Annotated in this window: 43 protein-coding genes, 1 pseudogene and 1 riboswitch (2 of these 45 cut by a window edge); of the genes and pseudogenes, 28 read left to right on the top strand and 16 right to left on the bottom strand. The window is 65.5% G+C overall.

The genetic code is table 11. The features are described 5' to 3' along the window. The 4 genes from BSF38_RS24935 to BSF38_RS24920 all read right to left on the bottom strand — a co-directional run. Positions 1 to 183: the 5' portion of a hypothetical protein gene (locus BSF38_RS24935; RefSeq protein ID WP_076349774.1), read on the bottom strand. It extends 1,293 nt beyond the left edge of the window; only the first 183 of its 1,476 coding nucleotides appear in the window; its start codon is at positions 181 to 183; its stop codon lies off the left edge, out of view. Continuing rightward, positions 180 to 2,606 (bottom strand): hypothetical protein, encoded by a 2,427-nt coding sequence (locus BSF38_RS24930; protein WP_076349773.1) that lies wholly within the window; start codon positions 2,604 to 2,606, stop codon positions 180 to 182. The genes BSF38_RS24935 and BSF38_RS24930 overlap by 4 nt, the downstream gene beginning before the upstream one ends. A 334-nt stretch (positions 2,607 to 2,940) precedes the next feature. Beyond that, positions 2,941 to 3,867 (bottom strand): ABC transporter ATP-binding protein, encoded by a 927-nt coding sequence (locus BSF38_RS24925; protein WP_076349772.1) that lies wholly within the window; start codon positions 3,865 to 3,867, stop codon positions 2,941 to 2,943. Positions 3,868 to 4,468: 601 nt separating this feature from the next. After that, positions 4,469 to 4,888 (bottom strand): hypothetical protein, encoded by a 420-nt coding sequence (locus BSF38_RS24920; RefSeq protein ID WP_145952311.1) that lies wholly within the window; start codon positions 4,886 to 4,888, stop codon positions 4,469 to 4,471. Positions 4,889 to 5,150: 262 nt separating this feature from the next. On the opposite strand from BSF38_RS24920, the gene BSF38_RS24915 reads away from it, so the two are divergent. The 13 genes from BSF38_RS24915 to BSF38_RS30955 all read left to right on the top strand — a co-directional run bounded on the left by BSF38_RS24915 (position 5,151) and on the right by BSF38_RS30955 (position 22,535). Next, positions 5,151 to 5,729 (top strand): anthranilate synthase component II, encoded by a 579-nt coding sequence (locus BSF38_RS24915; protein ID WP_076351450.1) that lies wholly within the window; start codon positions 5,151 to 5,153, stop codon positions 5,727 to 5,729. A 52-nt stretch (positions 5,730 to 5,781) separates the two neighbouring features. After that, on the top strand, positions 5,782 to 7,005 hold the full coding sequence (locus tag BSF38_RS24910) for a molybdopterin molybdotransferase MoeA (protein WP_076349770.1): 1,224 nt from the start codon (positions 5,782 to 5,784) through the stop codon (positions 7,003 to 7,005). A 75-nt stretch (positions 7,006 to 7,080) separates the two neighbouring features. Continuing rightward, positions 7,081 to 8,823: an apolipoprotein N-acyltransferase gene (gene lnt / locus BSF38_RS24905; RefSeq protein WP_168189455.1), complete on the top strand. Its 1,743-nt coding sequence runs from the start codon at positions 7,081 to 7,083 to the stop codon at positions 8,821 to 8,823. Between the two features lie 389 nt (positions 8,824 to 9,212). Next, entirely contained in the window at positions 9,213 to 10,580 is a 1,368-nt protein-coding gene (locus tag BSF38_RS24900; protein ID WP_076349768.1) for a hypothetical protein, read from the top strand. Positions 10,581 to 11,333: 753 nt separating this feature from the next. Then, on the top strand, positions 11,334 to 12,191 hold the full coding sequence (locus BSF38_RS24895) for a hypothetical protein (RefSeq protein ID WP_076349767.1): 858 nt from the start codon (positions 11,334 to 11,336) through the stop codon (positions 12,189 to 12,191). Further along, the gene (locus BSF38_RS24890; RefSeq protein WP_076349766.1) at positions 12,160 to 12,459 is read left to right on the top strand and encodes a hypothetical protein; all 300 of its coding nucleotides are present in this window, start codon (positions 12,160 to 12,162) and stop codon (positions 12,457 to 12,459) included. Before BSF38_RS24895 ends, BSF38_RS24890 begins: the two co-directional genes overlap by 32 nt. Before the next feature lie 233 nt (positions 12,460 to 12,692). Next, positions 12,693 to 13,385, top strand: coding sequence for a Rad52/Rad22 family DNA repair protein (locus BSF38_RS24885; protein ID WP_076349765.1), 693 nt, complete (start codon positions 12,693 to 12,695; stop codon positions 13,383 to 13,385). A gap of 268 nt (positions 13,386 to 13,653) precedes the next feature. After that, positions 13,654 to 15,165, top strand: a complete 1,512-nt coding sequence (gene glgA, locus BSF38_RS24880) for a glycogen synthase GlgA (protein ID WP_076349764.1) — start codon at positions 13,654 to 13,656, stop codon at positions 15,163 to 15,165. Between the two features lie 107 nt (positions 15,166 to 15,272). Further along, on the top strand, positions 15,273 to 17,462 hold the full coding sequence (locus BSF38_RS24875) for a glycoside hydrolase family 57 protein (protein WP_076349763.1): 2,190 nt from the start codon (positions 15,273 to 15,275) through the stop codon (positions 17,460 to 17,462). Positions 17,463 to 17,519: 57 nt separating this feature from the next. Next, entirely contained in the window at positions 17,520 to 18,599 is a 1,080-nt protein-coding gene (galT, locus tag BSF38_RS24870; RefSeq protein ID WP_083713420.1) for a galactose-1-phosphate uridylyltransferase, read from the top strand. A 218-nt stretch (positions 18,600 to 18,817) separates the two neighbouring features. Beyond that, on the top strand, positions 18,818 to 21,010 hold the full coding sequence (locus BSF38_RS24865) for an alpha-amylase/4-alpha-glucanotransferase domain-containing protein (RefSeq protein WP_076349762.1): 2,193 nt from the start codon (positions 18,818 to 18,820) through the stop codon (positions 21,008 to 21,010). A gap of 26 nt (positions 21,011 to 21,036) precedes the next feature. Then, positions 21,037 to 21,972: a DUF58 domain-containing protein gene (locus BSF38_RS24860; protein WP_076349761.1), complete on the top strand. Its 936-nt coding sequence runs from the start codon at positions 21,037 to 21,039 to the stop codon at positions 21,970 to 21,972. Continuing rightward, a complete protein-coding gene (locus BSF38_RS30955; protein WP_145952310.1) occupies positions 21,969 to 22,535 on the top strand; it encodes a hypothetical protein in 567 nt (188 codons plus the stop codon). Before BSF38_RS24860 ends, BSF38_RS30955 begins: the two co-directional genes overlap by 4 nt. On the opposite strand, the gene BSF38_RS24850 is transcribed toward BSF38_RS30955, so the two are convergent. The 3 genes from BSF38_RS24850 to queF all read right to left on the bottom strand — a co-directional run bounded on the left by BSF38_RS24850 (position 22,459) and on the right by queF (position 24,945). Next, complete coding sequence (locus BSF38_RS24850) at positions 22,459 to 23,592, bottom strand: hypothetical protein (RefSeq protein WP_076349759.1); 1,134 nt, start codon at positions 23,590 to 23,592, stop codon at positions 22,459 to 22,461. The genes BSF38_RS30955 and BSF38_RS24850 overlap by 77 nt on opposite strands. Positions 23,593 to 23,761: 169 nt before the next feature. Beyond that, entirely contained in the window at positions 23,762 to 24,598 is an 837-nt protein-coding gene (locus tag BSF38_RS24845; RefSeq protein WP_237170605.1) for an SAM hydrolase/SAM-dependent halogenase family protein, read from the bottom strand. Next, the gene (gene queF / locus BSF38_RS24840; RefSeq protein ID WP_076349757.1) at positions 24,595 to 24,945 is read right to left on the bottom strand and encodes a preQ(1) synthase; all 351 of its coding nucleotides are present in this window, start codon (positions 24,943 to 24,945) and stop codon (positions 24,595 to 24,597) included. Before queF ends, BSF38_RS24845 begins: the two co-directional genes overlap by 4 nt. 567 nt (positions 24,946 to 25,512) lie before the next feature. Here queF and BSF38_RS24835 point away from each other — a divergent pair. The 4 genes from BSF38_RS24835 to BSF38_RS24820 all read left to right on the top strand — a co-directional run bounded on the left by BSF38_RS24835 (position 25,513) and on the right by BSF38_RS24820 (position 30,711). Then, entirely contained in the window at positions 25,513 to 25,872 is a 360-nt protein-coding gene (locus tag BSF38_RS24835; protein ID WP_076349756.1) for an STAS domain-containing protein, read from the top strand. A gap of 145 nt (positions 25,873 to 26,017) precedes the next feature. After that, on the top strand, positions 26,018 to 28,633 hold the full coding sequence (gene mutS / locus BSF38_RS24830; protein ID WP_076349755.1) for a DNA mismatch repair protein MutS: 2,616 nt from the start codon (positions 26,018 to 26,020) through the stop codon (positions 28,631 to 28,633). 35 nt (positions 28,634 to 28,668) lie between these two features. Further along, positions 28,669 to 30,183 (top strand): hypothetical protein, encoded by a 1,515-nt coding sequence (locus BSF38_RS24825; protein WP_237170604.1) that lies wholly within the window; start codon positions 28,669 to 28,671, stop codon positions 30,181 to 30,183. Positions 30,184 to 30,348: 165 nt separating this feature from the next. After that, positions 30,349 to 30,711, top strand: coding sequence for a hypothetical protein (locus BSF38_RS24820; protein WP_076349754.1), 363 nt, complete (start codon positions 30,349 to 30,351; stop codon positions 30,709 to 30,711). 79 nt (positions 30,712 to 30,790) lie between these two features. Here the strand turns inward: BSF38_RS24820 and BSF38_RS24815 are convergent, their stop codons facing one another. Together BSF38_RS24815 and BSF38_RS24810 are read right to left on the bottom strand one after the other, a co-directional pair. Beyond that, on the bottom strand, positions 30,791 to 31,474 hold the full coding sequence (locus BSF38_RS24815; protein WP_237170603.1) for an RNA polymerase sigma factor: 684 nt from the start codon (positions 31,472 to 31,474) through the stop codon (positions 30,791 to 30,793). Positions 31,475 to 31,866: 392 nt separating this feature from the next. After that, positions 31,867 to 32,397 carry a hypothetical protein gene (locus tag BSF38_RS24810; protein ID WP_076349753.1) on the bottom strand — a complete coding sequence of 177 codons (531 nt, stop codon included), beginning with the start codon at positions 32,395 to 32,397 and terminating at the stop codon, positions 31,867 to 31,869. Between the two features lie 527 nt (positions 32,398 to 32,924). Between BSF38_RS24810 and BSF38_RS24805 the strand changes: the two genes are divergently transcribed. Continuing rightward, positions 32,925 to 34,409, top strand: a complete 1,485-nt coding sequence (locus BSF38_RS24805; protein ID WP_076349752.1) for a glycosyltransferase family 87 protein — start codon at positions 32,925 to 32,927, stop codon at positions 34,407 to 34,409. Between the two features lie 42 nt (positions 34,410 to 34,451). Here the strand turns inward: BSF38_RS24805 and ppk1 are convergent, their stop codons facing one another. Then, positions 34,452 to 36,656 carry a polyphosphate kinase 1 gene (gene ppk1, locus BSF38_RS24800; RefSeq protein ID WP_083714019.1) on the bottom strand — a complete coding sequence of 735 codons (2,205 nt, stop codon included), beginning with the start codon at positions 36,654 to 36,656 and terminating at the stop codon, positions 34,452 to 34,454. Between the two features lie 129 nt (positions 36,657 to 36,785). Then, on the bottom strand, positions 36,786 to 37,685 hold the full coding sequence (locus BSF38_RS24795) for a deoxyribonuclease IV (RefSeq protein WP_257787836.1): 900 nt from the start codon (positions 37,683 to 37,685) through the stop codon (positions 36,786 to 36,788). A 139-nt stretch (positions 37,686 to 37,824) separates the two neighbouring features. On the opposite strand from BSF38_RS24795, the gene BSF38_RS24790 reads away from it, so the two are divergent. Then, entirely contained in the window at positions 37,825 to 38,295 is a 471-nt protein-coding gene (locus tag BSF38_RS24790; protein ID WP_076349749.1) for a hypothetical protein, read from the top strand. Between the two features lie 10 nt (positions 38,296 to 38,305). Here BSF38_RS24790 and BSF38_RS24785 read toward each other — a convergent pair whose 3' ends face one another. Then, a complete protein-coding gene (locus BSF38_RS24785; protein WP_076349748.1) occupies positions 38,306 to 39,016 on the bottom strand; it encodes an RraA family protein in 711 nt (236 codons plus the stop codon). Between the two features lie 363 nt (positions 39,017 to 39,379). Between BSF38_RS24785 and BSF38_RS24780 the strand changes: the two genes are divergently transcribed. The 3 genes from BSF38_RS24780 to BSF38_RS24770 all read left to right on the top strand — a co-directional run bounded on the left by BSF38_RS24780 (position 39,380) and on the right by BSF38_RS24770 (position 42,482). Beyond that, positions 39,380 to 40,780, top strand: a complete 1,401-nt coding sequence (locus BSF38_RS24780; RefSeq protein ID WP_083713418.1) for a 30S ribosomal protein S1 — start codon at positions 39,380 to 39,382, stop codon at positions 40,778 to 40,780. A gap of 141 nt (positions 40,781 to 40,921) precedes the next feature. Next, the gene (locus BSF38_RS24775) at positions 40,922 to 41,275 is read left to right on the top strand and encodes an HPF/RaiA family ribosome-associated protein (RefSeq protein WP_076349747.1); all 354 of its coding nucleotides are present in this window, start codon (positions 40,922 to 40,924) and stop codon (positions 41,273 to 41,275) included. A gap of 250 nt (positions 41,276 to 41,525) precedes the next feature. Beyond that, complete coding sequence (locus BSF38_RS24770; protein ID WP_210405642.1) at positions 41,526 to 42,482, top strand: zinc-dependent alcohol dehydrogenase family protein; 957 nt, start codon at positions 41,526 to 41,528, stop codon at positions 42,480 to 42,482. Positions 42,483 to 42,862: 380 nt separating this feature from the next. Here the strand turns inward: BSF38_RS24770 and BSF38_RS24765 are convergent, their stop codons facing one another. From BSF38_RS24765 to BSF38_RS24755, 3 genes are all read right to left on the bottom strand, one after another. Continuing rightward, the gene (locus tag BSF38_RS24765; RefSeq protein ID WP_076349745.1) at positions 42,863 to 43,819 is read right to left on the bottom strand and encodes a peptidoglycan-binding domain-containing protein; all 957 of its coding nucleotides are present in this window, start codon (positions 43,817 to 43,819) and stop codon (positions 42,863 to 42,865) included. 869 nt (positions 43,820 to 44,688) lie between these two features. Continuing rightward, positions 44,689 to 45,717, bottom strand: coding sequence for an N-acetyl-gamma-glutamyl-phosphate reductase (argC, locus tag BSF38_RS24760; protein ID WP_237170602.1), 1,029 nt, complete (start codon positions 45,715 to 45,717; stop codon positions 44,689 to 44,691). A gap of 43 nt (positions 45,718 to 45,760) precedes the next feature. Then, complete coding sequence (locus tag BSF38_RS24755; RefSeq protein WP_076349744.1) at positions 45,761 to 48,343, bottom strand: glycosyltransferase family protein; 2,583 nt, start codon at positions 48,341 to 48,343, stop codon at positions 45,761 to 45,763. A gap of 259 nt (positions 48,344 to 48,602) precedes the next feature. On the opposite strand from BSF38_RS24755, the pseudogene csrA reads away from it, so the two are divergent. The 6 genes and pseudogenes from csrA to BSF38_RS24725 all read left to right on the top strand — a co-directional run. Beyond that, positions 48,603 to 48,802: pseudogene (gene csrA / locus BSF38_RS24750) on the top strand (carbon storage regulator CsrA); the annotation flags it as partial. 48 nt (positions 48,803 to 48,850) lie between these two features. Beyond that, positions 48,851 to 50,014 carry a glycerate kinase gene (locus tag BSF38_RS24745; protein ID WP_076349742.1) on the top strand — a complete coding sequence of 388 codons (1,164 nt, stop codon included), beginning with the start codon at positions 48,851 to 48,853 and terminating at the stop codon, positions 50,012 to 50,014. After that, positions 50,011 to 50,973 carry a thiamine-phosphate kinase gene (locus BSF38_RS24740; RefSeq protein ID WP_076349741.1) on the top strand — a complete coding sequence of 321 codons (963 nt, stop codon included), beginning with the start codon at positions 50,011 to 50,013 and terminating at the stop codon, positions 50,971 to 50,973. The genes BSF38_RS24745 and BSF38_RS24740 overlap by 4 nt, the downstream gene beginning before the upstream one ends. Next, positions 50,970 to 51,506 carry a tRNA (adenosine(37)-N6)-threonylcarbamoyltransferase complex ATPase subunit type 1 TsaE gene (gene tsaE, locus BSF38_RS24735; protein WP_076349740.1) on the top strand — a complete coding sequence of 179 codons (537 nt, stop codon included), beginning with the start codon at positions 50,970 to 50,972 and terminating at the stop codon, positions 51,504 to 51,506. Before BSF38_RS24740 ends, tsaE begins: the two co-directional genes overlap by 4 nt. Before the next feature lie 119 nt (positions 51,507 to 51,625). Further along, positions 51,626 to 52,918, top strand: coding sequence for a P-loop NTPase and SpoVK domain-containing protein (locus BSF38_RS24730; RefSeq protein ID WP_237170601.1), 1,293 nt, complete (start codon positions 51,626 to 51,628; stop codon positions 52,916 to 52,918). A gap of 297 nt (positions 52,919 to 53,215) precedes the next feature. Beyond that, positions 53,216 to 54,568 (top strand): BaiN/RdsA family NAD(P)/FAD-dependent oxidoreductase, encoded by a 1,353-nt coding sequence (locus tag BSF38_RS24725; RefSeq protein ID WP_210405641.1) that lies wholly within the window; start codon positions 53,216 to 53,218, stop codon positions 54,566 to 54,568. Here the strand turns inward: BSF38_RS24725 and BSF38_RS24720 are convergent. Continuing rightward, on the bottom strand, positions 54,502 to 54,759 hold the full coding sequence (locus tag BSF38_RS24720) for a hypothetical protein (protein WP_076349737.1): 258 nt from the start codon (positions 54,757 to 54,759) through the stop codon (positions 54,502 to 54,504). The genes BSF38_RS24725 and BSF38_RS24720 overlap by 67 nt on opposite strands. Positions 54,760 to 57,666: 2,907 nt before the next feature. Continuing rightward, positions 57,667 to 57,671, top strand: a riboswitch (cobalamin riboswitch); it runs 195 nt beyond the window's last position.

Here is a 57,671-nt window from a genome sequence, read left to right as displayed (position 1 = left end):
GCCGCCGAGCAGGAACAACTTCATCATGAAGCTGCCGGTGTCGATCTGGCCGATCGCCGCCTCGCCGAGGTCGCGGTCCTTCTTCTCCTGGTCGAGCCACTTCGTATAAGGATACATCGACCCGAAGATGAGGACGATGACCAGTCCGTAGATGATCTTCTTGGTCTGGTTGGAGGGTCTCATGCGGCCACCTCGCGATTCTTGAGGATGAAGTATCCGGCGATCGAGAACGGCAAGGCGTACGCCAGCGCGAGCAGGGTGTTCGCGATGATCAGGCTCCAGCTCACCGCGAAGCCGTCGGCCACGCTGTTACTGACGTCGAGGGCCTGGAAGTTGGGGACGACGTAGACCAGCATCGACATCACCGGCATGACCAGCGAGTCGAGCGTCTTGGCGACCACCACGCCGGCCGTGGGCGCGAGTTCCGACATCTGGTTGTCGTGCGTGACGAGCCGAATCAGCGACTCGAACGGGCCGCCGCCGAGGATCGCCTGCCTGGTGAAATCGACGAGGAAGCCGAACGCGAGCTGGCCGGCGATGAAGAAGGCGATCGTCGTCAGCAAGGCCACGGGCCAGCTCAGGAAGGTGCCGGCGAACACGCCGATGGCCGTCAGAATCATGGCCTGAAGCCAGATCCCGAGCAGCCCCTTCATGTAATTCAACCCGAAGCTCCCCGAGCTCGACAGCAAGTAGAGGTCGCTCTCGGCCATCCCCAGGTACTGGGTCGGGCTCATGCAGTGGACTTCGATCTTCAACGTGCCGAACGAGCCGGCCAGGATCGACGACTCCGGGATGATCACACGGTTGGTGTAATATTCCTTGATCGGGAAGATGTCGCTGTACTCAGCCCCCGTGTTGGGGTTCGACACCTGGATTTCGGCGTAGACCGGCTCGCCGACCCGGCCCTTCGTCGTCCGGTAGACGTTGAAGCTCATCTCGAGGGTGACCGGCGGCGCGTGCAACGCGGTGGCCTCGTCGGCCTTGCCCGCCGCATCAAGGTCGTCGGCCTTTTTCTTCAGCCCCTCGTATTCGCGCTGGGCCCGTTCGAGCTCCTCGCGGTTGCGGGCGATGACGCCGTCGAGCCGGCTGACCTCCGCGGGGGGGATGTTGGGCTGGCTCTTCGCCTGCTCGGCCGCGGCGATCTGCTGGTTGATTTCGAAAGTCCGGTTCAGCTCTCCCTCGACCGTGCCGCGGGGGAGGAAGTCGTCGACGGGGATGCGACGGTCGAGCATCACCGGCCGGTTGACCGGCGAGAACGGGTCGGGGACGATGCCGTACCGCCAGATGGCCGTCGCCGGGGTCGCGCCTTCGATGTGGCTGCGGGGCTCCTTCATCGACTGTTCCTGGCCGACGTCGATGCCCATCGCGTGCGGCGTCCCCTTCGAGTCGAGGAACGACAGCGAGCCCATCACCGGCACCCGCGCCTGGAGTCGCGAGCGGAGCTGAAGGGCTTGTTCGTTGAGCTGGGCCTGGTCGCGGGTGCGGTTCTCTTTCTCGGCCTTGACGGCCGCCGCCTCGGTCGCGTCGATGGTCAAACCCACGGTCCGCCAGAGGTAAATCAAGCTGACGCCGCCGAAGACGACGACGAGCACGGTGACCAGCGCCATGTAGCCGATCATCCGTCCCCAGATGATCTCAAGCCGGCGGACCGGTTTGGTCACGACGGTGTAGATCGTCTGCTGCTGGATGTCGGTCGGCAGGCTGATCGGCGTGAGGATCGTCACCATCGAGGTGAGCAAGAGCGAGCAGAGCAGCGTCAGCGTTCCCACGTACAGCCGACTCATTTCGGCCGGGCGGGGCGCCTGCAAGAACCAGTGCGTGAAGGCCAGGACCAGGCCGAAGACGATGATGACGACCCACGGGGCCCACATCTTCCGGTTGGCCTCGTAGAGGCAGACGCGAGCGATCGAGTAGAGCCGTCGGGCGCGGACCGCCAGCAATTCGCCGAGGAACAGCAGCCCGACGCGAAGCAACACGACGTAACCCATGTACGTCATGCTCAACCTGGCGCCGAAGACGACGCCGTCTTGCCAGGTGGACTTCGCGCCCGCCATCATCTGCGGCAGGAAGCTGTTCTGCTCCATGACGATTCCGACGCCGATGCCCAGGGCGAAGGCCGCCAGAACGCCGGCGGTGACGAGATAGTCGCTCGGCCGACCGAGACGTCGGATGGTCCCCCAGATTCCGATCAGCGCCCAAACGAAGACGCAGGCCACGGCCAGGAAGCCAAGCAGCGAGGTCAAGGGGATCGGGCCGACGGTGTGCGCCGTGATCCGCTTCTCGGTCTCCAGGACCTTGACCAGCACCGTGGCGGGGATCAAGACCAGCGCGGCGACGCCGAAGTAGTCGAACCACTTGCCGACGCCGACGACGCGCTCACGGACGGCGGTCGACAGCCAGTAGCCGAGCCAGCCGAGCAGCGAGAGGAGGCTGATCGCCTTCAGCCAGGTGAGCATCGCGCCCAGCAGGCCGGGGATCGAGAACATCGGCTCGCCGGCGAGGAAGAACCAGAAGAGCGTGTTGCGCAGCTCTTTGGAGATTTCGGGCGGCGGGGCGGCCGCGGCCGCCTGCGCCCAGATGATGGGCCATGAGAGAAACGCGGACATCGGTGAAGTAGCTCCTCGGTGCGGGGCGGTCGCCGGCCCGGAGTTTCAGGCCGCGTCTCCGGGGATGGGCGGGGCGGTCGCCGGAGATCGTCGCACGGCGCCGAACCGTTGAATGACGAAAACGAAATAGATGATTGCCTTGTCACATCGAGGGCGATCGTGGAAGGGATTGGGCCGAGGCCCTCATCGACCTTTCGCGACGGCTTCGGACGGCCGGTCGCGAGATCGACCGATTCCACTTCCACGGAGCTGGGCCGCGGCGACGCCCCACGGCACCGGAGTGAGGATCCGATGCATCGTCGAGGCGTTGAGCGTTGCAACGGCCCGGGAGACGTCAGGACTTTTGCGCCGAGCCCGTCAGCTCTTCGAAGGGACGCACGTCGGCGGCGACTTTGCGGCGGCCCGGGTGCAGTTCGCTCTCGCGGACGATCCGCAGGAAGAGTTCTTCGAGGGTCGTCGTCGGATGATCGATGGTGACGTTCTCGACGCCGTGGCGGGCGATGACCTCGCGGATCTCTTCCAGGGCGCTCGGCGGCAGGTTCTTGGCCTTGATCTGGGTGACGTCCTGGACCGTGAGCAGATCGGTGACCTTGCCCAGCTCCTTGAGCTCGCCGCGATGGAGGATGGCGATCCGGTCGCAGATGTCCTGCATGTCGGCCAGGAGGTGGCCCGAGAGGACGATCGTCTTGCCCTGTTCGCGGAGGTCGCGGATCAGCTCCTTGATCTCGGCGGTGCCGATCGGGTCGAGGCCGGAGGTCGGTTCGTCGAGCAGGATCAACTCGGGGTTGTTGATCAGCGCCTGGGCCAGGCCGATGCGGCGCTGCATGCCCTTGGAGTACTCGCGCAACTGGCGGTGCTTGGCCGACGTGAGGCCGACCATGTCGATCAGGTGGTCGACCCGCTTGCGCCGCTCGGCCGACGACATCTTGAACAGCCGGCCGTAGAAGTGCAGGGTTTCCTCGGCGTTGAGGAACTTGTACAGATACGATTCCTCGGGAAGGTAGCCGATCCGCTCGTTCTTGGCGACGTTCGAGGTGGGCTCGTTGAAGATCAGGGCGTCTCCCTGAGTCGGGAAGACGAGCCCGAGCAGCAGCTTGATCGTCGTGGTCTTGCCCGAGCCGTTGGGCCCCAGCAGGCCGAAGATCTCGCCGCGATGCACCTGAAGGTCAAGAGCCTTGAGCGCCTGAACCTTCGGGCGTCCCCAAAAATCGCGATAGACCTTGGTCAGATTTCGCGTCTCGATGATGACTTCGGAACTCATGGTAGGGTGGCGCCTCAACTCAGGTTGGAACTCGAAAACGGGTGCGAGCGGATCAGTGCTCAAGAAACAGCGCCAGCCGAGGCCAAGGTCGGGAGCGATCAGCCGAATACTTCAGATATAGCGAATGAGGCGGAAAAGGACTGCGGCTGTCGACTCGGACTGGTTGCTCGACTGGAATTGCGGAGGACGCTTGCGGATCGATCTTGGATACGACGCTCCGAGCCGCGCCGCGACGGGTTCGCGGTAGCTCCGGACGGCGATCTCAAGAATTTGACGAGCCGGTACGTTGGGGGTGCTACGGCTCTTTCGGCGAAAAGGTTCGCAACCTTTTCCCGACGGCGACCTTTCACAAGGTCCAGATCCGCGCTTTCCAGGATGAACGATCGTAAAATACTGCGTCGGCTTTGGCAAGGACCGGAATAGCACGTCGGCCCCAAGACGCTCCAGATAAGCGGGTTGGGGCCGACTTGAGAGTACCCGGACGTCAAGAGGGCTCCAGCGAGGGCCCCCGGGGAACGTCGTCGTCAAGGAGTCAAGCCCGATCCGCCCGAAGCCGGCAGCGGCGTCGCTTCGACCCGGCCTCGGAGGAGTGGCGCGGCGGTCACCGGCTGCGAATTGTTGAGCGTGCTGTAAGGCTGCATGGGCGTGATCGCGGTGTCCAGAGGGGGGCCCCCATCGGATGATCGCCTCCCGCCCCGGTGTACGGCAGATAACGCTGCCCCTTGTTTTCATAGGCGTTGTAGTACGTCGACAGGAACATCTGCTGAGGCGGAACGGCGTAGTAGCGAGGGAAGAAATAATCCGAGGTCCGGTCGGCGCCCAGCGGCAGATACGGGGCCGGGTCGTACCATCCGGCGCCGTTGGGGTCGCCGTTGGGAAAGCCCCAGCCGTCGCCGGGGCCCGGCGGCAGGATGAATCCGCCCGAGCCATTATGATGGTGATGGTGTCCTTGATGAGGGCACCGTGCGGGGTTCGGGCATTCGCCGGCGCTGCCCGCGGCCAGTACCAATCCCAACGTCATGATCGCGGCGGTCATCTCGATCCTCCTTGTCGAAACCCCCGAGCAGGCCCCTCGAATGACGGACGAGCGTCCTCCTCGACGAGCGCGCGGATCGGCTGGATTCAGCCGAGATTCCTCGCCAATCTAGCATGGGCCAGGACCGACGGCCGCGAATCCGAGCGGTTTCTCTTCCAGTCGCATGGCGCGAACGTTACGATCCATTCATCCTGTGGTCCGCGACGCGGTCGTCGCCGGAACAACCCGCGCGGCAGAAGGTTCTGTCATGATCCTGCTGATCGATAATTACGATTCGTTCACGTACAACCTGGTCCAGCGGCTCGGCGAGATCGATCCCGGCGTCGACTTGGAAGTCGTCCGCAACGATCGGATCACTCTCGACGAGATCGCCGCGCGAAACCCCTCCCACCTGATCATCTCGCCGGGCCCCTGCACCCCCAGGGAAGCGGGAATCTCCAACCAGGTGGTCGAGCGGTTCGCACCGCACATCCCCATGCTCGGCGTCTGCCTGGGACATCAATGCGTGGGGCACGTCTTCGGTGCCCAGATCGTCCGCGCCGATCGGATCATGCACGGCAAGACCTCGCTGATCCACCACGACGGCAAGGGGATTTACCGGGGGCTCGCCAATCCGTTTCAGGCGACCCGCTATCACAGCCTTGTCATCCAGCCGGGAACGCTCCCCGAGGAGCTTGAGGTCGTAGCGCGGACTGAGGAAGGCGAGATCATGGGCGTCCGCCACAAGACGTACCCGCTCGAAGGGGTCCAGTACCATCCCGAGAGCTTCTTGACGATCGAGGGGATCAAGCTGCTGCGCAACTTCCTCGAAAGCGCGGCCTCCTGACGGCCGCCGGCCCCCAGCGCCCGTCACGGTCAATCCAGGTCGGAGCCTCGCCATGCTGTCGATGAATGAAGCGCTCGTTCGGGTTCTCGAACAAGCGCGAGCCTTGCGAGCGGTCGACTGCGATCTCGAATCGGCCCTCGGCCTGACGCTCGCTCAGGACGTGGTGGCCGACGCCGACCAGCCGCCGTTCGACAAGGCGCTCGTCGACGGCTACGCCGTGCGGAGCGTCGACCTGGTTCGGCCGCCATTTCGGCTCGAACTGGGCGAGACGATCCTCGCCGGCCAGATTCCGCAACGTCCGCTGGGCGACCGGGAAGCCGCGACGATCACCACCGGCGCTCCCCTCCCCCCCGGCGCTGACGCCGTGATCATGCACGAGCGGACGCGACGGATCGGCCACACGATCGAGATCGAGGAGCACGAGATCAAGCCGGGCCTCAACCGCCTGCCCCAGGGCAAGGTTTACCGGGCCGACGATCGACTGATCCCTTCCGGCACCCGGCTCACACCCGCGACGCTCGGCGTTCTCGCGGCCGTGGGGGCGGCAAGCGTCCGCGTCATCCCTCGGCCGAGGGTCGCGATCATCCCGACCGGCGACGAGCTGGTCGATTTCCGCCAGCCGCCTGGACCGGGACGGATTCGCAACTCCAACGCGGTCATGCTCCGAGGGTTCGTCGACGGCCTGACCTCGGAGACCTGGACCTCGCCGATCCTGGGCGACGAGCCCGAAGCGCTCAAAGAGGGGCTTCGCCCGGCGCTCGACTTCGACGTCGTGCTGGTCATGGGCGGGGTCTCCGCCGGGCAGAAGGATCTCGTGCCGCACACGCTCGAAGCGTTGAACGTCCGGCCGATCTTCCACAAGATCCGCATCAAGCCCGGCAAGCCGCTCTGGTTCGGCGTGGGATCTCCGCGAGCAGATCGGCCGGGGCCGCTGGTCTTCGGGCTGCCCGGCAACCCGCTGAGCGTCTTGGTCAACTTCCTCGTGTTCGTGAGGCCCGTGCTGCACGTCCTCGCCGGCGCGGCGGCGGACGACGATCGGATCGAGGTTCGTCTGGCGACCCGCGTGAGCCATCGCAATACGCTGACGACCTATCTGCCGGCGCGGATTCTTCGAGAGAGCCTGGTGCCGGGCGAGCCCCTCCGGGTCGAGGCGTTGGACTGGAGCGGGTCGGCCGACCTGCTCTCGGCGGCTGTCGCCGACGGGTTCCTGATCCTTCCCGAGGTGAAGGAGACGTACGAGGCAGGTGAAATTGTCGGTTTCCTGCCCTTGCGTTAACCTACGCCGAGGACTTTTCCAGAGCACGGCCGAACGCCTCGGTTCGGCGAGCCGAGGATGGGCGAGAAAGATTTCATGATGAATGCGCCGAAGGCCGACGTCGAGACGACCGGGCCGGGACCTCGGATCAGCCTGACCGACCGGGTCTCGCGACACCCGGTGATCGCCGGGATCACGTCGGGCCTGTTCCTCTGGTCGGCTTTTCCGCCGATCGAGTGGAGCTGGCTGGCGTGGATCGCCCTCGCGCCGTTGTTCCAGTTGGTGGTCGAGCGCGGGCCCCGGCTGAGGCTGTACCTCGGCGCCTGGGTCGGCGGATTGGTCTTCTGGACCCTGAGCCTCCAATGGGTCCGCCTGACCGACGCGACCGCCTGGGTCGCCTGGCTCGCGATGGCCTTCGCATTCTCGTTCTGGTGGCCGGGCTTTCTGGCGCTGGCCAGGCTGGCGGTGCTCAGGCTCAGGCTGCCGCTGATGCTGGCCGCGCCAATCCTCTGGGTCGGGCTGGAGCACGTCCGCGCTCATCTCTTGAGCGGGTTCCCGTGGTATTACCTCGGGCACTCCCAGTATCGTTCGCTCCATCTGATCCAGATCGCCGACGTCGCCGGCGCGCTGGGCGTCAGCTTTCTGATCGCGCTGGTCAACGCCTGGATCGTCGATTTGCTGTCGCTTCCCTTGTTGTACAAGTCCGCCGCGGGGGCCAGGCTGCGGCCCAAGCAGGTGGCGCGCCTCTGGGTCCTTGGCGCGTGCCTCGGCGGGACGATTCTCTACGGCGCGTACCGGCTTTCGACCGCCGATTTCCGTGACGGCCCGCGGCTCGCCCTGATCCAGTCGAACATCGAGCAGAAGTACAAGAACGACTCGGAAAAGAACGACGCCTACCCGTTCCAGATCCGGGAGAAGCTCCGGGCCTTGGCGACGCGCGCGACGGCCCGAGAGCCCAAGCCCGACCTGATCGTCTGGCCCGAGACCTCGTACCCCTACGGCTTCATCGCCATCGACCCCGCGACCTCCGTTGACACACTCAAACAGCAGGTCCGGATGATCTCCGAGAACATCACCCCCGAGTTCTGGCGAGAGAAACAAAAGGACATCGCAGAGGACGTGTACGGGATGACCGACGCGGTGGCTGCCCCGATGCTCGTGGGCAGCATCGTCTACAACCACAAGCCGGACTCATTCAACAAGTACAATTCGGCGATCCTCGTCGAGCCCCAGTCGCGGACCGTGCAGATGTACAACAAGATCCATCTCGTCCCGTTCGGCGAGTACATCCCGTTCCTCGAACGCATGCCCTGGCTGATGTTTTTCACGCCGTATCGCAACGGCTACGTCCCGACCCTGAATTTCGGCGATGCGTATAACCTGCTCAACCTGGGCGCGTACCGGATCGCCGTCGGGATCTGCTTCGAAGACACCGTCCCCCACCTCACCCGCCGCTTCTTCTCCGACGCGCCCGGCGACCGCCAGCCTGATCTGCTGGTGGATCTTTCCAACGACGGCTGGTTCCACGGGTCGGCCGAACTCGACATGCACCTGGCGGTCAGCGTTTTCCGGACGATCGAGAATCGCGTCCCCCTGGCGAGGGCCGTGAACACGGGGATCTCGGCGCTGATCGACGGCAACGGTCGGATCTTGCAGACGCTGCCGAGGCTCACCGAGGGAGTGCTCCAGGTCACCGTCCCGCTCGACGGCCGAGTCGGTATGTACTCGTCGTTGGGCGACTGGCTGGGCCTCTCGTGCCTGGCCGTCTGCATCGGCCTGGCACCGGTCGGGGCGATCTACAAACGAAGGACCAAGCCCAACGCGGCTCCCGCAGCCTGACTCGTTGAACCGCCGCGAATCCCCATGAAAATGGGGGATCGCGGTCGTTCCGCGGTCGGCCATGAAAATTCCGGTCTGTGGTTTGCCGTAGGGGCGCCCCTTGTGGGTGCCCGATCGCCGAGCGTGAGCGGTCGGCGTGAAACGAACCGGGCACCCACAAGGGGCGCCCCTACCGGACCCGGTCGTGACGCCATGCGAAAAACCTCCCATCTCATGACGTCGGGTGTCGCCTCGGCGTCATGATGGCTTCCATTCGGAGGGTGCTCGCCACGCCCGCGCGACCGGAATCTTCGGAATAAGCCGGAATCTTTTCTGAAAGGCGACATCTGGCGACATCCTTATCCTCAGAGGCCCGTTCGACGACGCCCCCTCCGAGGAGATTCCCGCCCATGTCGACTACCGCCCAGCTTCAGGCCAACCGAGCGAACGCCAAAAAAAGCTGCGGACCGAAAACCGACGAGGGCAAGGCCCGATCGCGGCTCAACGCCCTCAAGCACGGAATGCGCGCCGCGACCGTCAATCCCGTCCTGCCGCACGAGGACCCGGCCGAGCTGGAAGCCAAGATCCGGGAGTGGATCGACGATTACCAGCCGACTAACGCCGTCGAGCGCGAGCTGGTCGTCCGGGCCGCGCGGATCTCCTGGACCCTCGACCGAGCCGAGCGGCACGAGTCCGCGCTCCTGGCTCGAAATGTGCGCAGGGCCATGCTGCGGTCGAAGGCGAAGCGAACCGAGAAGGTCTGTGATTACGGCCGCAAGCTGTTCTACATGGCGGGGAAACGGTTGTTGCCGATCTCCGGGCCGGCCTGGTCGGACGATCCGTCGGCCTTCGTCGCCCGGCTCGAAGAATCGCCCGAGGGGGTTCAGTGGCTGCTCGACCGCTGGGTCGAGATGCGTTGCCTGATCATCTCCAACGAGAACTGGACCTTCCTCGACCAGTTCAAATTCGTCCGACTGCTCGGCAAGCAGCCCTTGGCCGCGATCGACGATCCCGAGCTGAACGAGATCTTCCTGGCCTGGGAGACGATCGAGGAGCAATGGGGCACCCGGTTCTGGCTCCAGATGCAGGAGATGACGCCGTATGAAGACCCGGCGTTCAGCGCCTGGCGAGTCTGGCGCGAGATCGTCCCCCGTCCTGAAACCCCCGAGGCGGCCGTCGCTTTCCTCTTGAGCATCGCCGAGCGTGAAGTCGAGCGGCTTCAAGACCTTCTCATGGACATCGAGGAGATCGAGGGCGACGACGCGGTCGAGCTGGCCGAGCAAGCCTCGTTCTCGGCCAGCGACGCCTTCGAGCGGCTCCGTCGGTTTCAGACCGCCCGGACCCGCGAGCTGCTCCGGACCATCGACCTGCTGGCGAAGCTCCGCGCCGCGTCGAAAAAAGCGACGAAGGAAGCCAATCCTCCGGCCCCCCGCAAGCCGGCCGCCCGCCCGTCGTCGTACCGGTCCGACCCGATCGAGAACCTTGTCGCCGAGGGGATGACCGACTTTCTGGCGAAGCTGCTCGAAGCGGGGGAAAGGCCGTCGAGAACCCCCCAAAAACGCGCGAACGAAGCCACCGTCCGCGAGGCGGAAACCTGTGTGCTGCAACAGGTTCAGCGCCCGATCGTCGATTCCGCCGAAAGCGAGCGAAGCCAATCCGTCGCCGAGCCCGAGCCGGCTGGCGCGCCGACGTCAAACGTCTCAGGTCGGATTCAACGCGGCGAGGGCGTCGCTCTCCCGCCAGGGCGGGAACAACACGTCGCCATCAACCCGAGATGAGCATCGCTTCATCAAGGTTGTTCGAGCGCGCGCACTACTGGAGGACGAGACAGACTCTCACTCTAGAGCGGTTCACCTTTGCGTTGCGCACAGCCGGGTTATCCGGAAGACCGCATTACTGTAGGGGCGTCCCTTGTGGGCGCCCGAATTGCGGGGGGGCACCGCAGTCGCCGACGCCGATCGGGCACCCACAAGGGACGCCCCTACGTGCGCAACCCAGACGCAAACCGCTCTAGAGGATTCAACACGGAGGACGTTGGGGACACGGGTGATAGCGATTCCATCGATTATGCGTGTCGGACGGGGCGTCCTTGAAGGTGAGAGGCAAGCCGACTCCACTTCCCGTCCCATTTCCTCCGCGTTCGCCGTGGTGAATCTCTTCAATCGAACGCTTCGACTCCCTACTTGGAGTGGGATGTTGTTCGTGGAGGCACCTTACCTCGCATCTCCAGTCTGCGCCGCTTGCCTTTCGGTGAGTCGTGGGGTAGATTTTGTTCAAGTCTGCGCCGGCGAACGAGAAGCTTGCTTTCTCGGGTGGGTTTCCCACATTGCGATGTGGGGGGCTTGTCGATCCGGGCGACGCGGCGTTAAATTTGAATGAGGCAATGTACACTCAGCGGCCCGGCGTTGCTGAGAGTCCCGCCATATCTCCGGGATTTACACGGTCCAGCCCAAGCCCGTTATTGACGCACGGCGGCGATCGTCGCGCGGGTGGTTGGCCGGCCGTCTTACTTTGAATGGTAGGATGGGACCATGACTACCGTCGGAAAGATTCTCGTCCTCTTCATCATGGCCTTTTCGCTCATTTTGAGCGCCATTTCGACCGTGGTCTTCACGACCTCGAAGAACTGGAAGACCGCGACCGAAGCCGAGCGCAAAAAGGTCAACGACGTCACCGTCAAGCTCAAGGAGCAGACGGCAAAGACCGAAGCCGCCCAGAAAGATCTGGAGGCGGCCAATGCGAGCTATGAGGCCAAGACCAAGCAGCATCTCGACCGGATCAAGGCGATTGAGGACGCCAACGCCCTGGCCGTAAATCAGGCGACGACCGCCAAATCCCAGGTTGCCGACGCGCAGCAAACCGCGAAGGCCGCCCTGGAAGAGGCCGAGGCGCGACGGAAAGAGACGCTCCAGCTCCGCGATCAGAAATCCCTCGTCGAGAAACAGGGCAACGAGTTCAAGCTGCACACGGCCGAGTTGAACGACAAGATCCGCGAGCTGGAACGCGCGATGGAAACGGCCACCAAGAACAACACCGACCTCCGCGAGCGGGTCGCCAAGTTCTCGACGTACCTCCGCTCCCAGGGGCTGTCCGACGACATCAGCCAGATCAAGGGGATCGAGAGCCCTCCCCCGGTCGTCGGCGAAGTCAAGCGCGTGGAAGCGACCAACCGGAAGTTCGAGGCGACGATCGGCTCGAACGACGGCCTGGTCCCCGGCCACGAGTTATACCTGTTCCGGACCTCGCCCCGTCCGGAGTACATCGGCAAGGCCGAGGTCTTGTCGGTCGATCCCAACCAGTCGGTCCTTCAGGTCAAGGGCACCACTTACCAAGGCAAGAAGATACAGGAGGGCGACATTGTCTCGTCTACGATCAAGCCGCGCCTCTAAGGCGAGCACCTCGTCCGCCAGCCGCTCGTCGACCCCGGCTCGACAGCGAGGCGTGCTCGTCCAGGCTCCCAAGAGCGACATTTACGTCGCGCTCCTGGGAATCTCGCTGGCCGCCATCCTGATCGGCTGCCTGCTGTTGATCCTGCTGCTGGGGCGATACGAGTTCAAAGTCAAGGTCGCCGCCGCCGACCAACGGCCGACCGCCGTCAGCCTGGCCTCGCATCTCGTGGATGTCACGCCGACGCCGCTCTCGCCGTCGACCGCCTGAAATCCCCGACCCGACTCCATCCTCAAGAACGTCCGCCCGCGCGCTGGTTCTCGACCTCGCGCCGGCGGGCGTCTTTTTTTCGAGTCACCCATGGCCTGTACAGGTGATCCGTATATAATGATTGTAGGGAAGATGACGCTGGAGCTGAAAAGGATCAATTCGCTACTTGCCCGGTAGGACTCGGGTACTCGTCAGGCGCGTGCTTCCCGCCTTGCAGGAAAGAGACGGCCGCCATGTCTCAGCACATCGAGATCTTCGCCGCCCTCGCCGCTCCGTTCTCGACCGACGAGGTCCGTACGCGGTCCCAGAACGGCCGCGACTTTCAGTACATCACGGCCCGCATGGTGATGAATCGGCTCGACGAGGTGCTCGGGCCGGTGAATTGGTGGGACGACTACACGCCGATCGAGAACGCGATCGTCTGCCGGCTGACCGTGCGGCTGCCCGACGGAACCACGCTGACCAAGTGCGACGCCGGCGGCTTCACCACCACGCTTGACACCAGCGACTTTGAAAAAAGCGGCTTCTCCGACGCCTTCAAGCGCGCGGCGGTGAAGTTCGGCGTCGGCCGGTATCTCTACGGCGACGGCGTCCCTCCCTCGATCCGCGAAGCCCTCGCCCGTCGGCCAAGCGACGCCGTGCAGCCGCAACCGGCGCTCACGCCCTCCAGGCCGGCGATGGAGGTGGTCAACGGCACGCCGCCGAAGACCGGCAAGGCCCTGTTCGCCTGGGTGAAGGAACGAGACGAGAAGCTCGGCTGCGAGCTGCTGAAGTCGCTCAGTGACTGGGGCAAGAGCCAGGATTTCCCCGCCCGCATGGTGCAATGGACCGGTGAGCAGGTCGATCGCGGCCATTCCGAAGCGGTCCGCCGGCTGGGCTCGCTGGACTTTGTTCCCCAAGCTTCGGCGTTCGCCCAGCACCGGTAGTCTCGACGAAGTCCCTCAATCCGATCGCGGCGTCCGGTCGATGTGTTCTTGTAGGGATTGGGAGGCCGCTCTAGAGTGTATGGAAGATTGCGCGTCGGCGTTGTCCCATACCCAGGGCGGTTTCCGTAAGTTCCGGCTGGATCTTTCGTCGCACGCTCGCCGCGGTGGTCGGGCTCATTGATCGTTTCGGGAAGCCTCCCGGACCATGATCGGGAGCGGCCGGCGCAGGTCGACGTGAACGTCCGAGAATTCTTGGGGGCGGCTCGTCGTGAATATCGTGTTCCTCGCTTCAGAGGGAGTGCCCTTCGCCAAGACCGGAGGGCTGGCCGACGTGGCGGGCGCCCTGCCCCGAGCGGTCGCCGCGCTCGGGCACCAGACGTCCCTCTTCCTCCCGTGCTATCGGCGAGTCTGGGACGCCAAGCCGGACCTTGTCGGGACCGGCCTGACCCTTCAGATCCCGGTCGGGTCGCAGGTGGTCGAGGGGCATGTCTACGAGAGCCGGCTGCCGGGGTCGAACGTTCCAGTCTACCTGATCGATCAGCCTAGCTACTTCGATCGCGAGGGGCTGTACCAGCATCTCGGCAAGGACTTCGGCGACAACTGCGAGCGGTTCGTCTTCTTCCAGCGCGCGGTGCTTGAAGCCGTGCTCGCGTTGGGACTTCGGCCCGACGTCTTCCACTGCAACGACTGGCAGACCGGCCTGATCCCCGTCTACCTCAAGACGCTCTACCGGCGCTATCCGGAGCTGGCGTCGGCCGGCACGCTGCTGACGATCCACAACCTCGCCTACCAGGGGCTGTTCTGGCATTGGGACATGCCGATCACGGGTCTCGACTGGAGCCTTTTCCATCATCGGGCGCTGGAATTCCATGGCCATCTCAGCTTCATGAAGGCCGGCCTGGTCTTCGCCGACAAGCTCTCGACGGTCAGCCCGACCTACGCCCGCGAGATCCAGACGCCGAGGCAGGGTGCCGGGCTCGACGGCCTGCTCCGCGAGCGCCGCGGCGATCTTCGAGGGATCGTCAACGGCATCGACGTCCAGGCGTGGACCCCGCGTCACGAACCGATGCTCGCCGCGCCGTACGACCTTGAAACGGTGGAGCACGGCAAGGCTGTTAATAAGGCTTGGTTGCAGAACCGCGCGGGGTTGCCGGTCCGTCCCGACGTCCCCCTCTTCGCCCAGATCGGCCGGCTCGACCCCCAGAAGGGGTGGGATCTGCTGGCCGAGACCGCCGATCGCTTTCTAGAACATGACGTGCAGTTGATCGTCCTGGGAACGGGACATCCGAAGTACCATCAACTCCTTGAAGGCCTGGCCAACCGGTATCCGGACAAGGTGTGGGCCTATCTCGGTTTTTCCGACGAGCTGGCGCACCAGATCGAGGCCGGGGCCGACGTCTTCCTGATGCCGAGCCTCTTCGAGCCCTGCGGGCTGAACCAGCTTTACAGCCTTGCGCATGGGACGGTCCCCGTGGTGCACGCCACGGGCGGGCTGGTCGACACGGTCGTCGATCTGAATCCGGAGACCTTCGCGGATGGACGAGCCACGGGATTCGTCTTCAATGAGCCCACCGCCTCGTCGCTCTGGGCGACCCTCAACCGTGTCCTGAGCACCTGGACCGATCCGCCGACTTGGCGGCAACTCGTCCGGCGGGGCATGGAGTCGGACTGGTCGTGGTCGCACAGCGCGCGGGAGTACGTCGAGATCTACGACGAGATCCAGCAACGGCTGCATCCCGACGCTTCGCAGAGCTCCGTCAAAGCCGCCGCCGTCGCCTGACGGGCCGAGTTCGTCTTAAGTTGGCCGCCTGATCTTCCGAACTTGATTCGAGTGGCGGATTGCGACCGGGATGGGCGTCGCGAGGTTCTTTCGGGAAGGGCTATGGAATGGCTCGCGTCTCGTTAGCCTTGATGTGGCATCAGCATCAACCGTATTACCCGGACGATGTCGCCGGCGAAAACCCGATGCCCTGGGTGCGACTCCACGCCACCAAGGACTACCTCGGGATGGCTTTGCATCTCGAAGAAGTCCCCGAGTTTCAGTGCACGATCAACCTCGTCCCCAGCCTCCTGAGCCAGCTTGAAGGCTACGTCGACGGGGCGACCGACACGCATCTGATCGCGTCCCGCAAACCGGTCGACGGCCTGGAACGCGAAGACGTCGTCTACCTGCTCGACAATTTCTTCATGGCGTTCGCCGACTCGATGATCCGCCCGCACCCGCGGTATCACGAGTTGTACATGCTCCGCGCGGCGTGGTCCAGTTCCGCCGAGGCGGCGATCACGCGGTTTCGCCCGCGCGATCTTCGCGACCTCCAGGTCTGGTCGAACCTGGCGTGGATCCACCCGCTCTTGTTCGAGAAAGACTCCGAGCTGAGCGAGTTCAAGGCCAAGGGGCGGCATTACTCCGAGGATGACAAGCAGTGGTTTCTGGACAAGCAGCGCGACCTGCTGGCCCAGGTGATTCCCCTGCACCGCAAGCTCGCCGAACGAGGTCAGATCGAGCTGACCACGACGCCTTACTATCACCCGATCCTGCCCTTGCTGCTCGACAAGAAGCTCGCCCGCGAGGCGATGCCCGACGTCGCCCTGCCCGCCTATCGCGAAGGCTATCCCGAAGACGCCGAAGTCCACGTCCGGCGCGCGGTCGAGAGCCATACGAGGCGCTTCGGATCGCCGCCGGCCGGCATGTGGCCGAGCGAGGGGTCGGTCTGCCAGAGCCTGATCCCGCTGCTGGCCCGGCACGGCATCAAGTGGATCGCCACGGATGAAGAGATCCTCGGATGTTCGACCGGGGGGATGGTCGGCCGCGACAGCCGGGGGTACGTCCGACATCCCGAGCTGCTCTACCGCGCCTGGAACGTCCGCGAGGGCGAGCATGAGCTAGGCGCAGTCTTCCGCGACCACTCGATGTCCGATCAGGTGGGCTTCCACTACCAGCGCAGTCCCGGTCCGGTCGCCGCCGCCGACTTCCTCGGCAAGCTCCACGCCATCGGCGACGCCTGCCGGCACAACCCGGCCACGATCGTCCCGGTGGTCCTCGACGGCGAGAACTGCTGGGAGTATTTCCCCGACGGCGGCGTGTCGTTCCTTCGCTCGCTCTACCAGGGCGCGGCGCGCGACTCTCGGGTGCAACCCGTCAAGGTGAGCGACTTTCTCAAGGAACATCCGCCCGCCGACACGCTCCAGCGGCTGTTCGCCGGAAGCTGGATCAGCCACAACTTCGCCATCTGGATCGGCCACCCGGAAGACAACCGAGGCTGGGACGCGCTCCACGACACCCGGCGGTTTCTCGTGGCCGAGCAGCAGTCGGAGCGCCACGATCCCGCGCTGCTCGCCCGGGCGTGGGAAGAGATTTACATCGCCGAGGGGTCCGACTGGTTCTGGTGGTACGGCGACGACCATTCGAGCGCCCAGGACGCCCTGTTCGACCACCTATTCCGCAAGCATCTCCGCAACGTCTACGCGCTCCTGTCGTGCGACCCTCCGGGCTCGTTGTTCACGCCGATCTCGCAGTCCGGCAGCCATCGCCCGGTCAACGATCAGCCGACGAGCTTCCTGAACGTCAAGGTCGACGGCCGCGCCACGTACTTCGAGTGGATCGACGGCGCGAAGTACGTTTGCGGCAACGATCGCGGCACGATGACGCTCGTGACGCGCGGCTTGCTCAACTGCGTCTGGTTCGGCTTCGACGCCGACCGCTTCCTGGTCCGCATCGACACCGAAGGGGGACCGGCCGCCGAGCGGCTGGTCGAGGCCGACCGGCTGCGGATCGGCTTCGTCGACCCCGCCGAGCGCGAGATCGTGGTGATGCAGCCTTCGCTGCCCCGTCCGGTCGCGTACCTCAATCACTCGGGACGCCAGATCGCCAACGGCACGACGGTTTCCGTCGCCACCGATACGATTCTCGAGCTTGCCGTGCCGTTCGACCGGCTCGGTCGTCAGCCCGACGACGCGATCCGGTTTTACGTCGAGCTTCTCAAGGGGGAGGCCAGCGTCGACCGCGCGCCTCGCGAGGGGGTTTTCGAACTGACGGTCCCCTGCCCCGACTTCGAACGGATCATGTGGCAGGTCTGACGATGGAACGGTCAGACCTCTGAACCCGACCGACGCTTACCAGGAAGGCGGACGCTCATGCCCGAGTTACGGAAAGATCCGGTCGTCGGCCGCTGGGTCATCATCGCGCATGAGCGGGCCAAGCGCCCGCACGACTTCAAGTCCGAAGCCCCTCCGCGCCAGGAGAGCCAGGTTTGCCCGTTCTGCGAGGGGAACGAGCACATGACCCCTCCCGAAATCCTCGCTTACCGCGACTACGGGGCGCGGCCGAACGGGCCGGGATGGCGCATCCGGGTCGTCCCCAACCGCTTCCCCGCGCTCAAGATCGAGGGCGACCTGAACAAGCGGGGGGACGGCATCTACGACATGATGGCGGGCGTCGGGGCCCACGAGGTCATCATCGAGAGCCCTCGCCACCACGTCAGCGTCTCGTCCCTCGCCGAGGAGAATCTTCGCGAAGTCCTCTGGGTGTACCGCGACCGCCTCGTCGATCTCAAGAAAGACAAGCGGCTGGTCCACGGCATGCTGTTCAAGAACGTCGGCGAGGGGGGCGGGGCGAGCCTTGAGCACACCCACAGCCAGTTGATCGTCACGCCGATCGTGCCGATCTCGGTCTGGGAAGAAATGACCGGCGCCCTGGAGTTTTTCAACTACCGCGGCCGTTGCATCTACTGCGACATGGTTCAGCAAGAGCTTTCCGCCGAGAAGCGAATCGTCCTGGACTCCCCCCATTTCACGGCCTTTTGTCCGTACGCCAGTCGGTTCCCGTTCGAGACCTGGATCGTCCCCAAGACGCATGCGAGTCACTTCGAGAACATCCCCAAGCCCGGGGTGGATGATCTGGGCCAGGTCTTGCACCAGGTGCTCGGCAAACTGGAGCTGGCGCTCGATTCTCCGTCGTACAACTACATCATCCACACGGCTCCCTTTGACCATTCGGAACTTCCGCACTATCATTGGCATATCGAAGTGATTCCCCGGCTGACGAAGGTTGCGGGGTTCGAGTGGGGGTCGGGATTTTACATCAATCCGGTCCCTCCCGAGGACGCGGCGGCCTTCCTCCGCGAGGTTGAGGTGGTTCCTTCGTATGCGCACACCGCGTTGCGAGAGCGAGCGCCGGGAAGTCGTCTCCAGCCGCATGCGTCGAAGGTCCCCTGATCGCCAGTGGATCGACGCCGATCCGTGGCCCTTGCAGAACGCGTGATGCCCCTTCCAGCCGGTCTTCTCGCCTGGCTTTCTCGCGTCGATCCGAGGGGCCGACCGTCGCCCGGCGGCCCAGTCGAAACCGTCTTCTCAATCGTTGCAATTCGCCGATCCCCGCAGGCGCGGCGCGTGTCGGCTCGCCCGGATTCCGTCGTCATCCACGAGGCTCGTCCATGTCGAATCTGCGCCTGATCCTCGCGCTTCACAATCATCAGCCCGTGGGGAATTTCGACGGCGTCTTCGAGGCCGCGTACCGCGACAGCTACCTGCCGTTCATCGAGGTTCTCGAGCGGTATCCCGAGATCCCGTTCGCGCTGCACACGTCGGGGCCGTTGCTCGAATGGCTGGTCGACCAGCATCCCGACTACATCGAGCGGGTTCGCGCGTTGGTCGAGTGCGGGCGGGTCGAGATCCTGGGCGGCGGCTTCTTCGAGCCGATCATGACGATGATCCCCCACGTCGATCGCGTGGGGCAGATCCGCGAATTCTCCGCCTATTTGGAGGAGCTGTTCACCGCCAAGGTTCGCGGCATGTGGATGCCCGAGCGGGTGTGGGAGCAGCACCTGGTCTCGGCGATCGCCGAGGCGGGAATCGAGTACACGATCCTCGACGACTTCCATTTCGAGCGCGCGGGCGTCTCGGGCGACGACCTCTTCGGCTATTACTTGACCGAGGACGAGGGCCGCTTGCTGAAGGTGTTTCCGGGATCGGAAACCCTTCGCTACACGATCCCGTTCCAGGAGCCGCACGCCACTTACGAGTTCCTCCGCGGCCTGGCCGCGCGCCGGCCGGGGGCGACGGTCGTCTGCGCCGACGACGGCGAGAAGTTCGGCTCGTGGCCCGAGACGTATGACCACGTTTATAAGCGAGGCTGGCTCACGCGGTTCTGCGACATGATCGTCGGCAACCGCGACTGGCTCGAAACGACCACCCTGGGCCGGACGGTCGACGCGACGCTGCCGCTGGGCAAGGTCTACATCCCCGACGGTTCGTATCGCGAGATGACTGAGTGGGTCCTCCCGCCCGGCGATCATCACGAGTACGAGAAGGCCGGCAAGCTGGTGCGGTCTCACGACCAGTCGCATCAGATCAAGCCGTTCTTCCGGGCGGGCGGTTTCTGGCGGAACTTCAAGGCGCGCTATCCCGAGAGCGACGAGATGTACGCGCGCATGCTCGGCCTCTCGAAGCGGTTGACGGCCCTCGCCGCCCGGCCCGACGCCGATCCCGACTACCTCGACGTCGCCCGCCGCGAGCTGTACCGGGGCCAGTGCAACTGTCCGTACTGGCACGGGTCGTTCGGTGGTTTGTACCTTCCCCACCTCCGGAACGCGATTTACCGCGCTCTGATCTCGTGCCACAACGCGCTCGACGAAGCCGAGGGGAAGTCCGGCCCGCGCGTCGCGCTTGAGGTCGGCGATTTCAACCTCGACGCCCGCCAGGAAGTACGGCTCGAAAACGATCGGCTGATCGCCTTCGCGCGCCCGGCGCAGGGGGGACAGGTCTACGAGCTGGACGTGCGCGAGGTCGCGGTGAACGTCCTCAGCACTCTCGACCGGCGTCCCGAGGCGTATCATCAGACGATCCTGGACACGATCCGGACGCGCGGGGCGGCCGATCCCACGGGCGTCGCGGCGAGCATCCACGACCGCGTCGTTCTCAAGCAAGACAACCTCGACGACCTGATCGTCTACGACCGCCATCCGCGCAAGGCGTTCGTCGATCATTTTTATCCGCTCGACGTGACGCTCAACGACCTGATCGCCGCGCGCGACGTCGAGCGCGGCGATTTCGTGGCCGGCGCCTACCTGGCGAAAGCCCACCGCGAGACCGACCGCGTCGCCCTCGTGATGGAGCGTCCGGGCTGGGCCGACGGCCATTCGATCCGCATCCGCAAGACGATCGAGCTGGCGGCGAGTTCTCCCGCGCTGGAGGTCCGCTACGTGTTGGAAGGGCTGCCGGCCGGCGCGTGTCTTCATTTCGCCGTCGAGATCAACCTCGCGGGGATGGCCGGGCACGCCGACGACCGTTATTATTCGAATCTCGCGGGCGACAAGTTGGGGATGCTCGACTCCCGGATCGATCAACAGCACCTCGCCGGGCTGAGCCTCGCCGACGAATGGCTCGACCTGGCCGTCGGCCTGAGCTGGACCAAGCCCGGCGGCGTCTGGTGCTTCCCGATCGAGACCGTGAGCCAGAGCGAGGGGGGGTTCGAGGGCGTTTACCAGTCGTCGGCCGTCGTGCCCCACTGGCACGTCACGGGCGACGAATCGGGCCGCTGGGAAGTCGCGATCCGTCTGTCGGTCGATTCGTGGAAACCGGTCGAAGCCGCCGCCGCCCGGTTCCGCGCCAGCCTGGCCGAGGTTTAAGCGTCGACGAGTCCGGAGCCCGCTTCATGTTCTGGCCGTTTCGCCGCCGAGGAACGCCTGAGCCGCCGCCGCGACCGTCGGTCGACGCGGCGTCGATCGTTCGTCGCGCGCGGCGGCTGCGATTCCGGATCAGGCCCGAGACGGTCCTCCAGCTCGCCGGCGCCTATCATGGCGCCCGACCGGGCGTCGGCCTGACCTTCGCCGAGCTTCGCGCCTACGAGCCGGGCGACGACGTCCGCCACATCGACTGGAACGTGACCGCCAGGCTGGGCAAGCCGTTCGTGCGGCGGTTCGTCGAGGAGCGCTCGTTCGTGCTCTGGCTGATCGTCGACGCCTCTGCCAGCATGAGGTTCGGCCGCGAGAGCCAGACCAAGGCCGACCGCGCCGCGCAGGCCGCCGCGCTGCTGGCGACGGCCGCGATCCACAACGGCGATCGCGTGGGCCTGCTGATCGTCAGCGACCGGATCGAACTCGATCTCCCCCCGGCCGGCGGCGTCCGCCATCTCTCGCAGGTCGTCCGCGCGCTCGTGGCGACGCCGACCACGTCGCGAAAGACCCAGTTGCACGCGGCGCTCACGCGTATCCGGCGGTCGTCGCGTCGCGCGATGGTCGTCGTCCTCAGCGACTTCGAATCCGAGGAGCCGATCGGCCTCTGGCGGCGCGCCAGCCGCCGACACGACGTCATCGCGGTCCGCATCGTCCACCCGCTCGAAGAACGGCTCCCCGACGTCGGGCTCTTGATGCTTGAAGCCGCCGAACAGAGCGGCCGGATGGTGGTCGATTCCCACTCGTTGCGGCGTCGGCGATCGTATGCGCGCCAGGCCGACGAGCGGGAGCAGGCGTTCGTCCGCTGGTGCATCGGCGCCGCGATCGACGGCTTTCGGATGTCGACCGAGACCGAGCCGCTTCAGACGCTCATGGAACTGTTCGCGCGCCGCGCCGCGCGTCGGAGCAAGCCGTGAGCCAGGCACCCGAACAAGCCCTCGTCCCTCCCCGTCCGAACCCCGGCCCCGAGCCCTGGAGCGGCGACGGCGGCCTGGCGAACCCATTGCTCATCGTGGCGGTCGCCGCCGCCGGCCTGTCGGCGGTCTGGCTCTGGCGTCGTCGTCGCCGGGTGAAGCAACCGAGCCGACCGCCGACGCCGTCGCTGCCGCTCGACGAATCGCCCGAGGCCCGCTTGCTCGCCCTTTGCGAACAGGTTCGAGGTACGTTGTCCTCGCGATTCGGCCCCGGCCTGCGCGCGCGGACGACCGAGGAGATCGCCGTTGATCTGCAGATCCTCGACCTGCTCGGCGTCGAGCGCTTCGACCGCCTGACGGAACTCCTTCGCACCGGTGATCGACTCAAGTTCGCCCGGCAAGGCACTGCGGGCGCGGTCGTCGATCAGCTCGGCGAGCTTGTCGCCTGGGCGTCGGCGCTCGACACGCTCCCGCACCCGCCGCGGCCGGTCAATGATCAGAATCGCCGATCTCCTGGCGAGCGAAACGGACGCCGATCTCCTCGGACCGACCCACCCCGGTCTTGAGCTTGATCCGCCAGACCAGCGGGCTCGCCAGGCGAGGCTCCTCGACCGGCTCGCTGACCAGGATGACGTCTTCGGCGCCGCCCGGCTCAACGGCGGGGAACGACTGGTTCTCGATCGACCATTCGCTCTCCATCGCCAGCTTGAACATCGCGATCCGCTCTCCGGACGCCGTCTCGATGAACGACGCTTCCGTAGGATCGACGGCGTCGCGGACGCTGGCCAGTTCGAGAGGCGTGAGACGGCGGTCGCTCGACTTGTTCCTGAGTCGAAGCGTCAGAACCAGGCAAGCCGGGTTCTCTCGGCGCTCGGCGTCCGGGTCGACGATCCTGTAAACCCGAACGTTCTGGAACAGAACCACGATCGGGGTGACTTCGAGATCACCGATGACGAGCGGCTTGCCCAGGCCCGTCACCCGGTCGGCGGGCAGCGACGAGACCGGCGCTCGCTTTGGAGCCGAGACCTTCGCCCAATCAATCGCCGGCAGGGACGACGATACGGAGCCGCCATGATCCGCAGTGGGCCGGGAAAGGCCTCGACCCGTCCAGAGAACCCAGGCAAGGGCCAGCGTAACCGCGCTCGCGTAGCTGACGAGCAGCAGTGTGGGCAGCGAGTACGGCGGCTTCGAGTCGTAGCCAGCGTGTCCTTCGATCTCATCGCCCGAAACCTCGGCCGTCGCGCGTTTCTTGGCCACGGAGTCGGACGACGGCGCGAGTTGGATGCCGATGTCGAGGCCCAGGGGGTCCGAAGTGCTCGCCGACGCCGGCATGCTGAACGTTGCGAGCGGCTCATGAGCGCCGCCTGGAATCGACTCGGGCGGCGACGTCGCGGAAGGGTAGGCCGAGCCCAACATCGGGTCGGGCTCAGGCTTCTCGATCGACGTCGTGAGAATCAGGCTGATGTCGTCGGCGGTGGTGGTTTCGGGAACGACGAGCGGCTGGCCGGCGTTCGGAGGCGACGAGGGGGGGAAAGGCCCGGGCGACGATTCGGAGTCGGAAGACGCCAACGCGTCAGGGAACGGCGTATGAGGCGGCTCGGTGAGCGGGTTGCCGGTGATCATTCCAGAATTCCCGTGAAGCCCAAGCGCTGCTCCTCGCAAAACTCGATGGATGCGAGAACGATGGCTATAGCGATACTCAGTCTATCGGACCGTGTGTCGCCGTGGCGAGCCTGTGTTTTTTACAAAGCGCTATTTTCCGCGTCATGTCCCATAAGACGCCCGATCCGACTCAATTTGCGGTACGCAACCAGACGGTCGTGCCCGGCCCCGCGGAAAGCACCCGGCCGGCGTCGCCGTTGACGACGGCGACCTCGACCCAGCCGCCACTGCCCAGGAGGGCGACGAGTGATCCCGTGGGGCGGTCGCCGTAGGTGCGCACGATTCCCTCGACGCGCTGGCCGGCGATCTCCGCAACCCAATCCTTGGCGGCCCGTCCGGTCAGGTGCTCTTCCTTGATGTTGGTGATCAGGTTGCCGAACGTGTCCTTGAAGATCACCTCGCCGATGCAGCCGTTCTCGGTGGGAGTCGGCTCGAAGTTGCGGAGCGTGATGAACCTGGAGACCGCCGCGCCCAGCTCGGCGGGATCTCCGCCCTTGATCAGATGAGCGGCGGCGGGGGCCAGGATGTCGCGGCCGTGGAAGGTCGGCGAGATCTCGCGGCGGGCGAGGTTGGGGTTGGTGATCTCCCAGACGCCCTGAGACGGGTGCCCGCGCGAGACGCCCGTGATCACGCCGTTGTCGGGCAGGACGAACCACTGATCGGCCGCCTTGACCGCGATCAGTTTACGGTCGGTTCCCACGCCCGGATCGACGACCACGAGATGGACCGTGCCGGCCGGAAAGGCGTCGACGATCCCCGCGAGCACGAACGACCCTTCGAGCACGTTCTGCGGCGCGATCGAGTGGCAGACGTCGACCAGGGCGGCGCCGGGCGCCAGGCCCAGGAGAATCCCCTTCATCGCCGCGACGTAAGGGCCGATCTGCCCGAAGTCCGTCGTCAAGGTGATGATCCCCGGCTTCATCCCGACCTCCGATCCGGACTCCCAGCTTCCTGAGGACGCGCTCACGATCCACTTGCCTCATAAGTCGCGGTGATTCGCGAGGTCATCCCGCCGCGGGGGTTGAAAAGCCCGACGATCTTCATTCGCAGGGGCTGGCACGAGCCCGTGAGGTCGTCGAGGATCGTGTTGATGGTGTGCTCGTAGAAGATGCCTCGGTCGCGAAACGCGAACAGGTAGAGCTTCAGGCTCTTCAGCTCCAGGCACGTCGCGGCCGGGACGTAGGTGATCACGATCGTCCCGAAGTCGGGCTGGCCGGTCTTGGGGCAGACCGCCGTGAACTCCGGACAGGTGATCTCGATCTCGTACTCGCGATTCGGGAACTGGTTGGGGAACGTCTCCACCGCGGCTGCCATGTCGTTTCCTCGGCCCTGGGATCGTCCGATGAGTCGGACCTCGGATCGCGCTGGAAGACCTGCCCCGGCGCGTTCCGGTTCTGTGTGAATTTTAATACGAGGCTCCCAATGAGTATTCTAGGCTTCGGAAGACCTCGCGCGGTAGTCGTTTCGATCGCCGGTGTTGTCGCCGGATCGAACTAGCCGGTCGGCGGATCGTCGGTTTCGGTCGTCGCGGCGGGTGGACTTCCGCATTGGGTGACGACCGCGCGCGGGGGATTACGAATTTCGCGCGGCGGATCGCGGCTCGACCATGGTATGATTGAGGATTCATGAAGCCAGACCGTCGTTGCGAGGCGGATATCGGAGAAGCTCGACCGTGGTCCGACGGAGCCGCGCGGTCTTTTCTCGGTGAGCCCTTGATTCCTTGACGCTTTTTGCTAAATGTGTTGGTAACGCAGGTTTCTGGCCTCGATGGGTTCTTCAACGCATGACGTGCTGGCCCGGAGAGGCTCGCGTGCGGGACCGGCCTGTTCGCTTCAGTAACCTTGATTTGGTGCGGTTCCCGTCCCCGACAGGAGTTTCCCGATGTCGCAAGGCCCCCGCCGTCTCCTCCGCCTGGAAACCGTCGACGGAGTTACCGTCGTCAGCTTCGTCGATACGAAGATCGTCACCGAAGAGCAGATCCAAGAAGTGGGCGAGCAGCTTTACAGTCTGGTCGAAGATGAAGGCCACAAGAGCCTTCTGCTGAACTTCGGGAACGTCCAGTACCTCTCCAGCGCCGCGCTGGGCAAGCTGATCAACCTCAAGAAGAAGGTCGCCGCCGTCAAGGGGAAGCTCAAGCTCTGCTGCATCCACCCCGACCTCCTCGAAGTCTTCCGCATCACCCGCCTCGACCAGGTCTTCGAGATCTACCCCGAGGAACAGACGGCTCTCGACAAGTTCTGAGCCGCCGTTTTCCGGTTCCGGTCGGCGCGACGACTCTCCGCACCGGCCGCCGGACGCCGGCCCGAGACCGCTCAGATTGATTTTCGGCACGGCGGTCTTGCGCCCCTTGAAGGACGCGGGCCGTCTTTTTTTTGGCGGACCGCCGATGGCCGACGCTTCACTGACCCCGATGATGCAGCAGTATCGCGAGTTGAAGGCCCGCGACCCCGACGCGATCCTGCTCTTTCGGATGGGCGATTTCTACGAGATGTTCGGCGAGGACGCCGTCCGCGCCTCGGCCGTGCTCGGCATCGCGGTGACCACCCGCGACCGCGACAAGGGGGATCAGGCCGTTCCGATGGCCGGGTTCCCTCACCCCGCGCTGGAGACGTACCTGGCCAAGATCGTCCAGGCCGGCCTGCGCGCCGCGGTCTGCGAGCAGATCGAAGATCCCAAGTTGGTCAAGGGGCTGGTCAAGCGCGACGTCGTCCGTGTAGTCACACCGGGCACGCTCACCGAGGAAGCTCTGCTCGATCCTCGCACGGCCAACTATCTGGCGGCCGTCGTCGAGGTCGGGACGAAGGTGGGGTTGGCCTGGGTCGAGCTGTCGATGGGTCGGTTTTCGCTCACGAGCCTGCTCCGGACTGAGCTGGCCGACGAGATCGCGCGGCTGTCGCCCGCCGAGACCCTGGTCTCGGAGCTGAGCGTCGACGCCCCCTGGCTGCGTTCCCTGCGCGCCCAGCCAGGCTTCGCCGTGACGATCCGGCCGTCGTGGGACTTCCAGGCCGAGCAGGCCCGGAAGACGCTGTTCGATCAGTTCGGCGTCACGACGCTCGAAGGCTTCGGCGTTGACGACCGCAATCTGGAGATCCAGGCGGCCGGGGCGCTGGTCGCTTATCTTCGCGAGACGCAGAAGTCGTCGCTCGGGCATATCACGCGACTGACGCCCTACCGCCGGGCCGACGTCCTGACCCTCGACGAGACGACCCGGCGCAGCCTGGAACTCGTCCGGACGCTCCGCGAGGGCAAGCGCGAGGGCTCGCTGCTTCAGGTGATCGACCGCACCACGACGCCCATGGGGGCCCGGTTGCTCGCCGAATACGTGACCTCGCCACTCACCTCCCCCGCCCTCATCGAGGAGCGTCTGGGGGCCGTCGACGAGCTGGTGAACGACGCGACCCTTCGCGGCGAGTTGCGCGAGGCGCTCGGCGAAGCCTACGACCTGGAGCGGCTCGCCGCCCGCGTGGCCACCGGCCGGGCCAACCCGCGCGACCTCTCGTCGCTGGCCCGGACGCTGGCGCTGCTGCCCCGGATCAAGGCTCGGCTCACGGCGAGGCGATCGCAGCGGCTCTCGCGACTTGAGGGCGCGATCGAGCTTTGCCCCGAGGTCCGCTCGTCGATCGAGGCCGCGCTCGTCGACGACCCGCCGCTCACGATCAAGGAAGGGGGCCTGATCCGCCCCGGCTACCACCCCGAGCTCGACCGTCTGCGGTCGGCCTCGAAGGAAGGCAAGTCGTGGATCGCCAAGTATCAGACCGACCAGATTCGACGCACGGGCATCTCCGGTCTCAAGGTCGGCTTCAACAACGTATTCGGCTATTACATCGAGATCTCGCACTCCCAGGCCCAGCGCGGCGAGGTCCCCGCCGAGTACATCCGCAAGCAGACGGTCAAGAACGCCGAACGCTACTACACGCCCGAGCTGAAGGAGTTCGAGAACGAGGTCCGCAACGCCGACGAACGCGCCAACGCACTCGAATATGAGCTGTTCACGAGCCTTCGCGATCGCGTCTCGGCCGATGCGCCCCGGCTGATCCAGGCGGGCTCCGTGCTGGCCCAGATCGACGTCCTCTCGGCGCTCGCGGAACTCGCCGCGCGACAGGGCTACTGCCGTCCGGAGATCGTCGCCGACCCGGTCTTCGAGGTCGAGGCGGGTCGCCATCCGGTACTCGACGTCGTGTTGCCGCACGGCGACTTCGTCCCCAACGACACGCGACTCGGCCCCGACGACGGCAGCCTGCTGCTCATCACCGGCCCCAACATGGCGGGTAAAAGCACCTACATCCGCCAGGTCGCGCTGATCGCGATCATGGCCCAGATGGGAGGGTTCGTACCCGCTCGGCGAGCCCGGATCGGCGTCGTCGATCGGCTGTTCGCCCGGGTCGGGGCGACCGACGAGCTTTCGCGCGGGCAGAGCACGTTCATGGTCGAGATGACCGAGACGGCCAACATCCTCAACAACGCGACGCCGCAAAGCCTGGTGATCCTCGACGAGATCGGCCGGGGGACGAGCACGTTCGACGGCGTCTCGCTCGCCTGGGCGATCACCGAGCACCTTCACGACGTCGTCGGCTGCCGGACCCTCTTCGCCACTCATTACCACGAACTGGTGGAGCTGGAGAAGACCAAGGCCCGCATCCGCAACGCCAACGTCGTGGTCAGCGAGAGCCAGGGGGAGATCGTCTTCCTCCACCGGATCGCGCCGGGTGGGGCCGACCAGAGCTACGGCATTCACGTCGCGCGACTGGCCGGGGTGCCGTCCCCCGTGCTCGATCGAGCGCGCGAGATCCTCGCGTTCCTCGAAAAGCAGCACGGCCCCGATCCGGGCCTCCCCGAAGGGCCGATCCGCCGCAAGGTGAAGACCGCCCGCTCCCTGCAAGGAAGCCTCTTCGCCGCGCTCCCCGAGCCCCTCGTCGCCGAGCTGCGCCAGACCGATCTCGCCACGTTGGGCCCGGACCAGGCCCTCGATCTGCTCAAGCGGCTGCGCGAGCTGGCCGGCTGAACGGTCGCCACACCTCCTGAAACAGGGCTGACGCCATGATGAACGCGACTCGGTTCCGAACGCTCCTCATCACGGCCTGTGCGGTGGTCGGATCGCCTCCGAGCGACGCCCTCGCGGCTCGGCTCCGGGCGGGCGTCGCCAAGGTGGACATCACGAACACCGGGGCCGGACCGATCAACGACCCCTTGTTCGTCAAGGCGCTCGTGATCAAGGACGACGCCACGACGGTCGTGGTCGTCACCGTCGACGCGGTCGCCATCGGCGAGATCGGGCACATCCGCAACGACTATCTGTCCAAGGTTCGGTCGCGGCTGGAGAAGGAACTCGGCATCAAGCCCCAGAGCGTTCTCGTCAACGCCAGCCATTGCCACGGCGTCGTGTGCGCGGACGTTGATGAGCGGACCTTTCAGGCGGTGAAGCAAGCGGCGAGCCATCTGGTTCCGGTCAACGTCGGCGCGGGCGTGGGCCACGAAAACCGGATCATGGAGAACCGCCGGCTCAGGCTGAAGAGCGGCAAGGAGGCCGACGTCCGCCACGCCTACGCGCTGCCGCCGGACGAAGAGGTCGTCGGGACCGGTCCGGTCGATCCGGAGATCGGCGTCCTCCGGCTCGACCGCGAGGATGGGCGGACCCTGGCCGTCGTCTACAACTTCGCATGTCACCCCATCATGGGAGTCCCGAGCGGCGGCAACACCGCGGACCTCACCGGCTTCGCCTCGAAAGCGATCGAGGACAACCTGAGCGATGGGACGATCGCCCTGTTCCTTCAGGGGTGCGGCGGCGACGTCAATCCGGCGCTGTACAAGGACGTCGACAACCCTCGGAACGCGGAGCCCCTGGGGAACTTGCTGGGCCTCAGCACCTTGCGGGCGCTTAAGACGATCCGGAGCAAGGACGACGGCCGGCTGAAAGTCATTCACGAGACGATCGCCCTGCCGAGGGCCGACGTCGCCAAGCGGATCATCGCCATGGAGTCCGAGCAGCAGGCCTTGCTCCAGTCGTTGCAAGGCACGAGCCTCAATCTCAAGACGTTTCTGCCGCTGGCCGTGAAGTACGGGGTGTCGGGTGATTACCCGTCGTACTATTCGCACCGCTACATGTCCGAGAAGGCCGCGGGGCGTGACGACCTGACCAGGCTCGACGCCGAGAACCGCGTGAACATGAAGCAGTACGTCGACAACATCCACATCATGGAGCAACTGACCAGGACGCAGACGAACCTGGCCCTGTTGCGGAAGCACCAGGCCGACAACGCGGCCGCCGGGTCGAAGACGGTCGACGTCGAGGTGTTGGGCGTGCGGGTCGGCGACTTCGTGCTGGTCACGTTCCCTGGCGAATTGACCGTGCAGACCGGGCTCGACGTCAAGCAGGCGTCTCCCCACGACCTGACCTTCGTCGCGGGGTACACCAACGGATACATCTACTACGCGCCGACCGCCGAGCAGCTCAAGAACGTCGGCGGGGCCCAGGAAGACAGCGACTGCATCCTCGCGCCGGAATGGCAGAAGATCTACGAGGACACGGTCGCTGAGTTGCTGAAGAAGCTGTGAGGAGGCGCATCTCTCCCTCCTACATCGACAGATCGAGCACCGACTGCTTCGTATACGACGACCCGGCGAGGCTCTACAATGGCGCGTGAGCGATCCCGCCGCGTCGTGCGCGCGGCTCGGGCGTCGCCGGGCCTACCTTGAGAACGCTTCAGGATGAGAACCGCGATGGGAAACGCGCCGGCTGATCCGGTCGTCGATCTGGATGAGCGCTGGCGCGAGCGCCGGATCAAGTGGGGGCGGAAGCTCGGCCGACTGCGGTTGGGAGTCGAGCCGCTCGACGCTCAGCTCGATCGTCACCGTCGCGTGACATCCGTGATGTCGGCCGTCTCGGGGGCCATTGGATTGTTGTTCATCGCCCTCTTCTCGGCCTTCGGCCGGCCCGACGTCGGCCTGATCTTCGTCGCGGTCTTCCTGCTGCCGATCATCGTTTTCTCGTGGGCCGGTTACTTGCTCCTCGCGCGTCGGGCGCATGCGTTCGAGCGCGAATACGACGCCTACCAGTCGGAGCGCCGCCGGTTGATTGGATAGGGGCGACGAACACAACCCCGGAGTCGACCTGAAGCCGATCCGGGGCGGGTTCGTCGTCACTCAGTAAGATTCGCCCGGATCACCAGCCGCGGCCGGCTCCGGCTCCAGCGTAGTCCAGCTCCTCGGCGTCGTCGTGGTCGAAGCTCAGTCGCTCGGACCACTCGGACGCGTCGGCGACCGACGATTCCAACTCGACCCGCAGCCGCTTGCGGGCGGTGTGGAGCCGTCGCTTGATGGTTCCCAGGGGGACGTCGAGTTCGTCGGCCATCTCGATCAGCGACAGGTCGCGGATGTAAAAGGCGACGAGGGTGTCGCGGTCGAGCGTCTTGAGCCGGCCGAGCGCCCCCCAGAGCCGCTCGGCCCGTTCGCGGAGGATCAAGGAGTCGATGGGCTCGTCGTTCTCCTCGTAGGCGCCTTCGAGCACGATGGTCTCGACCGTGGCCGGGGCCACTCGCCGCGTGGCCCGGTTGATGGCCATGCGGACCGTGACCTGCCGCAGCCAGCCGGCGAACCGCTCGGGCTCGCGAAGCTGGTCGATCCGCCGCATCACGTGCAGGAACACCTCCTGGGTCAGTTCCAGCGCCTCGCTCGGGTTTCCCAATCGCCGCAGCGCGATCGCTCGCACCGTGGGCTCGAACTGCTCGACGAGCAGACCGAACGCTTCGCGGTCCCCGTCCTGCGAGCGCTGGACGAGAACCGCGACCTCAGCCCAGTTCCGTTCGTCTTCCCCCGTAGTCTTCATCGTGGCCAGCACAGGATCCACCTTCCCCGACTCCGGGGATCTGCCGGGCCCTCGCTCGAACCGTCGCTGCCACGACGGATTCCACTCGGCAAGGACCCAGACGGCATCACGAACGTGAAACGCCCGGCGCTCGACGGAACCGAAGGTCTCGCGGCCCAGTCCGCAACAAAGCGGGGGCCACGACGCTTCCGTTCTCGGGAACGCGGCGACGCGAAAGATGCGCGAGCGCGGTTTTTCCGTTACGAGTCGGGAGAACTCGATCTGGGAACACCCGCGCTGAGTCGTATGCCGGATCGGCCGTTCATCGGGAAGTCGGGACGGAGCGCCCAGGGGGAAGGTCGTCGCCCTTCAGCCTGATCGATCCGCCGCCGGGAGTTCCCGAGGGCGAGCCTGTTCCAACACGCTCGACTCGTTTACTCGGCGACGGCCGCTCTAGCAGCCTGTCTCGCCACCGCCGCCCGGTTCGTCCAGGCCGCGCTCGTCGTCTCGATCGCTTCCAAACTCCGGCTGCTGGGCCGTCGCCTGGCTTCGACTATCCGCGCCTTGGCGGCGGAGAATCGCGATCGGGAGGATAGGCGCTGGCCTGATCCTGACCCTAGCGCGTCGGCGGACTGGCTGATCGGCCAGCTTTGCCACGTTGCGGCTTGGGTCGGGACGAGCCACGCATCGGTGGCGTCCGGTTTCCGCGAATCGACGCACGCCTTTTTAAAGCGCGCTGCCGCCGCGGTTGCCGGACCGGTAATGGGCGGAATTGCGTATACCTCTACTGGGAAAGAGGCTACGGAGTACCGCTCCATGTGGTCGCGCATCACGTCATGATGGGTGTGAGGGATGCGCAGGGCCGTACCGTTGTTGTTGACGCCCGTCGTAAGGACGAGCGACCGCGTCCCGAGATTCAGCCGGTTGGAAAGAGCCGACAGCGTCAGGTTGTTGCGGTTCAACATGGCAGTACCCTCGCATCCGCCTGCATTGAGGCGGGCTCACGTGTGAGGCGTTCGTCCTCCGCGTCGGTTTTCGTCGCGAGCCTGGCGGATGAGGCCGGGGCCGCCCGACGAAACAGCGGAAACGAAGCGAATATCCTCACGGGAAACAGGACGTTTCCTGGACGTCCTGGAGTCGCTACCGAGTCATGGGGCTTGCTACAGCGCCCGAGATCTCGATGCGTCCGGACACGCGCCCGGACGTTTTAGGGAAGTTAGACCCGGCTTTCGGCCGGCGAGACCGGATAGAATCTCAACCGGTTCCACCTCGCATCAACGCCGATGCCGAGTCAAGCTCATAGACATCGTATCGCCTTCTCACGTTCGCGCGAAATCGAAAAACCGTCGAAATTTCTCAACGTCGTTCCCATTCAGGGTCTGGGACGAACAAAAAAAGGTCGACGACACGTGGCGGGACGCTTGATGGGGAGGACGGCGGCGGTGGGCGTCGTATTCGGTTCCCGGGGCGATTTTCAAAAGGGTGGCGTCTCATGGCGGGCCTCGCATCACGTCGAACCGGGGTTCTCGTCGGGATCTACGCCCTTGCGCTCTCCGCCTGGTGGTGGTTCGCCACGTCGCTCGCGCCATCGATCATCACCTCGGCGCTCGCGGGACGCGGTTCGGCCGTGGTCGTTCGTTGCGTCGCCTGGTACGCGGGCTATCGACCGCTCGACGCCGTGCTCAAGAACTGGAAGATCGCGGCCTCGGCCGTCGTCATGGGCGGAATCTGCCATCTCGCGCTGGTCGTGGCGGTAGGCGTCTGGCATCGCCGCCACGCGCCGACTCGAACCGTCGGCCAAGCCCGGTTCGATCGCGCGAATTCGGTTCTACTGATCGTTCTCAGCCTGGTGTTCTTCCTGGTCACGGCGTTGGCGGGGGGGATTCACGATTACTATTTCTTCGAGCAGATCTGGGAGCAGATCATGCTGGGGCGCGATCCCTGGTTCATGGTCCAGGGGCAGCGGCGCATCTATCCTCTGAACGCGTACGGACCGCTTTTCACGGTGCTCGCGCCGCTGACGCTGATCAGTCCGCTCGCCCCGAAGCTGGCGTGCGCGCTGACTTTCTGGCTGTTCGCGGCCTGGCTGGTCAAGGACTTCGCGGTTGGTCGTCATCTGCCTGCTTGGGCCGGAACGGCGTTGTTGCTCTGGCTGGCGAGTCCATACGTCTGGGTCGAGATCGCCCTCTTCGGCCACTTCGACGTTCTCGTGGGGCTGCTCTGCATCGGGGCCGTCGAGGCTCGGACGCGGGGCGACGACTACGCGAGCGCGGCGTGGATTTCGGCGGGGACGCTCCTCAAGTATTTCCCCGGGGTGCTCGTCCCGTTCCTGATGCTCGACGGCCAACGCATTCGCGTGCGATTCCTCGTGACGACCCTGATTCTCGGCGCTCTGGGGATGGGGACGGCCTGCCTGATCTGGGGACCGAGCGCGCTGCGGCCGCTGACGTTCGCCGTGGCTCGCGAACCGACGCAGTTGTCGATTTTTCGATTCCTGGAAGGACCTCACGCGCCATTCGACCGTGACTTTTTCTTCTTCACCATGGACGAACTTGCCACGCCGATCCTGCTGATCGCGCTCGCCTGGCTGTGGTCCTGGACGCGCCGACGGCGATTCGAGATGTTCGCCTCGTGCGTGCTCGCGGTCTCGGTGACTTTGGCGCTGTACAAGGTCGGATTCGCGCAGTATCCGATGGTGCTGTTCGTGCTCGGCGCATACTGGATCGTCCGCGATCACGCGACGCTTCGCCGTCAAGCCCCGCTGATCACCGTGTTCTGCGCGTACTTCGCCTGGCTGGGTTACTTCGACGTCCTGATGAGCTTGGACGATTTGTACTGGATAATGGATTGGGCGGCCCTGCCGAGTTTCGTGCTGGGCTGCCTGCTCGCGATCTCGATCGTTCGGGCCGCTCCGCCGGAGCCCGAGCCGGTCGTCCACGAAGCGGCGGCGACCGCCGAACCCGAGGCCGTGGGCTGACGGTCGCGCTCATCCGCTCGACCAGACCTGACCTGATCTGGCTCAGGGCTCGCTGGCGCGGAGCGGTCGGTCGGCCGTGGCGACGGCGTGGGCCATCGGGAGCGCCTTGTCGTGCTCGCGGGCCAGGTTCTGGAACTCCACCTGCGACCGGACGATGGGTTCGCCGGGCTGGGGCTGGATTCGCTTGTAGGTGCCGTCGGGCTGAAGAATGCGGGCCTTGATATTGTCGGCGAGGGCGATCGCCAGGATCTCGTCGATGATCCGGGTGCGGAGCGGCGGGTCCTCGATGGGGAACATCAGCTCGACGCGGCGGCGGAAGTTGCGCGGCATCCAGTCGGCCGACGAGAGGAAGACCTGGGGGTCGTCGCCGTTGGCGAAGTAGGCGATGCGCGAGTGTTCGAGGTACTTGTCGACGATGCTGCGAACCGTGATGTTGTCGGAGACGCCGGGGACGCCCGGCCTCAGGCAGCAGATGCCTCGCACGATCAGGTCGATTTTGACGCCCGCCTGGGAAGCTTCGTAAAGCAGGGTGATGATCCTCGGGTCGACCAGCGAGTTCATCTTGGCGATGATCCGGGCCGGAAGGCCGGCCTGCGCGTGTTCGGCCTCGCGCTGGATCAGAACGGAGAGTCGATCGGCGAGGTTCATCGGGGCCACGACGAGCTTGTTCCAGGTGTTGCCCTGGGAATAGCCGGTCAAAAGGTTGAAGAGGGCGCTGGCGTCCTCGCCGATCTCCGGCCGGCAGGTGAAGTAGCTCAGGTCGGTGTAGAACCGCGCCGTGGTGTGGTTGTAATTGCCGGTGCCGAGGTGGACGTAGCGGCGGATGCCGTCGTGTTCGCGACGCACCACGAGCGCGGCCTTGCAGTGGGTCTTGAGGCCGACGATCCCGTACACGACGTGGACGCCCGCCTTCTGGAGCATCCGCGCCTTGTCGATGTTGTTCTCTTCATCGAGCCGGGCCTGAAGCTCGACCAGGGCCGTCACCTGCTTGCCGTTCTCGGCGGCGCGGGCCAGCGCGGTGATGATCGGATTCGAGTCGGCCGTGCGGTAGAGGGTCATCTTGATGGCCAGCACTTGCGGGTCTTCGCTGGCTTCCTCGATGAGCTGGACCACGGTGCCGAACGATTCGTAGGGGTGATGGACCAGGAAATCCTGCTCGCGGATCGCCCGGAAGACGCTCTTGCGGCCCGTGAACGCGGGGGGCGTCTTGGGCTCGTACGACGGCTCGCGGAGGTCGCGGAAGCCCTCCAGCTTGTAGAGCCCCGCCAGCACCGTCAGGTCGACGGGCCCCGTCACCTTGTAGACGTCGCGTTCTTCGAGTTCGAGAGCCGAGGCGGACAGCAACTGCACGAGGAAATCGCTGTCGGCCCGCTCCGAGATTTCGAGCCGGACCGGGGCGCCCCACTTGCGCTGGCGGAGCGTCTCCTCGATCGTCGACAGCAGGCTGCTCTTGACCTCGTTCTCCTGGATCGAGAGGTCGCTGTTCCGGGTCGCGCGGAAGGCCACGCGCTCGACGGTCCGGTAGCCGCCGAAAAGGGCGTCGAGGCGGGGGCCGATCACGTCTTCGAGGAGCACGAACTGCTTGCGGCCGTTGCTCTCATCGGGGAGCTGGACCAGCCGGCTGATGACCGAGGGCACCTGGAGCACCGCGTAGAGCTGTCGGCCGTGGTGGTGGATCGCCTCGATCCGCAGGAGCAGGTTCAGGCTCTTGTTGTGAACGTGCGGAAACGGGTGCGCCGGGTCGATGGCCAGCGGCGTCAGCACCGGGTAGACCTGGTTCTCGAAGTAGTCGTCGAGGAACGCGTTCTGGCTCGGGTTCAAGTCGTCGGGGGAGCAGATGCGGATGCCGTGCTCTTCCAGTTCGGGCCGGACCTCGTAGAGCCAGACGTCGTTCAACCGCGACACGAAGTCGTGCGCCCGGCGCGAGATTTCGAGCAATTGGGCCAGCGGCCCCATGCCGTCGGGAGGCGGGTCCTGAGGCTCCAGGCTCTCGTAAAGCTGCGCCTGGAGCCCGGCGACGCGAACCTCGAAGAATTCATCCTGGTTCGACGAGCAGATGGCCAGGAACTTGAGCCGATCGAGCAGCGGGTTGGAGGGGTCGCGGGCTTCCTCCAGGACGCGCTCGTTGAAATCGAGCCAGCTCAGCTCGCGGTTGATGAACAAACTCGACTCGTCCACCGCCGTCGTCGTCGTCGGAGTGGGCGCGGTGTTCGAGGGGCCGTTGGATGAATTCTTCGACTTGCCCACGCTTGGCCGCCGTCCTGTGCCGTCGATCGCCCCGGCCGCGGACCCCGGCTTCAGGCGATGACGAGCGAACAATGGGGGATGAAGCTGACGTGCGAGCGCCGCGATCGGCGGCGAGCGGACCGGTCCGGGTCAGGGCTCGACGAGTTGCCGCAGGGCTCTCTGGTTGCGGGCGTCGAGTTCCTCGCCCTCTTCGATCCCCTTGGGGGTTTCCAGTATCATTGGCAGGGACCGGAATCGGGCGTCGTTCACCAGGAATCGAAATGGTTCGAGGCCGATGCGGCCCGCGCCGATGCCCGCGTGGCGGTCGACCCGGCTGGCATGCTCGCGAAGGCTGTCGTTGAGATGCCAGACTCGAACCAATCCCAGCCCGACGGTCCGGTCGAGATCGTTCACCGTCTCATCGTACCGTTCCCGGGTGTCGAGAGAATAGCCCGCCGCGAAAATGTGGCAGGTGTCCACGCAGACGCCCAGCCGGCTCCGATCGGCGACCATCTCCAGGATCGCCTGGAGATGCTCGAACCGATGTCCCAGGCAGCTCCCCTGCCCGGCCGTCGTCTCCAGGTCGATCGTCACGGCGGACTCGGCCGTCGCCTCGGCCACCCGGTCGAGAGCCTCCGCCACGCGCTTCAACCCGGCGGCCTCGCCCGATCCCACATGGGCCCCGGGATGCACCACCAGGTCGGCGATCCCGAGCCGGGCGCAGCGCCCGACTTCCACCACCATCGCGTCGATCGACCGCTTCCATAGCGTGTCGTCGGGGCTCGCCATGTTGATCAGGTACGACGTGTGCGCCACCGGATCAACGACCCCCGTCTCTTCGAGCGCCTGGCGAAACGCGTCGGTCTGCGCGTCGGTCAAGGGGGGCGCGTTCCATTGATTGTTGTTTTTTGTAAACAACTGGACGGTTTCGAAGCCGAACGCGTGGGCCGCTCGGACCGCCCGGTCGTATCCTCCGGCGATGGACATGTGCGCGCCCAACTTCAAGGCGGGCTTGGACGTTGGAGACGTTGATTTTCGGGGACGAGGCATCAGGCGGTTCCGTACTTGCGGGAGTTTTTCAGATTCCAAGAATTTTCCGCGAGCGCGCGTCACTTGCGGATCAGGCCGCCGAAATTCTACAATGCGTGCTCAGCGGACCTTTTCTGGCTTGTGGCCGAGGGCTCGATTCATGGGATGGCTGATCGGAGTCGGCGTCCTGCCCATCTGCGTCTTCGTGGCGTGGTGCGTCCTGCATCGGCCCTTGCGGTTGTTTTTCGAAGACTTCCACGTCGATCAGGCCCGCGAGCTGTTTCGTTCGCAACGCGAACGCCTCGAAGCGCGGTTCATCACGTCGCTGGCCAGCTTCGACTACGACGAAGGCCAGCGCTGGGAGGACGCCCACTGGCACGACGAGGTCTTGTGGGCCAGGGACCGGAAATCTCGGTATCTCCTGGCGCTCGTCTGCGTTCATTTCGATCCCGACCTCTTCGACCTTCTGCACACCCGACGTCACGCCACGGCGGTCTTCGAGTTCCGCAAGGGACGCTGGTACGCCGAGGGGAAACGCCTCGATCAGACCCGTCCCGACGAGGCCGTCGGCCGGAATCGTCGGTTCGAGCCGGTCGCCGTGGTCTATCCCAACCCTCGTCGCGTCGGCTGATGGCTCGAAGTCACTCGCCGAGCCGCCCCTGGTCGCCGATGCGCCGGCGGATGTACTCTTCGAGGTCGAACTCGGTTCCCCGACAGATCTCCAGCAGCGGCCGTTCCAGGCGTTCGACCTCGGCGCAGGCTTCGGCCAGCTTGGGAGCGACCTCGATCGGCACGATGCAGACGCCGTGCTTGTCGGCGTGGAGCAGATCCCCCGGCGCGATCGTCACGCCGGCGATCTGGACCGGCTTGCCGAAATCGACCAGCCGGACGTAGGCGTGGCTGACGCAGGGATTGAGACCGAAGAGGGCGAAGCCGAGGGCCCCGACCTCGTCGAGATCGCGCGGGCAGCCGCTGGTGATGTGGCCGACGCAACCGAGTTTCTGGTGGATCGTGGCCGTCACCTCGCCGAACTGGGCGCCGAGGCCCGCCGGATCGTCGAGATCCTCGCCGACGGCGATCTTCGGCCCGGGCGCGGCGGCCACGTACCGGAAATATTCTCCGAGCCGTTCGCCCCTGGGCTCGTCCGGGCCCGGCGGCAGCGCCCGGGTCTGCGAGGTCACCGCGAAGCCGACGATGGGGCCGATTTCGGGGAGCAGACTGCGGATCGTGTGCGGCAGGAAGCCGACGTTGCGCGGGCGGACGTTGAAAAGCTCGATCGCGTTGGAAATCGTCGGGGTGTTGTACCGCCGCAGCGACTCGAACACCTCGGCGTTGAGAGTGGGTCCCGCCATGTCGTCTGGACTCCGCGAATACGATGAACATTCAAGATTCGCCCGAATCCCAGCCGATTCGAGCGTTCACCCGCGATCTGGGCCGTCAGACTACCCGAACCCGCGACGAAGGGCCAGTGTCGGCCCGGCGGTGATCGCACACTCCGGCGCGGGAACCGGCTCCGGCTTGGCTCGATTCCTGCAAGTGGATAGGCTGGAGAGAGTGCATCCCCCTCAACGCGAGCAAGAATGCAGGGGCCGCGAAGCGTTCGGATGAAGGCCGGTATCCTTCGACTGGAAGGAGCGGGGCTCCGCGGCGGGGATTGCGCCGGACCTTCGACCAAGCCGATTCCCTTGAACCTGTCTGACAGACGGACTCGATTCATGCCCGAAGCGAACGACCAATCGACCAACCCGGCGGCGTCCAGTCCGACTCCTCAGGCCGCGAGAAGCTCGGCGCCCCCCTCGTCGCCGCGCGACGCGGCGATCGACGAGGCTATGGAAACCGCCCTGGCGAATCCCTCCCAGCGGTACGCGTCCTCCGAACTGCCGCTCAAGCGGCAGTGGGACTCCGACCTGGACGCCGAGCTTGAAGCGGCCATGAGCGGCTTCGACCCCAAGACCTTCGACGTCGCCTCGCCTCGGGCCAAGCGCCCGGAGCGCCCGCCCGTCGCCAAGGGCGACCGGGGTCAGGAACGCAGCCAGGGGCAAGCCCCGCGGATGGGCCGGGTCATCAGTGTGCGCGGCCGGAGCCTGTTCATCGACCTCGGCGGCAAGAGCGAGGGCGTCGTCCCGCTCGACCTGTTCGAGGGTGAAATCCCCGCGCCCGGAACCGACATCGAAGTCGTCGTCGACCACTTCGACCGCAGCGAGGGGATCGTCCACCTGCGGCTCAAGGGCTCGGCGATCGAGGCGAACTGGGAGAACCTGAAGCAAGGCGCGATCGTCGAGGCCAAGGTCACCAAGACCATCAAGGGAGGCGTCGAGGTCGACGTCGACGGCATTCGCGGGTTCATGCCCATCAGCCAGATCGACCTCAACCGGGTCGAGGACGCCGCCTCGTTCGTCAACCAGAAGTTCCGCGCGATCGTCACCGAGGCCAACGCTCGCGAGAAGAACCTGGTGGTCTCGCGCCGCGAGCTGCTCGAACAAGAACGCGCCGAGATGCGCGAGAAGACCTGGGCGACGCTCGAAGAAGGTCAGATCCGCGAGGGCGTGGTCCGCTCGGTCAAGGACTTCGGCGCCTTCGTCGACGTCGGTGGGGTCGACGGCCTCTTGCCGATCGGCGAGATGAGCTGGGTGCGCGTCTCCAAGGTCGAGGACGTGATCCGGCCCGGCGACAAGGTCACCGTCAAGATCCTCCGGATCGATCAGGTGACGCGAAAGCTGACCTTCGGCCTCAAGCAGCTTCTGCAAAGCCCCTGGGAAAACGTCGAGGAGACGTACCCTCGCGGCGCGATGGTCAAGGGCAAGGTCACCAAGCTCATGGAGTTCGGCGCGTTCGTCGAGCTCGAGCCCGGCGTCGAGGGCCTGATCCACATCACCGAGCTGTCGCCGACCCGCGTCCGGCGGATCACCGACATCGTCAAGCCCGACCAGGAGGTCGAGGTCCGCATCCTCAAGGTCGAGCCCGACGTCAAGCGGATCTCGCTCTCGCTCCTCCCCGTCAAGGGGCAGGAAGCCGTGGAGGAAGACGAAGAAGACGAGACCCCCCCGGCGCCCAAGCCCGAGCGGAAGATCCCGCTCAAGGGGGGACTGGGCGATCGCGACAAGAAGCCGTTGTAGTCGCGAGAGGTTTGCGAGGGGGCCCCTTCAAGGAGCTTCGGCCGTGGCCGGGCTCCTTGATTAAACTCCCGCGCGACCTACACTAACCGTAACTGAATCACGCGAAGGCTTTTAGAAATCGAAGTCGGAACGAGGTCCATCATGCACGTTGAAGTCCGTACCGATAATCACATCCACGGCAGCGAAAAGCTCTTCGAGGAGATCGCCGGTGGACTTAAAGAGGCCCTGAAGCACCACGAAGGCCAGATCACGCGCGTCGAGGTTCATCTCGCCGACGTGAACGGTCCCAAAGGCGCGGCGAATGATAAGCGTTGCCTGATGGAAGCCCGCCTGGCGGGCCATCAGCCGATCGTCGCCAGCCATCAGGCGTCCACGATCGACGACGCCGTCGACGGCGCTTCCGAGAAGTTGGCCCGTTCGCTGGAAAGCACCCTCGGCCGGCTCCACGACCCCAAGGGGCAGCAGACCTCGATCGGCGGCGATCAGGTCATTTGACGGTCCGGATTAGGATTCTTGCGTTGTGGAGGGCGAGGCATACGCGGCCTCGCCCTCCGCGACAACGCTTTTGTAGCCGGCCTCTGTGAGGCCGGATGTGAAGTGGAGTGCGGCTGCTTGCCGCCGCGCCTGACCCGTCGCCCATGCGGGAGCAAGCTCCTTCACTCCAAATCGGAGGCCGATCCGGTCCCTCGGCCCGCGTCCCGGGGTCGCAGACCCCGGCTACAACCATTCAGTCGCGGGCAGGCGTGTGTTGACCGACGAAGCGCTCTGGTACCGCCGATTCGGCCCGCCGATCGACGCGTTGACGCTCGAAGCCGCCGAACTGGGGGCTCGCCCACCGGGAACCGTCCGCGTCCGGATGATCACCGCCCCGATCAATCCGTCCGACCTGATCCCGATCACGGGCGCCTACGGCCATCGCGTGCGACCTCCCCAGGTCGCCGGCTACGAAGGAGTCGGCCAGGTGGTCGAAGCCGACCACGTATCGGCCCATCTTGTGGGGCGTCGCGCCCTGCCGCTGCGAGGCCCCGGAACCTGGCGGCGGTACGTCGATTGCGATCCCTCCTGGCTCGTCGAGGTTCCCGACGACCTTGAAACGTCCGTCGCCGCGCGAGCCTACATCAACCCGCTCGCCGCACTGCGGATGCTGGAGACGTGGCCGGTCGAGGGCCGGCGCGTGGTCCTGACCGCCGGCGGTTCGTCGTGCGCCCGACTGCTCGGCCGATGGGCGCTCGAAGCCGGCGCGCGCGAAGTCGTCGTCGTCTGCCGATCCGTCAGCCACGCGGCGTCGCTCGCGGAACTCGGTCTCATCCCCCTGAGCATGGCCGAGCCCCACGCGATCGCCGCCGCCGCGTCGCGGGCCGACGTCGCTTTCGACGCCGTCGGCGGCCCGCTCGCCGAGGCCCTCCTGGCCGTCATGCCCCGCACGTCGGACTTCGTATCCTACGGCTTGCTCTCCGGAGAATCGTTTCAACCGATCCCCACCGGCCCGAAGCTGCAACGCTTCCACCTTCGCGACCGACTCGGTACGGTCAAGCCGCTGGAGTGGCAAGGTTGGTTCCGCAAGCTCTGGCCGATGCTCCGGCGGGCGTCGCTGCCCGAAGCTCGGTCCTATCCGCTCTCCGACTGGCGGCAGGCGATCACCGCCTTCGACGAGCCGGGCCGACGATTCAAGCCGATGCTGGCGCTGGACGATGCGCGTTGATCTTCGGCATCGACTGGTGCGGCACGTTCACGACCGCGCCGCACGTCTCGCACGACGCGACCAGGACGTCGGGAACCGTCATGTTCCAACCGCTTCGGCCGCGTGATCAACCAGAACTGGCTCCGCCCCGCGATCGCCACCGACGGGGCCGCCGCCCCTCTTGAGGGGAGCGGACGACGCCGGAGCATAACTTGAACTCCGGGCCGAGTGATCGGTCCACCGAAATCCCTGTTTCCCTATTGCAGTCGTCCGGTTGGCTAACCTGGACTCAGTAAATTCATGCCATCCGCTCCTGACCCCTTTGCCTGTCCCACTTTATCCCCTGACACCATTGATCGCCTCCCTAGCGGCAAGCGACTCTCCGGATTGCGGGACGGTGGTCAGAATGGAAAATCAGGGTTCGAAGGGAACTGAGGGAACGGAATCTCTGGGCACTCCATGCAAGAGAGTAGGTCGTTGACCGCGTCCATGTATCCTTTGAAAGCGGTCGCCAGGTTTCTTAACAGCACGGCATTTGGGAAACGCAACCGTCCACGACCGAGACTGTCGAAAATGACAGTGATCGTGTCATTCAGCGTTCGAATAAGCGCTTGGTGGGCAGCGGCGAGCTTCAGTTTGAATCGACGCAGGCAATCGGCGTGCTTCTTCGGATCGCGTAGGAGAGTCTCCTCCATGCAGTCGGTCTTGATCTCTGTAGCCTGAGCCAGGAACCTATCGATCTCTTTCTTCAATTCTTGCAGTTTTTCCTGTGCGACCTCTCCTCGCTCATTGACCGCCTCGATCGTCCTCCTCATCAGTTCGCGCAACGCCGCCTGTGACTGCGGAAGCGACAGCCACATCAACATGAAGAAGAAAACCACGATGATCGCGATCACCGGCAGAGCGAGCGCCAACCCGAGATCGTTGCCGCTCCGTAGCCCTTGCACCGCCTGCTCCATTTGCTGCAGGATCTTCGCCCGAGCGGCGTCGTTTCCGTACTGATGGCGGAGCCTGCCAAGGGCACGATCCAGAGTCTGCAAACTCCGTTGCGCCCGCTTGGCCAGGAGAGCGTCAAGGAGTGTGATGGTTCGCTGACCGGCGATGCCATCGGAAATCAGGCCGTTCTGCGTTTGGAACGCCTTCACGGCCGCTACGGTCTGATTGAGATAATTACCCGTGGCGCCGTCCGAGATAGAAATTCGCGGGTCCGCCAGCAGAAGCAACGCATTCTGCAGCGCCCTGACGCCGTCACTGTTGCACTCCCCGTATTTCAGGGCCGGGCTGTTGCGTGACGCCGCTTCCAATCGGCTCGCCGCGGACTGCTTAAGAGGAGGGTGTTTCAGAACGAGCAGTGGCATCGGATCCCCCCGCAATCAAACTCGGTTTGAGGCGATATTAGGTTACACAGAGATGCGCTTATGCATGCCCCTTTGTCCCGGTTCCTTCCACTTCAGGACCGGTGGGAACAACCTCGGGACGCGCCACTTGGCCGTATATCGCCCAGCTCAACGACCAAGCTCAGCAGACTCGGCGGAGATGATACCAAGGGCCGGGGGCCGTTGCAGCTTAAAATTGAACGTCACAGACCGGTTCGCGCCGGCTGCTTCTCTCGGGCTTGCATCGCTTCCCTGGCACGACGCCTCGCCGCGACGCCGCTGGGCCAGAGATGATTTCGGTGGCCGGTGTCTGGATGTCGTCTCGGCGGAACCGCCGAACGGCACGGCGACGCCTTCACCTTGGTCGACCAACCTGGGTCTTGGTTCGCCTGAGGAAGTCGCCCCGACTTCTCTGATTTCCGTCGACTTGAAGTAAGTTACAAATGGGCCGCCGCGCGCCTCGGGCTCTTTCTCAATCCGGTTTCGACTGCAACGCCCCATCGAACACATTGAAAAACCGCGCGAACGGACCCAATAGCGAGGGGCGCGTCCGCCCGGGCGATCAACGGGTCTCGTGACGGTGGGGAACCTGGCTCAGCCACGTCGGCCGTCGTGGACCAGGTCATTCAGACCCCATTTCCTCGCCGATCGAAGCCAAGTGTTCAGGCGGTCGCAAGGCATTGTTATGTAAGTGGTTGTGATGCGTTTTGTGGCGATTGTGAAGGCGCAAACGAACCCAATTCCAGCCGGTGGGCTCAGCCGGGGGAGAGACCCAGGCGATCGCCGGCGACACGGCGGATCGCCCTCCTTCTGGACCTCGAAAAAGCGACGAAGGAACCCAATCCGCCCGGTCAGATCAGGGCCGTTTCCTCCGGGCAGCCGAGCATCAGGTTGAGGTTCTGGACGGCGACGCCGGACGCGCCTTTGATGAGGTTGTCGAGGCAGGCGAGGACGACGATCCGGCCGCGGACCACACGGACGGTCAGATCGCAATAATTGGTATAAGCAGAATCCTTGGTAGCGGGGAGGTGGTTGACCACTCGGACGAACGGGCTGTCGGCGTAGAACGAGCGGTAGAGGTCGAGCAGGTCGTGCTCGACGGCCGCCTGGCGCGGGACGGCGTAGATGGTGGCGAAGATGCCCCGGTCCATCGGCACCAGGTGGGGCGTGAAGATGACCTCGACGGCCTCGCCCTGGCCGGCGGCCACGGTCGTCAGGATCTGGTCGATCTCCGGCGTGTGGCGGTGCCGGCCGACGCTGTAGGCCGAGAAGCTCTCGTTGCACTCAGGGAAATGGGTCGTCAGCTTGGGAGAACGCCCCGCCCCCGAGACGCCGCTCTTGGCGTCGATGACGACGCCCGTCCGCTCGATCAGGTTCTCCGCCACGAGGGGCGCCAGCGCCAGGATGCTCGTCGAGGTGTAACACCCCGGGTTGGCGATCAACCCCGCTGTGGGAATCCGGTCGCGGAACAGCTCCGGCAGGCCGTAGACCGCCGATCCAAGGCCCGCCACGTCCGTATGGGCGTGCCCGTACCAGTCCTCGTAAACCTGGGGATCGGTGAGCCGGTAATCGGCGCTCAGGTCGATCACCTTGACGTTGCGTTCGCGCAGGGCCGGGACGACGGCCATGCTCGCCGTGTGGGGCAAGGCCAAGAACGCGAAAGCCGCCTTCTCGGCGATCCGGTCGGCGTCGAAGGTCTCGCAGGTCAGGTCGATCCGCTTGGCCAGGCTCGGGTGCAGGGCGTCGAGCCTCGGCGCTTCGTCCTGCCGTGAGGTCGCCGTGGTGATCTTGACCCCCGGATGCTTGAGCAGGATCTGAATCAGCTCCCGGGCCGCATACCCGGAGGCCCCCACGATCGCTACGCCGATTGGACTCGCCACGAGACAACCTCCAGAGGAACGGGAAACCGCACGCTACCAGTATTCAAACATTCGACCGGCGCCGCGACGCCAGATGAGACGCCAGATGAAAAGAGGCTGTCGCCATGAGCCAGACCAGCCAGGAAACCGCGGAGATCCCCAGCCCCAGCCGAAGATCCCGGGCGTCGTACGACAGCCGGAGGACCGCCCCCGCCCTCGGCTTGTCGATGAACACCCGTTGCCAGGCGCCCCCCTGGCTCTTGACCCGAAAGGCCGGGGCGATGTTCGCGGGCTCGTCGCTCCGGCCGTCGACCGATCCGATCCGAGCTTGCCACTGAGGATCGTCCAGTTGCGAGATCAACACCCAGCCCGGTTCGTCGACGTCGACCATGACGTCCCAATCGATGGGCGACCGGACGACCGCCTTCAACGGCCGGGCGCGGTCGATCAGGTCGAGGACCGGGCGCGGATCGCCGTTCCAGTCGTCGAAGAGGTCGGATTTCGGCACGGCCGTCGAGGGGACGAACCAGGCCTGCGCGGCGGGCTCGGAGGGCTTCAGGATCATGAATTCGTCGGCCTCGGCTCGATACTCGGGGTTCCAGTTCGCTCCAAGGAGCCAGCGAGCGAGGACCGGGTCGGAGAGGGTTTCCAGGGTCGCCCGGGGCTGGAAGTCGGTCGCTCCCCGACGCCGCAGGCCGGAAGCCTCGGTCGGGTCGAGGACCCGGAGGCCGACGCCCGTGGCTCGCATCGCCCGAAAGGCGATCTCGCCCTGCGAGCTGGGGGCGAGCGGGCCTCGGGCCAGGGAGGTCAAGGCCGGCAGCGCGGGGAGGTCGAGCGTCCGGTACGCCTGGACGGGCGCCAGGCCGGCGGCCATCGGCAGGTTGCGCATCGGGTCGGCGGTCCGGGTCCCACGCGGCTCCTTCGCCAGCCGGGCCAGCACCGAACTCTGCTCGACCAGCGGCCGGAGCGGCCCAACGTCCACCAGCCGATGACGCCCCAGCAGCCAGAGGTCGGCCCCCGTCAGCACGACCAGCATGATCGGAATAAACCGTCGAGCCTGCGCGACGCCCGCCAGCCCCGACACCACCAGAACCGCCGCCAGCAGGAACGCCGTCTCCGTCAGCTCCGTCCGGTAGACCTCGAACCGCCGCTGCTCGAACGACCGGGCTTCGCGGTGCCTCGGGCCGCCTTCGAGTACGGGCTTCCGGGCCTGGTCCGTGACGCTCTTGAAGGTCTGATCGTCGGCCCAGGGGCGGATCTCGAAGGCCCGGGTGAAGCCGCGAGCCAGCGCCGGGCTTGCCGAGGGCGTCGACGATCCGAGGGCCAGCTCGATGAGACCCAGCACGCCGCCCCCCCAGAGCACCGCCCCGACGGCCAGCACCCCGAGCCATCGGCCGGGCCGCTCCCAGCTTGGCCAGGCGTCGAGCCCCTTGCCGGCGAGGATCGCCAGGGCGAGCGAGGCGGGCAGCGTCCACCGCGCCGGGGCCCGGAAGAACGAGAACCCGGGAAACTGGATCAGGAGGTGGAACCCAGGCACATAAGGCCCGAGGCTGAGAATCAGCCCGACGACGGCCAGGACCGCCAGGCAGCGGACGCCCGGGTCGCGGCGGGCTTCGCGGGCGACCGCGAGGATAGCCAGGAGCAACGGTACGATTCCGACGTAGATCAGGCACTCTTCCGGCGAGGTGTGGAACGGGTCCCAGACGATCGGCCGCCACAAGGGCGACCGGTGAAACAGGTTCGGCGCGACGAGGCTGACCAGGTGGAACGGGGTCGAGGCGAAGCCCGAGAGGTACTCGTAATCGCGCTGGCTGGCCGCGAGTCGGGCCAGCCGGGCGGTCGGCCAGAGCTGACCGGCCGCCAGTGGAAAGACGACCGCGAGACCCAGCATCGCCAGTTCCCACCGCCGGGCCGTCTCACGCAGCGAGCGTCCGCGGACGCGATCGAGACAGGTCCAGGCGGCCATCAGGGCGATTCCCGCCTGGGTCATGAAGGCGATCTGGAAGTGGCCGGGCAGCACCTGGAGGACCAGCACAAGGGTCAGCACGAAAAGCCGTGCGGCCGTGCTCGGCATCGGCTCTCCGTTCGGGTCGTCGCTCAGGAGCCGCCAGGCCGCGCACCACGCCCAGGGGAGCCACGAGCCGGTCGTGTAACCCCAGGGGTGCGGCATATGGATCACGAAGAAGCCGGAGGTCGAGAAGATGAACGCCGAGAACGCCGACCCGGCCCGGCTCAGACCGAAGACCCGACCGGCCCAGTAGGCTCCGAGCCCTCCCCAGAGCGTGTGGAGCACAAGGCTGGCGACGTAGGCTCGTTCGATCGACAGGGCCCCGTACAACACCATGTGGGGAGGATAGAGGGCCCCCATCTGACTCTCGCCGATTCCCGGGAAGCCGTATCCCCAGAGGTCGTTCCAGACGGGCAAGCGACGCTCGGCCAGCGACTCCGAGAGGACGCTCATGAGCCCCATGAAGAACTGGGTGACGTCGCCGCCGACCGGCATGGCGCCGCCGAGCCCGATCGGCCAGAGCCAAGTGAGCAGGCCGGCCCACATCCCGAGGATCGCCGCCGCCCCCGCCCACCGAGAGGTCCCATGCGTGAATCGAAGCGTCTCCACCGCGCATTTCGCCGTCTTCGGCTGGTCCACGAACCACGAACCTCTCGACTCAAGGTAACTTTTTCAATTCTCGGAGTGATCTTACAGCAAATCCGACCCACCGTCAGGATCGCCCAGTCCGCCGAAGTCCCAAGGATTTGGCGGTTTGGTAGTAAACTTGAAGAAGACCGACGAACCTTGCCGACCTTCGCGTCGTATTGGCATGCGAGGTGCTCAAGCAGGAACGACGACGCCACCTCATACGCCAGGCTTGAGAAAAAATCCGAAGGTCACTCAAGGAGGATGTATCATGCTGGTTCTGAGCAGGAAGTTGGGCGAAGCCATCCAGATCGGCCCGGACATTCGGATCACCATCGCCAAGATCGACTCCAAGTCGGTTCGGATCGGCATCGAGGCCCCCGAGCACGTCTCGATCAAGCGTCAGGAGATCGTCTTCGAGATGCCCAGAATGCGGGACGAAGAGCGGCTTCTGGAAGCAACCATGTCCTGATCGACGACGTCGAACCAACCCATGCAGGCACCTTCAAAGTGGACTTGATGCGAGTCGTCATCGCTCCAGACAAATTCAAGGGCAGCCTGACCGCCTCGCAAGCCGCCCAGGCCATGGCGCGCGGGGTTCGATCGGTACTGCCCTCGGCCGAGATCGAGCAAGTGCCGATGGCCGACGGAGGCGAGGGGATCGTCGAAGCCCTTGTGGCCGCGACGGGCGGAACCTTTCACACGGCGGAGGCGACCGGCCCCCTCGGAAAGCCCGTCCAGGCGCGGTTCGGGATGCTCGGCGACGGCCGCACCGCGGTCGTCGAGATGGCGACAGCCTCGGGACTCGTCCTGGTTCCCGCCGACAAGCGCGACCCGCTTTCGACCACCACGCGAGGGACCGGTGAATTGCTGCTGGCGGCGGTCGCCGCGGGCGCTCGACGCTTGATCGTCGGCATCGGCGGCAGCGCGAGCAACGACGGCGGAGCCGGTCTGGCCCAGGCCCTCGGGTTCCGTCTGCTGGATTCCGACGGCCAGGAGATCGGGCCGGGCGGCGGCCCACTCGGACGCCTTGCCCGGATCGAGCCCGGGGGGCGTACGCCGGGACTCTCCGGCGTCGAGATCGCCGTCGCGTGCGACGTGACGAACCCGCTCTGCGGTCCCGATGGAGCGTCGGCCGTCTACGGCCCGCAAAAAGGGGCCACGCCCGAGATGGTCGCCGAACTGGATCGCAATCTGACCAGGCTTGCTCAAGTCGTCGAGCGCGACCTCGGCGTCTCGATCGCCACGATCCCTGGCGCGGGCGCGGCGGGGGGGCTGGGCGGCGGGCTGGTGGCTTTTGCGGGGGGACGCCTCGAACGCGGCATTGACCTCGTCATCGACGCCGTGGGGCTCAAGGACCACCTCAAAAGGGCCGACCTCTGCCTGACCGGCGAGGGCTCGCTCGACGCCCAGAGCGCATTCGGCAAGACGGCCGTCGGCGTCGCCCGGCTGGCTCGTTCGTTCGGCTGCCCGACGATTGCTCTCGTGGGCTCGATCGGCGACGGCGCCGAGAAGGCGCTCGACGAGGGGATCGACGCCTATTTCTCCATCTGCCCCGGTCCCATCCGCCTGGAAACCGCCGTCGCCGAGGCGTCGAACCTACTTGAAAAGGCCGCTGAGCAGGCGTTTCGAGGCTTTCTGGCGGGCAGCCGACACCGCAAGCGGGGAGACCGTCGCGTATGAGCGAGTCGAAGCCGACCGGTGAATTCGGGCTGATCGACTGGATTCGCCGCAGCCAGTCGGACGAACCCCGGGACGACGTGATCCTGGGCATCGGCGACGATTGCGCGATCGTCGATTTCTCCCGCGAGTCATTTGCGCTTGTGACGACCGATATGTTGATGGACGGCCGCCACTTCCGACTGAAGGACGACGGCCCCGAGGCGGTAGGTTACAAGGCGATGGGGGCGAACATCTCGGACATCGCCGCGATGGCGGGCGTGCCCCGGTTCGCCGTGGTCGCCGTGGCCCTGCCCCGGGCCGACGCCGTCGCCGTTGCTCAGGGACTTCACGAAGGTCTCAAGCGGATGGCCGATCGGTTCGACGTCGTCCTCGTCGGCGGCGACACCAACGCCTGGGACGGCCCGCTCGTGATCTCCGTCACCCTGCTCGGCGACACGACGCCGCTGGGCGCGGCGCCTCGTTCCGGCGCGCAAGTGGGCGACGTCGTTTTCGTGACGGGTCCCCTGGGCGGCAGCCTGTTCCGGGGCCGCCACCTCCGACCCGAGCCGAGGGTCGACGAGGCCCTCGCGCTGGCGGAAGCCGCCTCGCCGAACGCGATGATCGACCTCTCCGACGGCCTTTCCTCGGACCTCGGCCACATCCTCGAAGAGAGCGGCGGGCTCGGCGCCGAGCTGCACGCCGACGCGATCCCGATCCATCCCGACGCCGTCGACCAGAGCCAGGCCGACGGCGTCTCCGCGCTCGACCACGCTCTCAACGACGGCGAGGACTTCGAACTCTGCCTGACCGTCGCGCCGGAACGGGCCGAGCAACTCCTGGCCTCGCCGCCGGACGGCGTACAGCTCTATCGCGTGGGGGTGATCACGGCGGAGCCCGGCCTCCGCCTTCGCACCCGCGACGGCCGTACGTCCCCGGTCCAGCCCCGAGGTTTCGACCATCTCGCGGGGCGGAATCGATGAATATTCTTCGATCCGAATCCGGCCTGCAAATCGACCTCGACGACGAGGGCGAGACCGAACGGCTGGGCCAGGCGCTCGCCGACGTTCTCGCCCCGAACGTCGTCGTCGCCCTGGTCGGGCCGCTGGGCGCCGGGAAGACCCGGCTGTCGCGGGCGATCGCCGAATCGCTCGGCGTCGATCCCGGGGCGATCGCCAGCCCGACCTTTGTGCTCATCCATGAATATGAAGGCCGGATGCCGGTCTACCATATCGACGTCTACCGGCTGACCTCGCCGGCCGAATTCGAAGACCTGGGTCCGGCCGACTACTGGAAGGCGGGGGGCGTGTGTCTGGTCGAGTGGGCCGACCGCGTCCGTAACCTGTTGCCGGCCGACGCCTGGTGGGTCGCGATCGAGCCCCTCGACGCCTCCTCTCGTCGCGTCCGGATCGACCTCCCCGAAGCCTCGCCACGGCTTTCCGACCGCCTCATGGCCGCCCTCACGCTCGACAGCGACGACCCCGATCGGTTTGACGCCCCCGACGCCGCAACCTAGGTTTGCGCGCAGGCTCCTCGACTCGCTCACGGAAACGGGACGGGCGAGCCGGCTCGGTCTCGACCTGGGGAGGTGCTCTGGTGAGCGGTTTGGCTATAGTTGGGTCAGATTCGCATTCGTTGCTTGATGTCGCCGGCATGCGCGGCCGCGAGCCGTTTTCACCCACGCCGGTCGCCACGTTCGAGGAAGCCGGCCTCAACCACACGCTGGTCGAAAGCCTGATTCTCAAGCTCTTGTTCGTCGAGGGGCAAGCCACGGGCCGGAAGATCGCCGCCGAGCTGGGCCTGCCGTTCGGCCCGTTTCCGGAGTTCCTCAGACTGCTCAAGAACCAGCAGATCGTGACCTACGCCAATTCCGCGGCGGCCAACGATTTCCACTATTCGCTGACCGACGTCGGCCGGGCGCGGGCGCGAGGGTACGCCGAGGAGTGCTCCTACGTCGGTCCGGCCCCGGTCCCCTTCGACGACTACCTGAAGGCCGTGAGCGCCCAGACGATCGTTTCCGAGCACCCCCACGAAAAGGACCTTCGCGAGGCGCTCGCCGATCTGGTGCTTTCGGAGGCGACCGTCCGCAGCCTGGGGCCGGCGATCAACTCGGGCCGGGGGCTGTTTCTGTACGGGCCGCCGGGCAACGGCAAGACGAGCATCGCCGAGCGGATCACCCGGTGTTTCGGCACCAGCGTCTGGATTCCTCGCGTGATCCTGATCGAAGGCCAGTTGCTCAAGCTGTTCGACCTCGCCAACCACGAGGTCGTCGAATCGACCGAGGGGAGCGGACTGCTCGGAGGCTGCGACCACGACCAGCGCTGGGTTCGAATCCGACGCCCCACGATCGTCGCGGGGGGCGAGTTGAGGATGGAAGACCTGGAGATCCGCTTCGACCCGATGACCCGCGTCTGCGAGGCGCCGCTTCAGCTCAAGAGCAACCTGGGGACGTTCCTGATCGACGACTTCGGCCGCCAGCGGATGCAGCCGGTCGAGCTGCTCAACCGCTGGATCATGCCGCTCGAGAACCGTTTCGATTTCCTCAGCCTGCCGACCGGCAAGAAGTTCCGCGTCCCGTTCGACCAGCTCATCATCTTCTCGACCAACCTGGAGCCGCGCGAGCTGGTCGACGAGGCGTTCCTCAGGCGCATCCCCTACAAGATCCTGGCGGAAGACCCGACCGAGGAGATGTTCCGCGGCATGCTCCACCGGTTCGCCCCCAAACTGGGCTTTCCTCGGATCGACGACGCCGCCGTGGATTATATGATCAACCACCATTACAAAGCCGTCGGCCGGCCGTTCCGCTGCTGCCAGCCCCGCGATCTTTTGCTCCAGGTCCGCAATTATTGCATCTACAACGACTTGCCGCTTGAGCTGAATCGCGAGTATGTTGACTTCGCGGTGGCCGGCTATTTCACGGTCATGTGAGACGTCCGCCGCGATCCCCTAACGACCGAACACGGATTACGAACCATCGAAATACAAGCCCGAAGCGCAAGCGAGTGCATGGTTTCGCTTCTTCCGAACGAGTGAATTACAAGCCCGAAGCGCCAGCGAGTGCATGGTTTTGCGTTTGCTGATTCAGCATGCTGGCGGGGAATGCACTCGCTGGCGCTTCGGGCTTCTATTTCGGATCCAGGCATCGCGGTTTGTTGACTCCCATGATCCGTGTCGGGTCGTCAGCCGCGACCTCAATCCTCCCCCTTTGTAGGCGGCATCCTTCTCGTGACCACGGCAGAGCCTCTCGACCGATCCGACCAGCAATACGACGTGGCCGTGCTGGGAGCCGGGGCCGCCGGCCTGGTCGCGGCGATCCGCGCCGCCGAGTGCGGCGCCCGGGTGGTGCTGGTCGAGAAGAACCGTCGAGCGGGGGTGAAGATCCTGATGTCGGGCGGGACCCGGTGCAACATCACCAACGCCCGGGGGCTGCGCCGGCTCGAAGCCGTTTCCGGACCGATCGACCCGGCGTTCGACCCGGCCCAGCGCCGGGGGACCCGCGCGATCCAGGACGCGTTCGGCGCGGGCGGCCCGTTCCTCGGCCACGCGCTGCGGCGGTTGGACGTCGACCAGACCGTGCGGATGTTCGAGTCCGAAGGCCTGGCCGTGAAGATCGAAGGCAACGGCAAGCTCTTCCCCGTATCCGACCGGGCCGTCGATGTTCTCGAAGCCCTGACGCGACGCCTGGAACGGTCAGGCGCAGAGCTGCGATGCCTGAGCCCCGTACGGTCGGTAGAGAGGCGGAACGCGGAGGACGGAGAGTCGGCTGGCTTCCGGATCGTCCTGGCCGAGGGCTCGATCGACGCCCGGCGCGTGATCCTGGCCGTGGGGGGGAAGTCGTACCCCGGCTGCGGAACGACCGGCGACGGATACGCGGTCGCCCAGGCGTTCGGCCATACGCTGATCGACCCCCGCCCTGCCCTGGTCCCTTTGCGGATCGTGCCGGAATGGCCGCTGACGCTCAAGGGTTTGACCCTCTCGGACGTGGTCGCCTCGGTTCATGGGCCGTCGGGGCCTCCGCTGCAGCAGCGCCGCGAGGCGGTCCTCTTCACGCACTTCGGGCTGAGCGGACCGGCGATCCTCGACGTCAGCCGCGCCGTGGCTCGGTACGACGGCTCCGACCGACTCGAACTTCGGCTCGACCTTCGCCCCGGCGTCTCGCGAGAGGAACTCGACGAGCGGCTTCAGACCGCGACGCGTCAGGGTCGAAGCTCGGTCAGCTCGATCCTCTCGGCCGACCTCGCCCATCGGCTCGCCGACTGCCTCCTCGACGTCTGCGGCGTGCCTCGCACCCGGATCGGCCCGGACCTGTCGCGGTCGGAGCGCCTTCGCATCGTCCAGGCGCTCAAGGGGCTCGCACTGCCGATCACCGACACCCTCGGCTTTGAAAAGGCCGAGGTCACCAGCGGCGGCGTCCACCTCGCCGAGGTGGACCCGCGAACCCTCGAAAGCCGGCTCGTCCTCGGCTTCCACCTGTGCGGCGAGGTCCTGAACCTCGACGGCCTCATCGGCGGCTACAACTTCCAGGCCGCCTGGAGCACCGGCTGGCTGGCCGGCGAAAGCGCCTCGATGCCGTCGTAACGAGCCGGACTTGTGGACCGCGCCTGAGCGTCAGGACGCATCCGGCGACGGTTGGCGAGGTAGGCCGCGGCCAGCATGACGGCCACCAGCCCTTGAAAGACCGCGGACGGCTCGGGGACCGTCTGGATGGCGGACAACGTCGGCTGCTCTGCCGTGCTCGTCGTCGAAGCCGAGATGGACGGCGGAATCATCGCGTGCTCGATCTGGATCGGAGCGGCCTCGTCCGCCCCCCCGGGCCTCTCATGTGTCCCATCCATCTGTGCGGTTGGAGTACGCGAACGCTTTGGAAGCCGACGGGCTCACGATTCTCCAAGATCAGCGCCACGTTCGGATGCCAGTGGTCGAACCGGGACGGGTTCAGTGAGTGGCGAAATTCCAGCATTTTCCACATGGCCGTGTCGGGCAACCGCCCGTCGTGCGTCGACTGATACGCTTGGCCGGCGAGGATCGCGCCGGCATGCTCGGCTTCCCATTTCGACGGATGAACGATGAAACCCATGATGATTTTCAACTCAAGATTCGGTTCGCTTGTCCCTGTCCTTTGATACGAAGCGCGCGGTCGATTAAGACCTAGAGTTCCGGCGCGGCCGTGAATTCGACCGGCGCAAGTTGCATCCAAGCAACTTGGGTCGCCGAGGAGGAACATTCGGTTGATTCCGATGCTCGTCGACAGCCAGCTGAGTCGCGGCTCGTTGCGACCGCCGTACCGATGCGGATGCCCCGCTGCGCTTCGGATCGCCCGACCGCGGGGATCGTCAACAGGACTCAAGAAGAGCGACCCGCCCAGCTTGGACGTTCGAGTTCATGTCGCACGGACCTGAGTTGAGAGGGGAAGGGATTCCCCGTCGCAAAGAGCGAAAAGTTTGAGATGTCGCTCGATAAGGAGTCGGTGGGATTTGGACAATAGACCCGATAGGATTTGAACCTATAACCTTCGGTGCCGTAGACCGATGCTCGAAATCCACAACAGCCAAGCCCGCCAATGGGTTGTGTCGATCGACCGAGGCCGATGCCCTCTATTTGCCCACCGACATTGGTCAGATTGACCCCGAGCTTGCAACCATCATGAACCGATGGCCGATGTTGCCTGACGCCGTGAAGGTCGGCATCCTGGCGATCGTCCGCGCGTGCAAGCAGTGCAACCTCCCATAGAGGCGGCCCTTCGTGCCCACTCCCGATATGTGCTCCTGTAGAGGTGACGTCCCGGCAAGGCCCCACGCCCGATGCGCCCTATGCGATCTATGCGCCCCGTTCGTCGCTCTCGCCCAGCGGTCGGCGTACGGGGTCGTCGTGGCGAAAGATTCAGGGTGCCGGACCCGAATCGTTCGTCTCGACGGCCTCCACGCCTACTATAGCTGTCACGCCTTGCAACACAAAGTTCGGCGACGCGGCGACGTTGCCCCGGCCGAAGGACTTCGTGGCCGCCCGGCGTCTCGACGAGGAGGACGTAGCCTCTGCTGCGCCCGTCTTCCTTCCGGCCTACGACCGAAGAGCGACCATGATCCGCGCCGAGCTGGAACGCGCGGTTGTCTTTATCGCGAGGTGATCGGTCGGGAGTACGACTTCCACGACCTACTATGCTCTCACTTGACGTACGCCGTCGCACTCAATGGCAATCGAGCCTTTGCGTCGTCCAACTCGACACGAGGCGAATCACGTTGGATGCGACCGGATGTTAGACGATCACACTACCCGTCGACCTGGGCCGCGTCGCTCTACCGCCGCAGTTTCTGCGTTCCTCTGAAAACGCTCAGGTCGTCTCGTCCGTACGGAGTCGCCGGGTCTGCTACTGGCTGTCGGTTCCTCGCGAGGAGCCAAGTCCGTCCGATCCCACGAACCGGTGGACTGAAGGCCGACCTCGTAATCGAAGGCTTTGCCCAACCCCGTAGCCTCATTGAGTCGGAATCCTTCGAGTCTTGACGTCAAGACGGATTCGGACGATCAAACGGACGTCGAGGGCTCGGGCCGAGAAAAGACCGGTTTCGAAGGACATCGTCGGCCTGAGTCGACTCGAATTGGATATGGCCCCAAGGGACTTGGACCTTCAATCCGCTGGTTGAGAGCAAATTGACCCGAGGCCGCCGACTCTCGTCAGGCCGACTCCGGTCGAGCCGAGGCCGATGTATCGCTGCGTTCTCCCGAGGTGATCCGCGGGCGATGCGAGAACGACCCGAGGCGGTCCGGGCCGCCCTAATTAATGTTAATCGCCCGAGCAAGCCGCCGGCAAACGCCGAGTAGGCTGAGAACTCCAACCTCCTCCGCGGGGCGCGACGACAGGACCTGTGAACTCAGACGGCGATCACAAGTTCGACAGCGGCGGTCAGGCCGCATTCGATCACGGCCCTTGCGGCCGCATGCCGGGTGGATCTGGATTCGCGAGCGGGCGCAGCCCTATAGGTGACGACCTTCGACGGTTGCTTAAAATCAAGTACGATCCATCGTCCTACCTCACCGACTTTCGCGGGCGGGAGGGGTCTGTGGGCTGCAATTCCTTCGACGTCGCAGCTTGGGCTGAACAGCACATAGCATGCCCCACGGGACCGACGTTGGCGATGCTGGACGTGGGTTCGCCGCCCATAACTTGCTCGATCGCCCGTGGACTTCGGCCGGCGCGAGTACAGCATCCGCGAGGTCTTCACGCACTCTGACGTGTGGGCATCTCGGATGCCCGTTGGTGGCTGATTCCTCACGACAAACAGCTTGTCTGGCGGTCGATCTGCCGCGACGACGATGGCTCGTCATCGGCTCATTCAAGACCATGGCCTACGATCTCAGGCGTTGAGCCTGCAAAATGTGCGGGGAAGCAGTTGTGGCGAGAACAACGTAGAGGAAGTTCCATGCTTGGTATTGACATTTCTGCGAAACAAGGTGCTACGTCAATCGTCGAAACGGGAGGTTTCACGGGTTCCCAAGGCTTGATGAATTAGGGGTTGTCAAGATCATGCACGCAGGGCCACTCGGCGGCTGGAGTGATGCCGCAACGTCTCGGCAACCCCGCGTCAAACGGTGCTTCACGCCGCTGGATTGAGTTGGATGGCCCGATGTAATGGGGTGATCTTTTCTGCGAGTCGCCTGGCCGGGGCACAAAAAATGGGGTATGCTT

It is taken from the genome of Paludisphaera borealis (assembly GCF_001956985.1).
Classification (GTDB): Bacteria; Planctomycetota; Planctomycetia; order Isosphaerales; family Isosphaeraceae; genus Paludisphaera; species Paludisphaera borealis.
The sequence above is the reverse complement of the archived record's forward strand: the minus strand, read 5'-3'. Positions and strand labels throughout refer to the sequence as shown.

Excerpts from the sequence above, each read along its gene's own strand:
- BSF38_RS24785 (WP_076349748.1), bottom strand. The coding sequence starts at position 39,016 with ATGGCGGGACCCACTCTCAACGCCGAGGTGTTCGAGTCGCTGCGGCGG.
- BSF38_RS24910 (WP_076349770.1), top strand. The coding sequence starts at position 5,782 with ATGCTGTCGATGAATGAAGCGCTCGTTCGGGTTCTCGAACAAGCGCGA.
- BSF38_RS24860 (WP_076349761.1), top strand. The coding sequence starts at position 21,037 with ATGTTCTGGCCGTTTCGCCGCCGAGGAACGCCTGAGCCGCCGCCGCGA.
- BSF38_RS24740 (WP_076349741.1), top strand. The coding sequence starts at position 50,011 with ATGAGCGAGTCGAAGCCGACCGGTGAATTCGGGCTGATCGACTGGATT.
- BSF38_RS24780 (WP_083713418.1), top strand. The coding sequence starts at position 39,380 with ATGCCCGAAGCGAACGACCAATCGACCAACCCGGCGGCGTCCAGTCCG.
- BSF38_RS24930 (WP_076349773.1), bottom strand. The coding sequence starts at position 2,606 with ATGTCCGCGTTTCTCTCATGGCCCATCATCTGGGCGCAGGCGGCCGCG.
- BSF38_RS24865 (WP_076349762.1), top strand. The coding sequence starts at position 18,818 with ATGTCGAATCTGCGCCTGATCCTCGCGCTTCACAATCATCAGCCCGTG.
- BSF38_RS24820 (WP_076349754.1), top strand. The coding sequence starts at position 30,349 with ATGGGAAACGCGCCGGCTGATCCGGTCGTCGATCTGGATGAGCGCTGG.
- BSF38_RS24775 (WP_076349747.1), top strand. The coding sequence starts at position 40,922 with ATGCACGTTGAAGTCCGTACCGATAATCACATCCACGGCAGCGAAAAG.
- lnt (WP_168189455.1), top strand. The coding sequence starts at position 7,081 with ATGATGAATGCGCCGAAGGCCGACGTCGAGACGACCGGGCCGGGACCT.
- mutS (WP_076349755.1), top strand. The coding sequence starts at position 26,018 with ATGGCCGACGCTTCACTGACCCCGATGATGCAGCAGTATCGCGAGTTG.
- BSF38_RS24925 (WP_076349772.1), bottom strand. The coding sequence starts at position 3,867 with ATGAGTTCCGAAGTCATCATCGAGACGCGAAATCTGACCAAGGTCTAT.
- BSF38_RS24900 (WP_076349768.1), top strand. The coding sequence starts at position 9,213 with ATGTCGACTACCGCCCAGCTTCAGGCCAACCGAGCGAACGCCAAAAAA.
- queF (WP_076349757.1), bottom strand. The coding sequence starts at position 24,945 with ATGGCAGCCGCGGTGGAGACGTTCCCCAACCAGTTCCCGAATCGCGAG.
- BSF38_RS24915 (WP_076351450.1), top strand. The coding sequence starts at position 5,151 with ATGATCCTGCTGATCGATAATTACGATTCGTTCACGTACAACCTGGTC.
- BSF38_RS24885 (WP_076349765.1), top strand. The coding sequence starts at position 12,693 with ATGTCTCAGCACATCGAGATCTTCGCCGCCCTCGCCGCTCCGTTCTCG.
- BSF38_RS24895 (WP_076349767.1), top strand. The coding sequence starts at position 11,334 with ATGACTACCGTCGGAAAGATTCTCGTCCTCTTCATCATGGCCTTTTCG.
- BSF38_RS24850 (WP_076349759.1), bottom strand. The coding sequence starts at position 23,592 with ATGATCACCGGCAACCCGCTCACCGAGCCGCCTCATACGCCGTTCCCT.
- BSF38_RS24720 (WP_076349737.1), bottom strand. The coding sequence starts at position 54,759 with ATGATTCCGCCGTCCATCTCGGCTTCGACGACGAGCACGGCAGAGCAG.
- BSF38_RS24795 (WP_257787836.1), bottom strand. The coding sequence starts at position 37,685 with ATGCCTCGTCCCCGAAAATCAACGTCTCCAACGTCCAAGCCCGCCTTG.
- BSF38_RS24745 (WP_076349742.1), top strand. The coding sequence starts at position 48,851 with ATGCGAGTCGTCATCGCTCCAGACAAATTCAAGGGCAGCCTGACCGCC.
- BSF38_RS24765 (WP_076349745.1), bottom strand. The coding sequence starts at position 43,819 with ATGCCACTGCTCGTTCTGAAACACCCTCCTCTTAAGCAGTCCGCGGCG.
- BSF38_RS24920 (WP_145952311.1), bottom strand. The coding sequence starts at position 4,888 with ATGACGTTGGGATTGGTACTGGCCGCGGGCAGCGCCGGCGAATGCCCG.
- BSF38_RS24805 (WP_076349752.1), top strand. The coding sequence starts at position 32,925 with ATGGCGGGCCTCGCATCACGTCGAACCGGGGTTCTCGTCGGGATCTAC.
- BSF38_RS24875 (WP_076349763.1), top strand. The coding sequence starts at position 15,273 with ATGGCTCGCGTCTCGTTAGCCTTGATGTGGCATCAGCATCAACCGTAT.
- galT (WP_083713420.1), top strand. The coding sequence starts at position 17,520 with ATGCCCGAGTTACGGAAAGATCCGGTCGTCGGCCGCTGGGTCATCATC.
- tsaE (WP_076349740.1), top strand. The coding sequence starts at position 50,970 with ATGAATATTCTTCGATCCGAATCCGGCCTGCAAATCGACCTCGACGAC.
- BSF38_RS24810 (WP_076349753.1), bottom strand. The coding sequence starts at position 32,397 with ATGTTGAACCGCAACAACCTGACGCTGTCGGCTCTTTCCAACCGGCTG.
- BSF38_RS24825 (WP_237170604.1), top strand. The coding sequence starts at position 28,669 with ATGATGAACGCGACTCGGTTCCGAACGCTCCTCATCACGGCCTGTGCG.
- BSF38_RS24835 (WP_076349756.1), top strand. The coding sequence starts at position 25,513 with ATGTCGCAAGGCCCCCGCCGTCTCCTCCGCCTGGAAACCGTCGACGGA.
- BSF38_RS24790 (WP_076349749.1), top strand. The coding sequence starts at position 37,825 with ATGGGATGGCTGATCGGAGTCGGCGTCCTGCCCATCTGCGTCTTCGTG.